This window comes from Microbispora sp. NPDC046933 (genome assembly GCF_040644635.1).
GTDB lineage: Bacteria > Actinomycetota > Actinomycetes > Streptosporangiales > Streptosporangiaceae > Microbispora.
Genome location: NZ_JBEYWW010000026.1, coordinates 57,672 through 115,342 on the forward strand (window position 1 = coordinate 57,672; position 57,671 = coordinate 115,342).

General features: G+C 72.2%; 46 protein-coding genes (2 of these 46 cut by a window edge). 29 read left to right on the forward strand and 17 right to left on the reverse strand.

All coding sequences use genetic code 11. The features are described from left to right. The 5 genes in view from ABZ857_RS30200 to ABZ857_RS30220 are tightly spaced (at most 8 nt apart) and all read left to right on the forward strand, a layout consistent with a single transcriptional unit that may run on beyond the window. On the forward strand, positions 1–1,661 hold the 3' portion of the coding sequence (locus ABZ857_RS30200; protein WP_357049341.1) for an SCO2524 family protein. Its footprint begins 175 nt before the window's first position; the window shows 1,661 of its 1,836 coding nt (coding positions 176–1,836); its start codon lies beyond the left edge, outside the window; its stop codon occupies positions 1,659–1,661. Continuing rightward, positions 1,662–2,576, forward strand: coding sequence for an SCO2523 family variant P-loop protein (locus ABZ857_RS30205; RefSeq protein WP_357049344.1), 915 nt, complete (start codon positions 1,662–1,664; stop codon positions 2,574–2,576). Then, positions 2,573–3,529 carry an SCO2522 family protein gene (locus ABZ857_RS30210; protein ID WP_357049347.1) on the forward strand — a complete coding sequence of 319 codons (957 nt, stop codon included), beginning with the start codon at positions 2,573–2,575 and terminating at the stop codon, positions 3,527–3,529. The genes ABZ857_RS30205 and ABZ857_RS30210 overlap by 4 nt, the downstream gene beginning before the upstream one ends. An 8-nt stretch (positions 3,530–3,537) precedes the next feature. Then, positions 3,538–4,464: an SCO2521 family protein gene (locus ABZ857_RS30215; protein WP_357049350.1), complete on the forward strand. Its 927-nt coding sequence runs from the start codon at positions 3,538–3,540 to the stop codon at positions 4,462–4,464. Between the two features lie 2 nt (positions 4,465–4,466). Beyond that, positions 4,467–5,447, forward strand: coding sequence for a hypothetical protein (locus ABZ857_RS30220; protein ID WP_357049352.1), 981 nt, complete (start codon positions 4,467–4,469; stop codon positions 5,445–5,447). On the opposite strand, the gene ABZ857_RS30225 is transcribed toward ABZ857_RS30220, so the two are convergent. Continuing rightward, positions 5,410–6,609: an FAD-dependent oxidoreductase gene (locus ABZ857_RS30225; RefSeq protein WP_357049355.1), complete on the reverse strand. Its 1,200-nt coding sequence runs from the start codon at positions 6,607–6,609 to the stop codon at positions 5,410–5,412. The genes ABZ857_RS30220 and ABZ857_RS30225 overlap by 38 nt on opposite strands. A gap of 199 nt (positions 6,610–6,808) precedes the next feature. Between ABZ857_RS30225 and ABZ857_RS30230 the strand changes: the two genes are divergently transcribed. Both ABZ857_RS30230 and ABZ857_RS30235 read left to right on the forward strand, forming a co-directional pair. After that, complete coding sequence (locus ABZ857_RS30230) at positions 6,809–7,807, forward strand: diiron oxygenase (RefSeq protein WP_357049358.1); 999 nt, start codon at positions 6,809–6,811, stop codon at positions 7,805–7,807. Further along, positions 7,804–8,598, forward strand: coding sequence for an SDR family oxidoreductase (locus ABZ857_RS30235; protein ID WP_357049361.1), 795 nt, complete (start codon positions 7,804–7,806; stop codon positions 8,596–8,598). Before ABZ857_RS30230 ends, ABZ857_RS30235 begins: the two co-directional genes overlap by 4 nt. An 11-nt stretch (positions 8,599–8,609) precedes the next feature. Here ABZ857_RS30235 and ABZ857_RS30240 read toward each other — a convergent pair whose 3' ends face one another. From ABZ857_RS30240 to ABZ857_RS30250, 3 genes are all read right to left on the reverse strand, one after another. Beyond that, complete coding sequence (locus ABZ857_RS30240; RefSeq protein WP_357049364.1) at positions 8,610–10,178, reverse strand: glycoside hydrolase family 43 protein; 1,569 nt, start codon at positions 10,176–10,178, stop codon at positions 8,610–8,612. Between the two features lie 175 nt (positions 10,179–10,353). Then, complete coding sequence (locus ABZ857_RS30245) at positions 10,354–13,347, reverse strand: endo-1,4-beta-xylanase (protein ID WP_357049367.1); 2,994 nt, start codon at positions 13,345–13,347, stop codon at positions 10,354–10,356. Between the two features lie 22 nt (positions 13,348–13,369). Further along, positions 13,370–14,746, reverse strand: a complete 1,377-nt coding sequence (locus tag ABZ857_RS30250) for a cellulase family glycosylhydrolase (protein WP_357049370.1) — start codon at positions 14,744–14,746, stop codon at positions 13,370–13,372. 289 nt (positions 14,747–15,035) lie between these two features. Here ABZ857_RS30250 and ABZ857_RS30255 point away from each other — a divergent pair, with 289 nt between their 5' ends. The 3 genes from ABZ857_RS30255 to ABZ857_RS30265 all read left to right on the forward strand — a co-directional run bounded on the left by ABZ857_RS30255 (position 15,036) and on the right by ABZ857_RS30265 (position 21,080). Then, positions 15,036–16,046 carry a LacI family DNA-binding transcriptional regulator gene (locus ABZ857_RS30255; RefSeq protein WP_079316791.1) on the forward strand — a complete coding sequence of 337 codons (1,011 nt, stop codon included), beginning with the start codon at positions 15,036–15,038 and terminating at the stop codon, positions 16,044–16,046. A 283-nt stretch (positions 16,047–16,329) separates the two neighbouring features. Beyond that, positions 16,330–18,306, forward strand: coding sequence for an alpha/beta fold hydrolase (locus tag ABZ857_RS30260; RefSeq protein WP_357049372.1), 1,977 nt, complete (start codon positions 16,330–16,332; stop codon positions 18,304–18,306). Positions 18,307–18,458: 152 nt separating this feature from the next. After that, positions 18,459–21,080, forward strand: a complete 2,622-nt coding sequence (locus ABZ857_RS30265) for a glycosyl hydrolase family 18 protein (RefSeq protein WP_357049375.1) — start codon at positions 18,459–18,461, stop codon at positions 21,078–21,080. 166 nt (positions 21,081–21,246) lie between these two features. On the opposite strand, the gene ABZ857_RS30270 is transcribed toward ABZ857_RS30265, so the two are convergent. Continuing rightward, the gene (locus tag ABZ857_RS30270) at positions 21,247–22,479 is read right to left on the reverse strand and encodes an MFS transporter (protein ID WP_357049378.1); all 1,233 of its coding nucleotides are present in this window, start codon (positions 22,477–22,479) and stop codon (positions 21,247–21,249) included. Positions 22,480–22,820: 341 nt separating this feature from the next. Here ABZ857_RS30270 and ABZ857_RS30275 point away from each other — a divergent pair, with 341 nt between their 5' ends. The 4 genes from ABZ857_RS30275 (at position 22,821) to ABZ857_RS30290 (ending at position 26,308) form a co-directional block, all read left to right on the forward strand. Then, the gene (locus tag ABZ857_RS30275; protein WP_357049381.1) at positions 22,821–23,690 is read left to right on the forward strand and encodes a copper resistance protein CopC; all 870 of its coding nucleotides are present in this window, start codon (positions 22,821–22,823) and stop codon (positions 23,688–23,690) included. Then, entirely contained in the window at positions 23,687–24,745 is a 1,059-nt protein-coding gene (locus tag ABZ857_RS30280; protein WP_357049384.1) for a CopD family protein, read from the forward strand. The genes ABZ857_RS30275 and ABZ857_RS30280 overlap by 4 nt, the downstream gene beginning before the upstream one ends. A gap of 362 nt (positions 24,746–25,107) precedes the next feature. Beyond that, the gene (locus ABZ857_RS30285; RefSeq protein ID WP_357049387.1) at positions 25,108–25,602 is read left to right on the forward strand and encodes a hypothetical protein; all 495 of its coding nucleotides are present in this window, start codon (positions 25,108–25,110) and stop codon (positions 25,600–25,602) included. Between the two features lie 205 nt (positions 25,603–25,807). After that, positions 25,808–26,308, forward strand: coding sequence for a hypothetical protein (locus ABZ857_RS30290; protein WP_357049391.1), 501 nt, complete (start codon positions 25,808–25,810; stop codon positions 26,306–26,308). A gap of 198 nt (positions 26,309–26,506) precedes the next feature. Here ABZ857_RS30290 and ABZ857_RS30295 read toward each other — a convergent pair whose 3' ends face one another. Beyond that, complete coding sequence (locus ABZ857_RS30295; protein ID WP_357049394.1) at positions 26,507–27,826, reverse strand: hypothetical protein; 1,320 nt, start codon at positions 27,824–27,826, stop codon at positions 26,507–26,509. A 163-nt stretch (positions 27,827–27,989) separates the two neighbouring features. On the opposite strand from ABZ857_RS30295, the gene ABZ857_RS30300 reads away from it, so the two are divergent. The 3 genes from ABZ857_RS30300 (at position 27,990) to ABZ857_RS30310 (ending at position 32,825) form a co-directional block, all read left to right on the forward strand. After that, positions 27,990–30,638, forward strand: coding sequence for a CocE/NonD family hydrolase (locus ABZ857_RS30300; RefSeq protein WP_357049397.1), 2,649 nt, complete (start codon positions 27,990–27,992; stop codon positions 30,636–30,638). Further along, positions 30,635–31,585, forward strand: coding sequence for an ABC transporter permease (locus ABZ857_RS30305; protein WP_357049400.1), 951 nt, complete (start codon positions 30,635–30,637; stop codon positions 31,583–31,585). The genes ABZ857_RS30300 and ABZ857_RS30305 overlap by 4 nt, the downstream gene beginning before the upstream one ends. A 418-nt stretch (positions 31,586–32,003) precedes the next feature. Continuing rightward, positions 32,004–32,825 carry a HAMP domain-containing sensor histidine kinase gene (locus ABZ857_RS30310; protein WP_357049403.1) on the forward strand — a complete coding sequence of 274 codons (822 nt, stop codon included), beginning with the start codon at positions 32,004–32,006 and terminating at the stop codon, positions 32,823–32,825. Positions 32,826–32,833: 8 nt separating this feature from the next. On the opposite strand, the gene ABZ857_RS30315 is transcribed toward ABZ857_RS30310, so the two are convergent. Continuing rightward, entirely contained in the window at positions 32,834–34,684 is a 1,851-nt protein-coding gene (locus tag ABZ857_RS30315; RefSeq protein ID WP_357049406.1) for a DUF4118 domain-containing protein, read from the reverse strand. A 115-nt stretch (positions 34,685–34,799) separates the two neighbouring features. Here ABZ857_RS30315 and ABZ857_RS30320 point away from each other — a divergent pair, with 115 nt between their 5' ends. Continuing rightward, positions 34,800–35,459 (forward strand): response regulator transcription factor, encoded by a 660-nt coding sequence (locus ABZ857_RS30320; protein ID WP_357049409.1) that lies wholly within the window; start codon positions 34,800–34,802, stop codon positions 35,457–35,459. Between the two features lie 42 nt (positions 35,460–35,501). Here ABZ857_RS30320 and ABZ857_RS30325 read toward each other — a convergent pair whose 3' ends face one another. After that, positions 35,502–35,873: a response regulator transcription factor gene (locus tag ABZ857_RS30325; protein ID WP_357049412.1), complete on the reverse strand. Its 372-nt coding sequence runs from the start codon at positions 35,871–35,873 to the stop codon at positions 35,502–35,504. A 185-nt stretch (positions 35,874–36,058) separates the two neighbouring features. Here ABZ857_RS30325 and ABZ857_RS30330 point away from each other — a divergent pair, with 185 nt between their 5' ends. The 3 genes from ABZ857_RS30330 (at position 36,059) to ABZ857_RS30340 (ending at position 36,890) form a co-directional block, all read left to right on the forward strand. Further along, complete coding sequence (locus ABZ857_RS30330) at positions 36,059–36,193, forward strand: hypothetical protein (protein WP_357049415.1); 135 nt, start codon at positions 36,059–36,061, stop codon at positions 36,191–36,193. Positions 36,194–36,198: 5 nt separating this feature from the next. Further along, entirely contained in the window at positions 36,199–36,393 is a 195-nt protein-coding gene (locus tag ABZ857_RS30335) for a DUF5999 family protein (RefSeq protein WP_079313607.1), read from the forward strand. A 188-nt stretch (positions 36,394–36,581) separates the two neighbouring features. Continuing rightward, complete coding sequence (locus ABZ857_RS30340) at positions 36,582–36,890, forward strand: ATP-binding protein (protein WP_357049418.1); 309 nt, start codon at positions 36,582–36,584, stop codon at positions 36,888–36,890. Between the two features lie 25 nt (positions 36,891–36,915). On the opposite strand, the gene ABZ857_RS30345 is transcribed toward ABZ857_RS30340, so the two are convergent. Then, positions 36,916–37,083: a hypothetical protein gene (locus ABZ857_RS30345; RefSeq protein ID WP_357049574.1), complete on the reverse strand. Its 168-nt coding sequence runs from the start codon at positions 37,081–37,083 to the stop codon at positions 36,916–36,918. 247 nt (positions 37,084–37,330) lie between these two features. Between ABZ857_RS30345 and ABZ857_RS30350 the strand changes: the two genes are divergently transcribed. Beyond that, positions 37,331–39,439, forward strand: a complete 2,109-nt coding sequence (locus ABZ857_RS30350) for an AAA family ATPase (protein ID WP_357049421.1) — start codon at positions 37,331–37,333, stop codon at positions 39,437–39,439. A gap of 84 nt (positions 39,440–39,523) precedes the next feature. Here the strand turns inward: ABZ857_RS30350 and ABZ857_RS30355 are convergent, their stop codons facing one another. After that, positions 39,524–40,495 (reverse strand): 4-epi-cubebol synthase, encoded by a 972-nt coding sequence (locus ABZ857_RS30355; protein ID WP_357049424.1) that lies wholly within the window; start codon positions 40,493–40,495, stop codon positions 39,524–39,526. 82 nt (positions 40,496–40,577) lie between these two features. Beyond that, complete coding sequence (locus ABZ857_RS30360) at positions 40,578–40,970, reverse strand: ankyrin repeat domain-containing protein (RefSeq protein ID WP_357049427.1); 393 nt, start codon at positions 40,968–40,970, stop codon at positions 40,578–40,580. A gap of 105 nt (positions 40,971–41,075) precedes the next feature. On the opposite strand from ABZ857_RS30360, the gene ABZ857_RS30365 reads away from it, so the two are divergent. Together ABZ857_RS30365 and ABZ857_RS30370 are read left to right on the forward strand one after the other, a co-directional pair. Next, on the forward strand, positions 41,076–41,981 hold the full coding sequence (locus tag ABZ857_RS30365; protein ID WP_357049430.1) for a PAC2 family protein: 906 nt from the start codon (positions 41,076–41,078) through the stop codon (positions 41,979–41,981). A 51-nt stretch (positions 41,982–42,032) separates the two neighbouring features. After that, a complete protein-coding gene (locus tag ABZ857_RS30370) occupies positions 42,033–43,133 on the forward strand; it encodes a Gfo/Idh/MocA family oxidoreductase (protein WP_357049433.1) in 1,101 nt (366 codons plus the stop codon). Between the two features lie 195 nt (positions 43,134–43,328). Here ABZ857_RS30370 and ABZ857_RS30375 read toward each other — a convergent pair whose 3' ends face one another. After that, complete coding sequence (locus ABZ857_RS30375; protein ID WP_357049436.1) at positions 43,329–44,126, reverse strand: tyrosine-protein phosphatase; 798 nt, start codon at positions 44,124–44,126, stop codon at positions 43,329–43,331. A 137-nt stretch (positions 44,127–44,263) separates the two neighbouring features. Continuing rightward, positions 44,264–46,813 carry a tetratricopeptide repeat protein gene (locus ABZ857_RS30380; protein ID WP_357049439.1) on the reverse strand — a complete coding sequence of 850 codons (2,550 nt, stop codon included), beginning with the start codon at positions 46,811–46,813 and terminating at the stop codon, positions 44,264–44,266. A gap of 247 nt (positions 46,814–47,060) precedes the next feature. Here ABZ857_RS30380 and ABZ857_RS30385 point away from each other — a divergent pair, with 247 nt between their 5' ends. The 4 genes from ABZ857_RS30385 (at position 47,061) to ABZ857_RS30400 (ending at position 50,377) form a co-directional block, all read left to right on the forward strand. Next, on the forward strand, positions 47,061–48,386 hold the full coding sequence (locus tag ABZ857_RS30385) for an SGNH/GDSL hydrolase family protein (protein WP_357049442.1): 1,326 nt from the start codon (positions 47,061–47,063) through the stop codon (positions 48,384–48,386). A gap of 186 nt (positions 48,387–48,572) precedes the next feature. Next, a complete protein-coding gene (locus tag ABZ857_RS30390; RefSeq protein ID WP_357049449.1) occupies positions 48,573–49,145 on the forward strand; it encodes a hemerythrin domain-containing protein in 573 nt (190 codons plus the stop codon). A 475-nt stretch (positions 49,146–49,620) separates the two neighbouring features. Continuing rightward, a complete protein-coding gene (locus tag ABZ857_RS30395) occupies positions 49,621–49,851 on the forward strand; it encodes a hypothetical protein (protein WP_357049452.1) in 231 nt (76 codons plus the stop codon). 160 nt (positions 49,852–50,011) lie between these two features. Then, entirely contained in the window at positions 50,012–50,377 is a 366-nt protein-coding gene (locus ABZ857_RS30400; RefSeq protein ID WP_357049455.1) for a hypothetical protein, read from the forward strand. A gap of 104 nt (positions 50,378–50,481) precedes the next feature. Here ABZ857_RS30400 and ABZ857_RS30405 read toward each other — a convergent pair whose 3' ends face one another. Further along, a complete protein-coding gene (locus ABZ857_RS30405; RefSeq protein WP_357049458.1) occupies positions 50,482–51,135 on the reverse strand; it encodes an HAD family hydrolase in 654 nt (217 codons plus the stop codon). 64 nt (positions 51,136–51,199) lie between these two features. Between ABZ857_RS30405 and ABZ857_RS30410 the strand changes: the two genes are divergently transcribed. Then, positions 51,200–52,729, forward strand: coding sequence for a gamma-glutamyltransferase (locus ABZ857_RS30410; RefSeq protein WP_357049461.1), 1,530 nt, complete (start codon positions 51,200–51,202; stop codon positions 52,727–52,729). A gap of 43 nt (positions 52,730–52,772) precedes the next feature. Here ABZ857_RS30410 and hrpA read toward each other — a convergent pair whose 3' ends face one another. The 3 genes from hrpA to ppgK all read right to left on the reverse strand — a co-directional run. Continuing rightward, a complete protein-coding gene (hrpA, locus tag ABZ857_RS30415) occupies positions 52,773–56,699 on the reverse strand; it encodes an ATP-dependent RNA helicase HrpA (protein WP_357049463.1) in 3,927 nt (1,308 codons plus the stop codon). 72 nt (positions 56,700–56,771) lie between these two features. Then, entirely contained in the window at positions 56,772–57,296 is a 525-nt protein-coding gene (locus ABZ857_RS30420; protein ID WP_357049466.1) for a winged helix-turn-helix domain-containing protein, read from the reverse strand. A gap of 179 nt (positions 57,297–57,475) precedes the next feature. Beyond that, on the reverse strand, positions 57,476–57,671 hold the final stretch of the coding sequence (ppgK, locus tag ABZ857_RS30425; RefSeq protein ID WP_357049469.1) for a polyphosphate--glucose phosphotransferase. It continues 542 nt past the right edge of the window; only the last 196 of its 738 coding nucleotides appear in the window; its start codon lies off the right edge, out of view — the gene reads right to left on this strand; it ends in the stop codon at positions 57,476–57,478.

A 57,671-nucleotide genomic window follows, 5' to 3' on the forward strand; every position in this document is an offset into this window, starting at 1 on the left:
ACACGCCGGACGAGACGGCCGACGACGTGCTGTCCGCGCTGTCCGTCCTCGGCGACTCGGTGGAGATCCCCAAGCTGCTGCTCAAGGTCATCGGGCAGTACCTGCGCACGTACACCGCCGACGACGGCCGCCCGCTGTTCTCCGGCGGCAGCTACTTCCGTTCGGTGGACGACGAGACGAAGGTCACCCCCGAGCAGCTCCAGCTCGACGTGGTCGACTCCTTCTCGATGTCGGTCACGCTCGCCCTCGGCACACTCGGCTTCCTGAAGGTCTTCCGCCAGAGCGTGCGGCGCGAGTCGATCCGCCGCGAGATCCGCGAGCTGGAAGACCTGGCCAGCAAACGGCTGTCGGCCGCGATGGCGGGCCTGCTGCGCAGCTTCACCGTCAACGCGTTCGACCCCGGCTCCACGGCGGGCCGCGCCCTGCTGCGCACCGTGAACCAGACCGGCGCGCCCACCCGCCGTGTGCTCGACGACCTGCGGCGCGAGCTGCGGCCGGTACGGGCCGGCCTGCGCGACCTGACGATCGGCTCGGGCAGCCAGGTGGACCTGGACAACGAGAACCTGCTGTTCGAGTGCGGCTGGACGTGGGGCATCGTGAAGGACGCCCCCGACATCGTCACGCCGCTCGACATCGGCCCCCAGCCCAAGGGCGTGGCCGCCGACACGCCGTTCCTGTACTTCACCGTCAACGCCCTCGTCGGCATCGCCGACCTGTTCTCCGCCCGCACCCGCGTCCTGAGCCTGCTCAACGACGACCAGATCACCCTCGCCCAGGCCATCCAGCGCCGCTGGGACCTCACCCAGTCCTACTGGCGCACCATCGCGACGTACGGCCGGGGCACCTGGCCGCTGGAGGACATCCCCTGGCGGACGGTCGACGAGAAGGAGTCGGACTACTACAGCCTCGGCGTCACCGCCATGGTGGTGCAGAGCCTGGTCAACAACCGGGCGGCCGACGTCGACCTCGGCCGGGTCGCCGCCGTGCTGGAGGAGCTGGCCATCCGCGCCAGGATCACCCGCAGGGCGGTGCCGGGCGACCCACCCGTGCTCATGCACTCCCCCGGCGTCCCGATCAACCTGCACGGCAGCGACGCGCTCGGCCCCCACCTGCTCTGGGTCGTCTCCGACTTCGCCATCACGCTGCTGAAACGGACCATCTGGGCCGCCTCCATCGCGCAGAACACGCGGATGCGCGAGCGGCTGCTCGCCCTCGCCGACCAGATCTGGCGGCACATCATGCTGCGCCGCCACGCGGACGGCCCGGCCGCCGGCCTGTGGGACCAGCCGGGCAACGTCTTCGCCGACGTCCAGGTGCACGAGGAGGAGCCGTCCTGGTACTTCAGCGAGCGGGTCATCGAGTTCCTCGTCTCCGCCGCGACGTCCAGCGGGGAGCCGCCGCTGCGCAGCCCCCAGCTCGTCGAGCTGGCCCTCCAGATGCTCGGAGAGGCCGAACACCTGCTGGACCAGGAGCTGGTCACCCGGCCCCTGGTGGGCGGGCAGACGGTGCAGCCCAAGCTGCGCTCGATCCAGGCGTCGCTGCAGCGGGCCCGGGCGATCGTCAGCGACCGGCCGGCCACCGCACAGGCGCTGATCAACGACGCCCTGCTCGGCCTCGAACGCCTCGCCGCCGCCCGCGACAGCGCGTCGGAGGCGATCTGAATGCTGGTCTTCGCGATCTCGGACAAGGGCGGGACCGGGCGCTCGGTCACCGGCACCAACATCGTGTACCGGCACGCCCTGCAGGGCAACAACGTCTGCTACCTGGACTTCGACTTCGGCTCGCCGACCGCCGGGGCCATCTTCAGCGTCAGCGCCGTGGCGCGCGGCACCCGCGAGAACGGCCTGCACGAATACCTGCGGGGCGAGTGCCCGCAGCCGCGGCGGGTGGACGTGTGGTCCGAGTCCGACCGCGAGGGACTGCGCACCCGCCCGCCCGGCGCGGGACGTCTCGTGCTGCTGCCGGGCAGCGAGGGCGGCGGCGAGCTGTCGGCCCTCACCGACGAGATCGTCGGCCGCTGCGTCCAGCTGTTCGGGCGGCTGGAGGAGGAGTTCGACCTGTGCATGGTCGACGTCAGCGCCGGCCGATCGTTCACCGCGGAGCTGGTCCTGGCGGCGACCGTGCGGATGCCCGCCATCCCGTTCCGCTGGCTGGTCTTCCACCGCTGGACGCGCCAGCACATCATCGCGGCCGACGGGCTCGTCACCGGCGCCGACGGGCTGCTCGACGTCGGCACCAGGTTCGGCCACGACCCGGAGGACCTGCGCGACCGCATCCGCTTCGTGCGCACGGCCGTGCTCGAACCGGACGCGGCGGAGCTGGTCGGGCTGCGCGACGAGCAGCGTGCCTGGCTGAGCGCGTGCGACAGCGAGCTGCGCGAGCTGGCCGGCCGCCACGGCGTCGGCCGTACGGCCATGCTCGGCAAGATCCCGCTGGACCCGGTCCTGCAGTGGCGCGAGCAGCTCATCACCGACGAGGACGTGCTCGCCAGCAAGATCGCCAACGCGGAGACCGCGGCCGCGTTCGACGAGCTCGCCAAGAAGATCGTCGACGACAGCGCGTGGGAGGGCCTGTGACGCCGGTGCACGCGACGTTCGGCGAGGTGGCGGCCGAGCGCAGGATCGCCTCCGTCCCCCTCTCCCATGTGTCCGTCGAGCTCGGGCACCTCTACATGGAGGACTTCGAGGCGGGCCCGGACCGGCTGCGCGAGCAGTTCCGCAGGGTCGCGCCGTGGCTCGCCACGGTCCGGTCCTTATGGCGGGAGCGGGTGCCCGGGGGCCGGGCCCGGGTGAGCACCTGCTTCCTCGTGGACGACTACTTCAGCCGCTTCAGCACCCCGGCCGAGCTGGTGCCGATGGTCCTGGAGGCGGCGGCCGAGCACGACCTGTCCATCGACTACCTGGCCCGCGAGTCGGCCTGCGCCCAATCGGGCGGCGTCGAGCTGGCCCGGCTGGTGGAGGACCGGCTCGTCGACGACCCGCCGCCGGAGACCGACGGGTCCCGCCCGCCGGTGAAGGAGACGGGCTGGCTGTGCAACGGCTCCCGCTCGCCCCGCACCGCGCCGCTGCAGGCGATGGGCAAGGCCCGGCCGTGGGAGCCGCCCGCGCAGAACGCCAAGCGCGGCCACTCGATCTTCGTGGACGTCGAGCTGTGGGACGAGAAGGGGCCGCGGCGCACCTGGTCGTGCCCCTTCCTCGCGGCCGTCTGGCAGCTCCTGCGGCTGGGGCTGCTGCGCAGCGACGGCCGGGTGCCGCTCCCGCCGGTGGACCTGGACGGCGGCTGGCCCCGCGACTGGGACGGGCTGCCCGCGGTCGTCCGGCTCAACCCCCAGGCCGCGCCGTTCAGCGCGTACACCACGCTGTCCGTCCTCTCCCCCCGGTTCCTGCCCGTCGAGCTGGCCGTACGGACGATCCTGAGCCAGGTCGCGGTGGACGACGAGGTCCTGCGGCAGGTCGCCACCCGGAGCGAGAGCGAGGGAGTCCGGCTCGAAGAAGAGCTCGTCGACCGCATCTCCTACGTCTTTGTCTGAGAGGCCCGATGCTGGTGATCGGGGAAGTCCACACCGGGCTGCTGCAGAACTCCGGGGAGATCTCCGAGTCGACGTGCCGTCAGGTGCTCGGGCTCATGGCCGGGGAGACCGTGCGCGTCTCCCGCCGTCCCATCGTCCACGCGCTGTCGCCCGAGCGGCTGACCGGGGTGGACTGCGCGCTGCCCGCCGCCTCCCGTTCCCGGATCAGGGGCGTCGGCACGGTCGTGTCCCGCTGCGCGGTGACCGGGGGCCGGGTGGCCCAGGGCTCGTCGTACGTCCGGGTGGTGCGCTCGGAGACCGACCGCAGACTGCCCTGGTCGCACTACCTGGCCCGGCCGGGGGTCGTGGAGGTCCTGGGGAAGGCGAAGGCGGCCGACCTGGCCGACGGGTTCACCGGCGATCCCGCGCCCGGCTGCCTCGATCTGGGTGCCGTCAGCGGGCGCTTCCTCGACCTCGTCCAGGCGTCCCCGGTGCTGGACCGGCGGGCCCCCTTCAAGATCCCGCGGACGAGCCTGCGGTGGGTGGCCGAGACCGGCGAGCCGTCGGTCCGGTTCACCCTGCACACCGAGCAGGAGCGGACGCTGCGCCTGACGCATCCCGGCCCGTTCACCCCCGCCGTGGTCGACCTGTGCGAGGACCTGGCGACGCACGACTGGCTGCTGACCTCGCTGCTGGTCATCGTCGAGCGGGCGCGGATCGGCGCGACGCCGGGAGCCCAGGCGGTGGCCCGCCTGGCACCCGCCATCGACCACCTCCTGCACCTGTGGATGCCCGCCGCCCGGGTCGAGGAGTGGCTGACGCCGTTCTGGGAGAGCCTGGAGCGGCGGCCGGGGTTCACCCGGCAGTGGCGTTCCCTGGTCGACCGGGTCCGCGACCAGGTCGCGATGAACACCCTGGCCCTGCTCAGCGCGACCGCCGAAGCCGGACGGAGGTGACCGTGACCGGAGCAGAACCCGAGCCCTCCCGGGCGCTCGTCCCGAGGATCGTGCGCAAGGTCCTCGTGACGATGCTCGTGGGCGGCGTGACCTACCTCGTGAGCAACGCCCTCATCCACGGTCGGAACGAGGACCCGTGGAGCCTGCTGCTCGCGACGTTCATCAGCGGCGTCGTCTTCGTCGTGCAGTTCCTCGTGGACGTGGACGACCAGCTCGAGACCGTGCTGCAGGAGCAGCGCAGGCAGCATACGAAGACCCACGACCTGGTGGCCGACAGCTTCTCGAGGATCAACGAGGCGAGCAAGCTGTTCGGCCTCATGGAGATGTCGGCGCTGCAGACCAGGGGCGTGGCCGAGCTGGTGCAGAACGCCGCCAAGATCCGCGACGACATGCCCGACCTCGTCAAGAGCCTGGTGCACCACGAGGTCACCCGGATGGCGAAGTTCCTCGGCGAGCTGGCCGACGGCAGGTACGCGCTGTACGAGGGCGAGGACCGCGACTGGCTGCTCGCGCTCGCGCGCAACACTCGGGTCAGCCTGGACGCGATCAGCCTGAGCAGCGTGGACGCCCGCGACACCGAGTTCGAGGGCGGCTTCTGGCACACCGACCTCGGGCAGCGCTACGTCAAGCTCCAGCGCGACCTCGTCCAGCGCGGGGTGCGGGTGCGCCGCGTGTTCGTGGTGGATCGGTCCGAGCGGCTCGACTCCGAGGCGTTCCGCCGGGTGTGGAAGTGGCAGACCACGGTCGGGATCGAGGTGCGCACGCTCCTCCTCGCCGACGCACCGCCCCTGCTGCGCGGCTCACTGTCCGACTTCATCCTGTTCGACGGGGTCGTCTACTACGAGTCCAACCCCGCCCCGCAGGTCGGCGACGGCATCGCCCCGGTGATCCACAGCACGATCCTCGTACAGGACCAGGAGAGGGTGCGGGAGCGGGCCGAGCGGTTCAGCGAGCTGTGGGGAGCGGCGACGCCGGCGGCGTAGCGGGAAATTCGCGGTCGGGCCGGCAGACGGCCAGCAGTTCCCTCTCCCGGGCGCCGGCGGTCCCGGCGACCAGGGCCGCCACCAGCTCCGCCGTGACGGGGGCGAGCGTGACGCCGAGGCCGCTGTGGCCGGTGGCCGCCACGACCCGGCCGTGGTCGTCCACGTGGCCGAGGATGGGCATGTGGTCGGCGCTGCCCGGCCGCAGCCCGGCCCAGCGCCGGCCGATGGGCCAGGTCGCGGCTTTGGGCATGAGAGCGGCGACGCCCCGCCGGATCTCCTCGATCGCCGCGGCGGTCACCGTCACGTCCCCCACGTTCTCCTCGTAGGTGACGCCGACGGCCACCCTGCCGTCGTGCCGGGGGACGAGATAGGGGAAGTACTCCCGGCCGTCCTGCCTGATCTCCGCGAAGATGTGGTGGCTCAGCGGGTAGGTGACGGCCCCGGGCGGACGGACGTCGAAGGCCACGCCCTTGATGGGGAACAGGTGGGCGCGGTGGCGCGGCAGGAAGACCCCGCTCAGGTGGCCGGCCGCGACGACGGCCTGCTCCGCGGACACCCGGCGGCCGTCGTGGAGGTCCACCTCGACGCCGCCGGGCCCGGTCCGCAGGTCGGTGGCGCGCACCGCGTTCAGCACCCGGATCGGCGTACGACCCGACAGCACCGCTCCCGCCAGGGCGGCCATGAGCACCCGCGGGTCGAGCGCGAGCTCCTGCGGCAGCAGGAACCCTCCGACGACGCGCTCGCTCAGCAGCGGCTCGAGCCTCCTGGCGTCGGTGGCCGTCAGCCGCTCGACGGCGAACGGCGAGTTCTTCCACTGCGGCAGCACCTTGGACTCCAGGCGCTCCATCTCGGTCTCGTCCAGCGCGACCTGGATGTCGCCGCCCTCCAGCACCGGGACCTCGACGCCGGAGGCGGCGCGGATCTCCTCCAGCCAGTCCGGGTAGATGTCGCGGCTGCGCTTGATGACGGTGCTGAGCGGGCCCAGGCAGGAGGGCTCCGTCTGGGTCAGGATGCCGCCCATCGCGCCGTCGGACGCGCCGAGCCCGAGACGTTGCCCGGCGTCCACGAGCACCACGCTCGTGCCCCCCGCGGCCAGCCGGTGCGCGATCGCGCAGCCGATCACGCCACCACCGATGATCACGACGTCGCAGGTCTCAGGCACGCGGGCTCCCAGTTCGCCGTCCCCTCGCTTCGACAGTAGGCGAGAGAGGGCCGTTCAAGAAGGCCACACACCGGTGACCTCGCCGAACTGTACCGCGCGGAAATCTTGCCGACCGGGAATTCCGCCGAGTCGCCTCGCGGCGCCCCTTCCCGAGCTATTGGATGGGCCGTACAATTGCGGCGCCGGAAGGGAGGGCCGCATGTCCGCCGCACCGAAGACCACCGCGACCAGGGAGAAGGACGAGCACGTCGCCGACCGGAGCGCGTACGAGGCCGTCATCGAGCGGCTGTCGAAGGCGTCGGTCGACAAGCACTGGGAGCCGTACGTCGACATCCCCTGGGACGACCCGGAGTTCCACGTGGACCAGGCCGACCCGCGGTGGGAGCTGCCGCCGGCCGACAGGCTGGGCGGCCATCCCTGGTACCGGAGCCGGCCGCCGGAGGTCAGGGCGCGCATCGGGCTCTGGCGGGTCGCGACCGCGATGAAGATCGGGCTGCAGTTCGAGAACCTGCTCAAGCGGGGGCTGCTCAACTACGCCTACCGGCTGCCGAACGGCTCCCCCGAGTTCCGGTACGTCTACCACGAGACGATCGAAGAGGGCCATCACGGGATGATGTTCCAGGAGTTCGTGAACCGCACGAAGCTCCCCATTCGCGGCATACCCGGGCCGCTCAGCCTGCTCGCCCAGGTGGTGCCGTGGATCCCGCTGATCTCCACCGAGCTGTTCTTCGTCTTCGTGCTGGGCGGCGAGGACCCGATCGACCACGTGCAGCGCACGACGCTCAAGAGCGGACGCATCCGGCATCCGCTCGAGGAGACCATCATGCGCATCCACGTGGCGGAGGAGGCGCGGCACATCTCCTTCGCCCGTCACTACCTGCGCCGGCGGGTGCCACGCATGCCGCGCCACCGCCGCTTCGCGCTGAGCGTGCTCACGCCGCTGGTCATCGGCCTGATGGCACGGATCATGCTGTCCCCGCCCGGTTCCATGATCAGGGCGTTCCGGATCCCGGACGACGTCGTGCGCGAGGTCTACCTCGACAACCCCGAGACGGCCGCGCAGACCCGCGACTCGGTGGCCAGGACGAGAGAGCTCTGCGCCGATCTGGGCATGATGAACCCGGTCAGCCGCCGTCTGTGGCGGGCGATGGGCATCTGGGACGAGCCGAAGGCTCAAGCGTCGAGGAGCAGCGCGTGAGGAAGACCGCCGTCGTCACGGGCGGGGCGTCCGGGATCGGGCGGGCCGTCGCCGCCGAGCTCGTGCGGCGCGGCGTCCACGTCACGATCGCCGACGTCCGGGGCGCCGACGACGCCGCCAAGGAACTCGGCTGCGCGGGCGTCGTGTGCGACGTCTCCGACGCGCAGGCCGTACGGGAACTGGTCACCGGGGTCGCCGGCGAGCACGGGCGGCTCGACTTCCTGTTCAACAACGCCGGCATCGCGGTGGGCGGCCGCGCCGAGGAGTTCACGCTCGACCACTGGAACCGGACGATCGACGTGAACCTGCGCGGGGTGGTCCACGGCGTGCACGCGGCCTATCCGCTCATGATCGAGCAGGGCTACGGGCACATCGTCAACACCGCGTCGCTGGCCGGGCTGACCCCCGCGCCCATGATGCTGCCGTACACCGCGACCAAGCACGCCGTCGTCGGGCTGTCGCTCGCGCTGCGGGCCGAGGCGGCGGCGCACGGTGTGAAGGTCAGCGTGGTCTGCCCCGGGTTCACCGACACCCCGCTGCTGGACAACGCCAACCCCGGGCTGCCGCAGACCGAGATCGGCCTGCGGGCGCGTACGACGGCCGTACGGGCCGCCCAGGGCCGCCTGTATCCCGTGGAGTCGCTCGCCCGCGACGTGTTGCGCGGCGTGGCCAGGAACCAGGCGCTCATCGTCGCGCCCGCGTCCGCCCGCGCCACCTGGCGGCTCGTACGGCTCTCGCCCGCCCTGGCGGTGCGGGCGGCCGGCTCCGCCCTCCGCCGCATCACGGGCTGAGCCACCCGGGGTCACGGGCTGAGCGGCAGGTATTCGAACCAGTCGAACGCGGCGACGTTGGAGCTCGGACGGCCGTTGGAGCTGGCGTACATGCCGATGTAGGCACCGGTGAAGCCGCCGGCCACGGCGCTGCTGAGGATCCTGCCGTCCACCGGGTCGCCGAGGTCGGTCCACTCCCCCGCCGCCACGGCGTACCTGGCCTGGTAGGCCTGCCCGCGCGCCTCCACGCCGAGGTAGAGCCGCCGCTGGCCGGGCACCCGTACGGAGGCGAGCAGGTCGTCGCCGCCCGCCTTCCTGCGGACGAGTTCGAGGCCGCGCGCGGTCCGCACGAGCAGCACGTGGTGGTCGTCGTTCTGCACCAGCGCGAGCCCGGCGCACTCCCCGGCCGCGGGCGTGAAGTCGAGCGCGGCGTGGACGGCGAAGTCCATGTGCTGCTGCCTGCGGGCGACCAGGCTCGGGTTGACCCGCTGGGCCAGCGTCTCCGGCCGCAGCCGCAGCCGCAGGCGGCTGTCGCCCAGGCTCCAGTAGGGCGTGCGCGGGGTGCGCAGGTGGTTCCATACGGGCGAGAGCCGGTCGGCGTCGAAGTGGTCGCAGGCGGGGACGGCGGGCCAGCGGTGCTCGGGCAGCGCGGGTCCCGCGGCCACGGGCGCGACCTGCGCGGCGACCGGCCAGCCGTCCTCCCAGGAGACCCGGGTGAGGAACGTCTCCCTGCCCAGGTTGTCGCCTCTCAGGTTGCCGGCGCCCAGGTCGCCGGGGGTGCCGTACGGGCGGGTGGCCAGCAGCACCGTCCACCACTCGCCGTCCTGGGTCTCCACCAGGTCGGCGTGGCCCGTGCAGGCGATGGGATGGCCGAGGCCGAGATGCCGGTGGGTGAGGATCGGGTTGCGCGGGTTCGGCTCGTACGGCCCGGTGACGTGGTCGGCCCTGGCGACCACGACCGCGTGGTCGTACGACGTGCCGCCCTCCGACGTCAGCAGGTAGTACCTGCCTCCGATCTTGTACAGATGCGGGCCCTCGGACCACACGGCGCCCCGCTGGGCGGCCTCCCAGACGACCCGCTCCTCGCCGCGCGGCTCCAGCGTGGCCGGGTCGAGCTCCACGAGGTAGATCTCGGTCTCGCCGGGGTAGCGGCCCGCGTCCTTCTCCCTGGTGCCGGTGAGCCAGACCCGGCCGTCGTCGTCGAACAGCAGCGAGGGGTCGATGCCGAGGGTTCCGGGCAGCCACCGGGGTTCGCTCCAGGGGCCCGCGGGGTCGGTGGCGGTGACGACGAAGTTGCCCCGACCGTCCACCAGGGTGGTGACGACGTAGAAGACGCCCTCGTGGTGGCGGATGGTGGCCGCGTAGACGCCGCCCGAGGGCCGCATGCCGTCCAGGTCGAGCTGGGACGGGCGGTCGAGCACGTGCCCGAGCTGCCGCCAGTTGACCAGGTCGCGGCTGTGGAAGATCGGCACGCCTGGGAACCACTCGAAGCTGGAGGTGACCAGGTAGTAGTCCTCGCCCACCCGGCACACCGATGGGTCGGGGTGGAACCCGGGGATGACGGGGTTCCGGTACTCCCACCCGTCGACGTCGTCGATCATTCGTCCCTTCCTCGAACGTGACGGGCCCGGTCCCCCATGCGGGGAACCGGGCCGTCCGGCACCGGCACGGTGCGCCAGAGCCTTTCAGCGCGGGGCCTCCCTGCGCCAGGCCCCGTCCGCCGGGCTCCGGTGTCCGATCCGATGCCGGAGCTCAGTGTGAACCCGATGTGCGACCTCAGTGCCGCAGTTGCAGCACGCCCCAGTGGCTCGTGTCCCGGTATCCCTGTCCGGTGGCGTCGTTCCAGGTCACCGCGCCGGTCCTGGCGGCGCCTGTGGCGTCGTTGACCTGGACGTCGAAGCCGAGCAGCGTGCCGTCCTCCAGCGTGACCGTGGGCAGCTTCACGGCGGCCTCGACCACGTAGCCGCCGGGGACGGCCTTGGCGGCGGCCGTCAGGTTGCCCGCGATGGCGGCGGGGTCGAGCGGACCTCCGACCGACGTCTTCCCGGAGAAGCTGATCCGATACTGGCCGTCGTCGTCGCCGTAGCCCTTGGTCTTGCCGTTGCCGGGGTCCACGAAGAACTCGACGGAGTCCTGCTCCCACGGGTTGGCCGACTGCTCGCTGAGCGTGGGGTCGGCGACCTGCGCCAGCAGGTACAGCGTGCCGCCGCTCCACAGGGCCCGGGCCCGCGCGGTCGCCCCCGACGTGCCCTGGATCCACGTGGCGGTGCGGATCTCCGGCGCCGCCGCCCAGACCCGGTCGACCGTGCCGTCGACCACGGGCTGACGGCGGGGCGCGGTGGTCAGCTTCACCGCGGGCGTGGCCGTGACTTTCCCGGTCCAGGAGGTCTGCGAGTCGCCGGAGACGTCCGTGACCGCCACGGTCACGTCGGTCCCGATCGGCAGCCGCGCCTCGACCCGGTATCCGCCTGCCGTCTTCTTCACGGCCGCGTCGACGCCGCGCGGGTGGCCGCCGTCGCGCCGGACGGCGTACGCCGTGCCGCCGACGGTGAACGTGACCCGGTCGTTCCGGTCGGCGCTCGGGTCGCGCACCTCGGCCAGGACGTACAGACACGTGGCCGACGAGCGGGCCTGGAACCCTGCCGACACGTCACCCACGCGGGCGATCGGGGCGTCGGGCAGCAGGTTCCATTCGAGGTCGCGCCCGCCGTCCACCTTCGGCGTCGCGGCGGGGGCCTCCAGCCTGCGCACCAGCGGCGGCAGCTTCACCGGGTCCACGATGCCCCAGTACGCCGGCTTGGCCTGGAGCTCGTCGTCGAAGAGCAGCGGGGCGTTCAGCCGGGTGATCGGGAAGGTCGACAGCCACGTGGCGTCGTCGGCCAGGCCCCATACGGTGACCGAGCTGAGCTGGGCCTTGTGCCTGCGGAAGACGTCGAACAGCTCCTTGTAGCGGTAGCCCTGCTCGGCGAGCACCTCGGCCGGCACCTCGTCGTACGTGGAGACGAAGTCGGGGTAGACGCTCACGTCCAGCTCGGTGATCTGCTGGTCCACCCCGAGCGTGGCGAACGTCGAGATCGTGTCCTCGACGTCCGAGGCCGGCGGCTGCTCGATGTTGAGGTGGAGCTGGTGACCGACGCCGTCGATGGGCACGCCCTCGGCCTTGAGCTTCTTCACCAGGCCGTACAGCGCCTGCCGCTTGCGGGGGAACTCGGTGTTGTAGTCGTTGATGAACAGCTTGGCGGCCGGGTCGGTCTCGCGCGCGACGCGGAAGGCCGTGCGGATGAAGTCCAGGCCGGTGATCTGGAACCACTTCGACCGGCGCAGGCCGTCGGGCTGGTTCTCGTCCACGACCTCGTTGACCACGTCCCAGACGGCGATCTTGCCCTTGTAACGGCCGACCAGCGTCTTCACGTGGTTCTCCAGCCGCTTCAGCAGCAGCGCCTTGTCCTCCGGCGAGGAGGTGAGGTCGCGGTCGCCGTCCTTGAACACCCAGTCGGGCGTCTGGCTGTGCCAGGCGAGCGTGTGCCCGCGGAACGTCAACCCGTGCTGGACGGCGTAGTTCACCAGGTAGTCGCCCTCGGCGAAGGAGAACTCGCCCTCGCGCGGCTCGGTCGCGTCCCACTTCAGGTCGTTGCCGGGGGTGACCCCGCCGAAGTGCTTGAGCAGCAGGTCGCCGTGCTCGCCGAGCGTCTGCGCGCGGGCGACGGCCGCCCCCAGCGTGAACGGCACCTCGTCCTTGAGCGAGGGGATGCCGGTCTGGATCGGCTTGGGCTCGACGTACGTGAGCGTGAAGTCGTCCAGGTGGAAGGGGAACGTGCCGGTGTCGGACTCCACGTAGACGCTGAGGAAGTCCACGTCGTAGGCGAGCGTGTAGGTGCCGGTGAGCTCCACCCACTGCCCCGCCGGTATCGCCTTCGGCGCGGCGACCCGCTCGTAGCTGGGTGTGCCGTTCGTGCGGCGCTCGATCGACAGGCCGAGGTTGCCCGAGGTCGTGTCCGGGCCGAGGCGCACCCAGGCCGACAGGGTGTATTTCGACCCCTTGGCCATCTTGCCGAGCACGCTGATCGCCGGGCCGTCCCAGGAGGCCGACCGGTTCGTCACCGCGAGGCCGCGGGAGCCTCCGTGCGCGGCGTCGGTCGTGGCCGCCAGGGACGCCGAGGCGCGCGGCGACCAGCCCTGGGCCGTGCCGGTCTCGAAGTCGGTGCTCAGGCCCGAGCGCGCGGGGTCGGTGTCGGAGGTGATGACGATGTCGTCGATGTAGTAGCCGGCGGTGGCCTCGGAGCTCTCGGCGTAGAGCTGCAGGCCGGTGGAGTCGGCGCCGAAGGAGTAGGTGCCCGACAGCTCGGCCCAGCCGCCGTCGGTCACCGTGGCGGCGGCGACCCGTTCGTAGGTGGTGTCGCCGCCGTCGGGCGTACGCTGCACGGTCAGCGCGATCGTGCTCGACGGCTCCCCGCTCACCATCCGGGCGTACGCCGTGACCTGGTACGTGACGCCCTTCTGGAAGGGCGGGCTGATGGACGCCCCGTGCCAGGTGGCGGTGCGGCCGGAGGTGAGCAGGGAGCGCGACCCCGAGTGCGCGGCGTCGGAGGTCGCGCCGACCTCGACCCCGCCGCCTCTGGGCCCCCATCCCTGGGTGGTGCCGTCTTCGAAGTCGTACTTCGCGACCTGCACGGCCGCGGCGTCGGCGGGTGTCGCACTCGCCGCGACCACCGGCAGTCCCGTGAACAGGCACAGGATCGCCGCGGCCGCCAGGGAACGGAGGCTGCGCATCGGGGGGTCTCCTCGTGCCGCGCTAGCGCGCGGCCAGGTTGTCGGTCAGCAGGCGGATCAACGGCTCGCGCCGCGTGCAGCGGGACAGGGCGAAGGAGTCGGCGAGCTCGATCAGCTCGTCGTCGTCCAGCCCGCGGAACAGCTCGGCGTACTCGGGCAGCAACGCCTGGGCGATCAGGATGTGCCGGATGAGGTCGTCGGTCTGGTAGCGGGCGCCCCACGGGTAAGGGTCCCAGGAGGGGAACTCGGTGTCGATCAGTCGGTGCAGCGGCGCGAGCTCGCTCGCCGTCTCCTCCATCGTCGAGCCCCACCGGTCGGCGCCGAGCCGCTTCTTCTTCGCCATGAACGGCCCGAACCGCTCCATGTACGGCTCGCCCGCGCAGACCAGGCCCTGCAGGCCGACGTCCTTGTACGTCCAGATGGACCAGCCGGCCTCGTACGCGTCGAAGATCTCCAGCTGGTCGCGCAGGATCTGGTAGCGCTGCTCGTCCACGGAGGGGTCGCCGGTGTAGACGGGCCCGAACTCGCCGACCCAGATCGGCGTGCCGGTCTCCCGCTGGAAGGCGGTGCGGCGGGCGAAGGTGTCCTCCAGCTCGTCGCGGTCGCACCACTCGCCCCGCGTGAAGCCCGGGTAGGGGCCGCCGTGGGCGAACCCGGCCAGCGCGTAGTCGTGGCAGACGAACACCGTGTTCTCGTAGACCTCCCGGAAGATCGAGAAGTCGGTGGCGTAGGTGTTGCCGTCGAGGAAGAGCACGTGCCCCGGGTCGACCGCGCGCAGCGACTTCACCAGCCGGTCGTAGAAGGGGCCGACCACCTGTCCGGTGGGGTCGCCCGGCTCGTTGATCGGGTTGTAGCCCGCGACCCACGGGTTGTCCTTGTAGTGGTCCGCGAGGGCCTCCCACAGGTTGACCACGCGGTCCTGGAAGTGCCGGTGCTGCCACAGGAACGCGACGTGGGTGGGATTGTCGCTGTGCCAGTGCTGGTGCTGGCCGCCGGGCAGGGCGTGCAGGTCGATGACGCTGTAGACGCCGCGCTCCCCCAGCATGTCGACGACCCGGTCGAGATGGCGGAAGCCGCGCTCGATGATCTCCATCGGCCGGTCGTCCGCCTCGAAGTGGTGGTAGTTCACCGGGATCCGTACGCAGTTGACGCCCATGTCCCGCAGGAGGTCGGCGTCGGCCTCGGTGAAGAAGGAGGTCAGGAAGCGGTCGAAGAACAGCTCGTAGCGTTCCTCGCCGAGCACCTCCCGCACCGCCGCGCGCATCGAGGACTCGTTGGCCGGGTATCCGGTGATGAAGTTCTCCATGTTGAGCCAGCCGCCCAGGCCGACCCCCCGCAGCCTGACCGGGTCGCCCGTCTCGTCCACCAGCCGGGATCCGGACACGCGCAGCAGCGTCATCGATTCTCCTCACTTCTCGAACCCGGCGACTCCACGAAACCAGGCGACTCCACGAAACCAGGCGAATCCACGAAACAAGGCGGCGTGGCGGGAGGGCGACGACCCCCGCCTCCTCCTCCGTCGACCGCTTCTGAAAGTTTCGGCTAGTATCCGAATGTTTCGTGGTCCGGAGAATAAGTAAAGCTGAGGTTAAGCGTCAAGGGCGCTCGGGGCTTGATCAGGACGGTCTGGCGTCTCATCAGGGGGAACCGGTTCAGGTATCCCGAAACTTTCGGCTACGATCTGCTTCATGCCAGTGAAGAGGCGGGTGACCATCGCCCAGATAGCGGAGGAGGCCGGAGTCTCCGTTCCGACCGTGTCCAAGGTGATCAACGGCCGTCCCGAGGTGGCGCCGGAGACCCGTCAGCGGGTGGAGCGCCTCCTGCAGAAGCACGGGTACCAGCGCAGGACGGGTCAGGGCGACGGCCCGGTCGGTTTACTGGACCTGGTGTTCGCCGAAATCGAGAGTCCGTGGGCCATGGAGTTGGTGCGGGGGGCCGAGCAGGCGGCGCACGAGGCCGCCGCGAGCGTGGTGATCTCCGTGCTGCACACCCACGCCGGCCCCGGCCGTGACTGGCTCGAGCGCATCGCGGCGCGGCGCACGGACGGTGTGATCATCGTCAGCTCCCGGCTCTCGGTGCGGCAGCAGGGCCAGCTCAGCGCCCGCTCGATCCCGTTCGTCGTCGTCGACCCCGAGGGTGAGCCGCCGCCCGGCGTGGCGTCGGTCGGCGCGACCAACTGGCACGGCGGCCTCGCGGCCACGCGCCACCTCCTCGACCTCGGCCACACCCGGATCGGCATGATCGGCGGTCCGCCGGACATGCTGTGCAGCCGGGCCAGGATCGACGGCTACCGCGCCGCGCTGGAGACCGCCGGGGTGTCCATCGACCCGGAGCTCATCCGGTACGGCGACTTCCTGGTCAACTCGGGCCACGACGCCGGTCACGCGCTGCTCTCGCTGGACAACCCTCCGACCGCCATCTTCGCCGGCAGCGACATGCAGGCGTTCGGCGTGTTCGAGGCGGCCCGGCAACGGGGCCTGCGGGTGCCCGAGGACCTCAGCGTGGTCGGCTTCGACGACCTGCCGCTGTCCCGGTCCGCGTGGCCGCCGCTGACCACCGTGCGCCAGCCCCTGGAGGAGATGGCCGCGCTGGCCGCGCGCATGGTGCTGGCCATGGGCCGGGGCGAGAACACGGAGGCCCGCCGCGTCGAGCTGTCCACCGACCTGGTGGTCCGGGAGAGCACCGCACGGCCCCGGTGAAACCGGGAGCCATCCCATGATCGTCCAAAATGGGAGCGCTTGGACGAATGGGGGCGGGATGACCGACGAACACGCTAAGGTTTCTGCGGATATCGCCGGGTTCGCGGGACGGGGCTGACGGTTGCGGAGTTCGCGTGGAGCGGCCGTCACGGCATTCGCCGCGGCGCTCATGCTTCTGGGAGGTTCCGGGTCGGCGGCCCTCGCGGCGCCGGTCCGTGACGGGGCCGGGACGGTGCGGGCCGGGACAGCGTGGCCCGGGACGGTGCGGGGCACGGAGCACGCGGTGACCGGCCCGGCGCCGGCGGTTCACCGCAAGCGGGCGGCGGAAGGGTCGGTCGAGGAGCACCCCTGCCCCGTCGCCGTGCCGTCCGGCACGACCTGCGGCTACCTCCTCGCCCCCGAGCGGCGTGACGTCCCCAACAGCAGGACCATCAAGGTCGGCTACGCGGTGCACCGCGCGCCCGCGCAGGCAGGCGGGCAGGCCTCCGACCCGGTCGTCTACATGAGCGGCGGGCCGGGATCGGGCTCGCTCCAGCTCACCGGGTTCCTCAGCCAGATGTTCCCCGGCCGCGACGTGGTCGTCCTCGAACAGCGCGGCGGGCGCTACTCCGAGCCCAGGCTGAGCTGCCCCGAGATCGTCCGCGGGGTCGTGGACACCCTGCGCACGCCCGGGTCCGCGACGGCCGAGACCGCCCCCCTCGCCCGGCAGGCGCTGGCCTGCCAGTCGCGCCTGGAGCGCGAGGGCGTCGACCTGCGCGGCTACCGGACCGCCGAGATCGCGGCCGACGTCGTGGACCTGCGGGCCGCGCTGGGCTACCCGCGGTGGTACCTGTTCGGCGTCAGCTACTCCACCCGCCCGATGCTGCTGGCGGCGGCGCGCGACCCGCAGGGCACCCGGGGGGTCGTGCTGGACTCCCTGCTTCCCGCGGGCTCCCGCTGGTACGACGAGTCGTCCGCCGCGCTCTCCGCGACGATGACCAAGCTGGGGGTCGCCGCCCGGTTCGACGCCATGGTGAAGGCGCTCAACGCCCACCCCGCGGCGTACGACACCCGGGACCCGCTCACCCGCAAGCGGCTGACGGTGCGGCTCAACGGGGACGACGTGGCGACGATCCTCGGCGAGGCGCTGCACGAGACCGATGTGATCCCGATCGTGCCCGCCCTCGTGGACGGGCTGGCCTCCGGGCGCGCCGAACTGCTGCAACCCCTGGTCGACGCGGCCGGCGACGGGCTGACCTCGCACGAGTGGGGCCTGTACTACGCCGTCCAGTGCCAGGACGAGGTGCCGCACAACTCCTTCCCCGACTCGCGGGGCCCCCGGCTGTTCACCGGAGTCGTCGACGCGGCGGTCTGCGACGCCTGGGGTCTGCCGGCCGCGCGGGCCGAGGCCGACCTCCTGGCCCCGCACGCGTCAGTCACCCCCGCGTCGTCGGAGGGCACCCCAGGCACGGAGGACACGACAGGCGGGGACGGCACGACCCGCGCGGAAGGCACGACAGGCGCGGAAGGCGCGGAGGACTCGCGCGGCGCCGCAGGCGCGGAGGGCTCTGGGGGCACCCCAGGCGCGGAAGGCGCGGACGGCTCGGGCGGCGCCGCAGGCGCGGACGGCGGGGCCTCGCCGGAGGGGGCGACGCCGATCCTGGTCCTGGGCGGCCAGTACGACCCCACCACCCCGCCGGAGGCCGCGCGTCAGGCGGTGTCGGCCGTGCCGGGCGCGCGGTTCGCGGAGTTCGCCGGGGTCGGGCACGCCGTGTTCCTGGCGAGCGGCTGCGGCCGGCAGATGATCGCCGCGTTCCTCGACGACCCGGCCGCGACGGCCCGCGCCTGCGACCCCGGCGCCGCGCCGTACCCGGTCGTGCGTCCGGGCGACCTGCTCCTCACGTCGTCGGTCTACCGGCTGTCCCGGTCGCCGATCCCGCTGGCGGTCCCCGCGGCCTTCCTGCTCGTGTCGGCCGTCCAGCTCCTCGTGGGGCTGGTCTCCCTGCTGCGCAGGCGCGGCGGCGGGCTGAGCGCGCTCGCGGGTCTGGCGGGCGTCGTGCTGTGCGGGCTGTCGGCGCTCAGCCTGTCGGCGATCCAGGACGGGACCACGCTGGCGATCGGGGTGCCGCACGCCCTGGCCTGGTATGGCCTGCTGGCCCTCGTCTCCACCGGGCTGTCGATCGTCGAGGCGTTCCGGCTCAACGCCGCCGCCGCCCGGATCGTCCCAGCTCTGACCGGCCTCGCGTTCCTCGCCTGGCTGTACGGCTGGCTGCTGGCCTGATCAAGCCCGCCTTAAGGGCTCATTAAAAGGAAAGTTTCTTAATAGAGAGCATTGACGCGGCTGCTCGGCGCGGCTTACGTTCCGATCAACCCCTGGGGGGCGGGGTGTGGAGGATCGGCACTTCGCCTGTCGGAGGTGTGGCTGTGCGCCTGTTGAGATCATCGTTAGCGCGGACCGCTTCGGCGGTCTGCACCGCGTTCGCCGCCGGAGCCGTGGCACTGGCCGCGACCGGCGGCACCGCCGGAGCCGCGGCCGGCGACGAGGCGTGCCGGCCCGACGGGCTCTACCGGACACCCGGGGTGGACGTCCCCTACTGCCTGGCCTACGACTCGGAAGGCCGGGAGAAGATGGGCGCGGACCACCCCCGCCGCATCATCGGCTACTTCACCGGCTGGCGCGACGGCTCCAACGGCCAGACCCGCTATCTGGTCAAGGACATCCCGTGGGGCAAGGTCACCCACATCAACTACGCGTTCGCCCACGTGGGGCCGGACAACAAGATCTCCGTCGGGTCGGACACCGCGAAGAACCCCGCCATCGGCATGACCTGGCCCGGCGTGGCCGGCGCCGAGATGGACCCGGCGTACTCCTTCAAGGGCCACTTCAATCTGCTGGGCAAGTTCAAGAAGCAGTTTCCGGACACCAGGACCCTGATCAGCGTGGGCGGCTGGGCCGAGACCGGCGGCTACTTCGACGACAACGGCAAGCGGCAGGCGAGCGGCGGCTTCTACACGATGACGTCGACCCAGGCCGGCATCGACACCTTCGCGGACTCCGTCGTGTCGTTCCTGCGCACCTACGGCTTCAGCGGCGTGGACATCGACTACGAGTACGCCACGTCCAACAAGGACGCGGGCAACCCGCTCGACTGGCCGATCGCCAACTCCAGGCGCGCGACGCTGATGAAGGGCTACGTCGCGCTGATGAAGACCCTGCGGGAGAAGCTGGACCGCGCCTCGGCCGCCGACGGGAAGTACTACATGCTGACCGCCGCCGCGCCCGCGTCCGGCTGGCTGCTGCGCGGCATGGAGACCTACCAGGTCACGCAGTATCTCGACTACGTCAACATCATGTCGTACGACCTGCACGGCGCGTGGAACAAGTACGTCGGGCCGAACGCCTCCTTGTTCGACGACGGCAAGGACGGCGAGCTGGCCGCCGCCGGGGTCTACGGCGCCGGGCAGTACGGCGGCATCGGCTACCTCAACACCGACTGGGCCTACCACTACTTCCGCGGTGCCATGCAACCGGGCCGGATCAACATCGGCCTGCCGTACTACACCCGCGGGTTCAAGAACGTGCAGGGCGGGACCAACGGGCTGTGGGGCACGGCTCCGGCCACCACCTGCCCGGCCGGCTCCGGCCTCACGAGCTGCGGCGACGGCGCGGTCGGCATCGACAACCTGTGGCACGACCTCGACGACAACGGCAAGGAGTCGCCGGCGGGCTCCAACCCGATGTGGCACGCCAAGAACCTGGAGAAGGGCATCCTCGGCGACTACCTCGCCTCCTACGGCGTCACGGACACGTCGCTGACCGGCACGTACGCCCGCTCCTACGACTCGACGCTGACCGCCCCCTGGCTGTGGAACTCCACGAAGAAGGTGTTCCTGTCCACCGAGGACGACCAGTCGGTGGCGGCCAAGGCCGACTACGTGGTGTCCAGGGGCCTCGGCGGCACGATGATCTGGGAGCTGGCCGGCGACTACGGCTGGAACTCCGCCAAGGGCCAGTACGAGCCCGGCACCACGCTGACCACGCTGATGTACGACAAGTTCAAGGCCGCCGGGCCGTACGGGAACGTACGGGCCACCACCCCGATCCCGGCGCAGAAGCTGGACGTCTCGGTGGAGTTCCGCGACTTCGCCCTGGGCGACAACAACTACCCGATCAACCCGAAGATCCACATCACCAACAACTCGGGCGTGACGCTGCCGGGCGGGACGGAGTTCCAGTTCGACTACGCGAGCTCGGCTCCGGGCAACGCGGCCGACCAGTCGGGCTTCGGCTCCACGGTCATCCGCAGGGACCACACCGCGTCCAACAACATCGGCGGCCTGAAGGGCGACTACAACAGGGTGTCGCTGAAGCTGCCGAGCTGGCAGGCCCTCGCGCCGGGCGCCTCGGTGGACGTGGCCTTCGTCTACTACCTGCCCACCTCGACCCCCTCCAACTGGACGGTCTCCTTCGGCGGCGCGACGTACGGGATCACGCAGGACCTCGCCAGGGGCGGCGTGACGGCCTCTCCCTCCGCTTCCCCGTCCGGCTCCCCGTCGGCCTCTCCCAGCACCTCGCCGTCGGCCGGCACGTGCACCGCCCCCGCGTGGTCGTCCACGACCGTCTACACGGGCGGCAACCTCGTCTCGTACGCCGGTCACACCTGGAAGGCGCAGTGGTGGACCCAGGGCGAGACGCCCGGCAACGCCCAGGTGTGGCTGGACCAGGGGCCCTGCGCGTCCGCCTCACCGTCCGCCTCACCGTCCGCCTCACCGTCGGCCTCGCCGTCCGCGTCCCCCAGCGCTTCCCCCAGCAGGTCTCCCAGCCCGTCCCCCAGCCCGTCGCCCAGCGCCTCGCCGTCCGCGTCGCCTTCGGCCTCACCGTCGGTTTCGCCGTCGGCGAGCCCCGGCGGCTACCCCGCCTGGGCGGCCGGCACGGCGTACGCGGCCGGTGACCGGGTGACCTACGGCGGCGCGGCCTACCAGTGCCGGCAGCCGCACACCGCCCTGGCCGGCTGGGAGCCGCCGAACGTCCCCGCCCTCTGGACCAAGCTCTGACCCACGACCGTGCCCGCACGTCCCGCGGCGACCCGCCCGGACGTACGGCATAGCCTCCGGGCCGCGCCGGACCGGTGACACCGGTACGGCCCGGAGCCGGCGCCCGGCGGTCTCAGCCGATCACGAGTCGAGAGACCGCCGGGCGTCGCGCCGTCCGGGGACCTTCTCATCCGCCGGCGGCGAGGCCCCGGGCGCGGCGGGCGGCGTTCCTGGTCACCAGCAGCATCCCGCCGACCGAGGCCAGCATCCCGGCGGCGATGACCGGCACGAGGGCCCCGAACCCGGAGGCCCCGGCGACGAGACCGAACAGCGGGGGGCCGATGAACGCGCCCAGACTGCCCGTCTGGGCCACCATTCCGGTGCCCACGTCGGCGTGGTCGAGGCGCTCGAGCACGAGGGGAAGGGCGGCGAAGACGAAGGCGCCCAGCAGCCCGTTCTCCAGGGAGACGATCCCCGCGCCGGACGCCGCGGCGGCCAGCGGAGCGCCGGCGCCGTAGACGAGCCAGGCGGCCGGCACGACCAGCAGCCCGGACACGGCGAGCACGGCGAGCGGCACGCCCCGCCGGAGCAGAACGCCCACGGACAGCCCGCCGAGGACGCCGACGAACGAGATCGCCGAGGTCAGGGCCCCTGCGGCGCCGGCGGAGCTTCCATGCTCGTCGATCAGGAGCGTGGGCAGCAGCACGACCACCGGCATCGTCACCAGCACCATCAGGCAGAAGGACACGGTGAGCAGCGCGGGCCACGCCAGCGCCCGCGCGCCGGGCACGGGCCCGGCGGCCGTGCCGGAGGCGGACGTCCGCGGCAGCCGCACCCGGACGGCCACCGCCATCAGCAGCGTCAGCCCCGCGATCAGCAGCACCCAGCCGCGCCAGCCGAGGCTCTCGCCGGCGGCGCCGCCCACGAGGGTGCTCACGCCGATGCCCACCGGGACGAACGTCGCCCAGATGGACAGGGCGACGCCCCGGTCCCGTTCCTCGGCGAGATGGAGGACCAGCGCCGGGCAGGCGATGGTGACCACGAGGTAGCCGGCGCCTTCGGCGACGCGGGCGGCCAGCAACCAGGCGAAGCTCTCCGCGGCCGCGCTCAGCGCGCTCGCCGTCACCATGAGCGCCAGGGCGGCGATCAGCGACCTGCCCGCGCCGAACCGGCGGACCAGATATCCGGCGGGCAGCCCGGCGACGGCGCCCACCCCGACCACCGCCGAGATCGCCCAGCCGAGTTGCGACAGCGACAGCCCGAGCTCGTCGGCCATCGACGGCCCGACCGCGGAGAACTTGCCGTAGCTCATCGCCGCCACGACGCCCGCGACGTAGATGACGACGATCGTCAGCCACGGCGAGCGCCGCACCGGCGCCTCACTCCGCTCGGATCCGCCCACGGTCGGCTGAGGTGTCATCGGTTCTCCTTCGCCAGTCGAGGGACGCACGGTTCCGAACGCCGGATTCGGCCTATCGTCCACTCAACCAGGAGAATGCGTACACCGCCCGGCAGATCACCGGAACCGGTCACCACGGCACGGTCCGCAGCCGCCGTGGGTTCGCCGGCGGGCGTGCGGAGACCACGATCAGTGGGACCATGGCTGGGTCTGCGCCCGGCGAAAGGAAGGCAAGGCAGGTGGACCAGGTCGCCCGGATGTGCAACGACGCCCCACCCACGCGCGGCGGTCGGCGAACGGCCGGACGGACCGCCCCGCCCCCGGCGGCCGCGCGCACCGTCCCGCCACGTAACCGTCTGCGGGTGCTCGCCGTGCCGCTGCTGGCCCTGCTCTCGGTGATCCTGGTCGCGACGCCCGCGCGGGCCCACGACGTGCTCGTCGCCAGCGACCCCAAGGACGGCGCGGTCCTCGACGCCATGCCCGCCTCCGTGACGCTCACCTTCGACCAGGCCGTACGCCGCGACTTCGCGCGGATCGCCGTTACCGGACCGGACGGCGCCCACTACGAGCAGGGCGAGATCACGGTGGACGGCAGGAACGTCTCCATCGGCGTACGGGCCGGCACCCCCGGGGGGGCGTACGCGATCGGCTACCGCATCGTGTCCAACGACGGCCACCCGGTCACCGGCGCCGTGAAGTTCAGCGTGACCGGCGCGGGCGCGGCCCCCGGGACGGTCACCGTGCCGGCCACCACCCCCGCGCCCGGCACGGGGACGGCGACGGAGACGGGGACGACCGGCACGGCGAACTCCGGCACGGGGACGACCGGTCAGGGCGGCGGAGGCTGGGTATGGGGGCTGCTGGCCGTCACCGCCGCCCTGCTGGCGCTGTGCACCCGCGTGCTCGTACGGCACGACCGGCGCCTGCGCGACGGGACGATCCCGGCTCCCCCGGCGGCGGGGACGCCGCAGGCGGCCTCTCCGGCCGGCGCGGAGGCATCAGCCACCCCGGCCTCAGGCAGCCCAGCGTCAGGCACACCGGCGTCAGGCGCACAGGCGTCAGGCGCACAGGCGTCGGGCACACCGGCGTCGGGCACACCGGCGTCGGGCACTTCGGCAGCAGGGGTGGCGGCGGCGGATTCCGGCGCTGAAGGCCCGGACACCGGACGCTCCACCGCCACCGGACGCTCCACCGCCGCCGGGAGCTCTCCGGCCCCGGGCGGCGCCGCATGACCACGATCTCGGAACCGACGTCGGAACCGCGCGTCTCGACGGGCCGGTCCGGCCCCGGCGCCGAGCACGCCCGCGCCCGGGTCCCGGCGGCGGGGCTGGCCGCCGGCGCCGTGCTCGCGGTCGTGATCGCGACCTGGCTCACGCTGCCCGGAAGGGTGCCTGGGCTGCCCATGCCGGGCACGATCGTGGAGTACGGACTGCCGGTCGTCCGGCTCGTGCTCGACCTGGCCGCCACCGCGACCATCGGTCTCAGCCTGCTGCCCAAGCTTCTCGGCTTCGACGACCCGGACCGGACCGAGCCGGTCGCCGCCAGGGCCCGGCACTGGGCCGTGCTGTTCTCGCTGATCTGGTGCGCGGCGGCGCTGGTGTCGGCCGTCCTCAGCGCCGCCGAGGTCACCCCGGGCGCGTTTCCCGACGTGGCGGCGTACGTCGACGGCATCGGCGCGGGGCAGGGCATGGTCGTGAGCGCGTCGTGCGCCCTGGCCAGCGCCGCCGTGGGGATGCTCGCGGTGCGGTTCGGCGAGAAGGTCCCGGCCGAGCTGCGGGTGCTCGTCGCCGGGTTCGGGCTGCTTCCGCTCCCCGTCACCGGGCACGCCTCGAACTGGTACTGGCACGACCTCAGCATGGTCTCGATGGAGCTGCACGTCATCGGCGCCTGCGCCTGGGTGGGCGGCCTGGTCGCGCTCGCCGTGCTGCTGCCGCGCCATCGCGACCTGCTCGCCCGCACGCTGCCCCGGTTCTCCCGGCTGGCGACGTACGCGCTGATCGTCGTGGGGCTGTCCGGGCTCTTCAACGGCCTGGTGGAGCTTCTGCTCACGCCCGTCGAGAGCTTCCCCGCATCGCTGGTCACGACGGGGTACGGCCGGCTCGTGGTCGCCAAGGCGGTGTTCACCGGAGTGATCGCGCTGCTGGGAGGCAACATCCGCTGGCGGCTGCTGCCGGCGGTCACGCGCCAGGCCCCGACCGCGTTCGCCGCCTGGGCGGCCTTGGAGCTCACCGTGATGGGCCTCGCGTACGGCGTCGCTGTCGCGCTGACCAAGACCCCGGTCGCCTGACCCACGGCACGGCCTCCGGACCGGCAAGGCGGCGGCCCGGTGCCGGGACACCGCACGACCTGCTCACGAGATCGCGTAGGAGGGCCGAGCCCGGCGGGGAGCGGCCCTCCGGACAACGCGGCACGCGCTGTGACCACAGCGAGAACCACGGGTACTTCGAATCCGGTTCCGTCGGATAGGAGAAATCCACAGGGTCCCGCTGGGACGGCTCCCGACAGGCGGAGGCACAGGAGCCGAGCGCGCTGTTTCACCCCACTATGTCGCACCTGTCAATCCGGGTAGAGCCGACGGCGAACCGATATTGACGCTCCGTCACTTTTCAAATACGTTCCGTGACGACGGCTCTACAGAAAGGATTCGCAGTGCGAGTCTCCCCTGCCCTCGCGATCTCCGTAGCAGTCCTCACGGCCTGCGCCGCGTCCGCACCCGGAACCTCCGCAGGCGCCGCCACGTCCGGATCCCCGTACGGCGCCGAATCCGCCGGCGCCAGGGCGGCGATGGCCGCGGTCACCGACATCAGAGAAGTGGTGAATCAACTACCGGAGGAGGTGTGGCTCTCCAAGGGAGAGGACCAGAGCGTCATCTGGGTGGAACCCAGCAGTCGCGCAACCGACTCCATGTGGATTCCCTGGGTCGGCAACGAGGGCGAGATGGGCAAGAGCATCGCCGTTCACCGGCACTATCGCGTCCTCTACTGGATCTTCCAGGACTACTGGAGCACCACCAACCAGGTGAGATACAGCACGACCAACAGCTACCGGACCAGCGCCCCCGTCCCCGGCAACAGCACCGGCGGCGGCAGGAAGCGCCTCAGCATCCGCAGCGACGGCACGCCCTTCATGGAGAACGCGAGCTGAGACGGTCGACCGGCCTGACAACGTGTGCGCCCACGGGCCGGGAACGAGCGCCTCCCACCCCAGTGCCCGATCCGTCCTGGCGGCGACAGCCGCAATCGCCAGGATCGCGCCGCCCTCCCCCGTTGAACGACCGGAAACATACCGGTCGTCGTCCCAGGCATTCACGTGAACAGCATCCCCAGACTCCCACTCAGGAGACATCTGAATGACGCGGCACTTCCTCGCCATCTGCGCCACGGCCCTCGTCGCCGGCGCAGCGCTCACCATCGCCCCGCCGGCCGGGACGGCGACCGGATCCGCACACCGCACCGAACTCGCCGGCACATCGCGGGAAGCCAGGGCGGCGGTCACCGACATCAGGGAAATCGTGAACACCCTGGCGGTACAGGTTCAGGTCTACAACGCGGAGAACGGGAACCGGGTCACGCTCCAACCCAAGGGCAGTTGGATCGGCTCCATGTGGGTTCCCTGGGCCGGCAACGACAGCGAGGTGCAGAACAAGAGCATTCGCATCTTCTACACCGACAACGCCGACCGGTTGTTCTACCTCTTCCAGGACTACTGGGCCCCGAACGATCAGGTCAGATTTTTCTGGTCGCCCAAGTACTACGAGCACGCCCCCAGAGTCGAAGGCGCCGGCACCGGCGGCGGCAGGAAACGCCTCATCATCTATCCGAGCAATTTCGCCATGGAAAACGTCGGTTAGGCGTTTATTCGCCACCCGTTGCTCCGCCCGGGAGCCGGGGCCGTTGGCGTGGTGCCACGTGCGTAACGCGCCGTTCCGCCGCGATCAGGCACGCCCACCGTTCCTTCGCGTCGAGCGGCAGGCCACGGAGCGGCGTCGTCGAGACCGCTGTTCCCACCTCACCTGCCCGGCCGGCCGGGCAGGTGAGGTGCCGGCCGGTCAGGCCGTGGGCTCGGACACGGCGGCGGGCGCGGGCGTCTCCTCGGACGCCGCCTTGGGCATCGTCTCGGACGCCGCCTTGGGCGCTACCTCGGACGCCGCCTCGGGCACGGCATCGAGCGACGGGCCGGGCTCGGCCGCGATCTCCCTTTCCCCGGCCGGAGCCTCCCGGCCGATCCTGTCCTCCGCGGCGGCGGCCGTCAGGCCACGGCGGCCGGTGAACCACTCCACCGCGTACCACACGACGGCCAGCGCGGCGAGCGCCACCGGCCACGCCTCCGGCGCGTACGGCGGGGCTTCGAGCACGCGGTCCTGCGCGAGCAGCCCTCCGTACACGCCGGCGGTGGCGAGCACCGCGCCGACGAGCGGCCGCAGGTGCCTGACCGGCACCAGGAAGGCCAGGTCGACGCCGAGCCCGGCGAGCAGGAAGAAGAACGGGACGGTCGACGGCGGGAATCCGCCGCCGACGAGCAGCGGCCAGATCAGGCACCGGTAGGCCACGTAGGCCCCGGCGATCGCGGTGGCGGTGAAGCGGCGGCCGACCATGACGCGGGCGAGGACCAGGACCCCGACACCCGCCACCCCCGCGTACACCGCGTAGACGACGTCGGGGATCGGCAGCGAGAACTTGAGCACCATGGCGCGGTCCACGGCCCGCCCCATCTGGTTGGCCGCGAATTCGAGCAGCGTCGGCTCGGCGTAGGGCTGCCCCCGGTCCCAGGAGGCCAGCTCCAGCACGCCGTACTCCTGCTGCAGCTCGGGGAAGTGCACGTTCTCCAGCAAGAACGCGAACAGGCCGCCCAGCACGAGCGCCCGCCGGCGGCGGGTGATCTCGGCGTACCGGCCCGAGCCGAGATACCAGCCGCGGATCACTCCGGCGATCATCAGCGCGGTGCCGATGTACAGCAGCGCGTGGGAGGGACTCCAGGCGGTGATGTCGAGCCCGTTGACCCGGTGGTTGATCAGGTCGAGCGGGATCGCGATGAGGAAGACGCCGGTGCCCCCCACGATCAGGCGGGACGACGTGCGGTCCACCCCATAACCGGTGTACCAGTGCACGATCGTCAGCGCCACGGCGATCACCGTGCCGACCGTGTTGAGCAGGTGCGGCGGGGCCAGGTCGTCGCGCAGCCATTTGAAGTGCCACGACACGTCCCAGCTCGACCCGAGCACCTTCAGGACGAACGCCGCGAGCCAGCCCAGGTAGAGCACCCGGAAGAGGTCCTGCGGCGTCTGCCTGCCCGCCTCCCCCCGCGTCCAGTACGGAAGAGCCCACTCGATCGCGCGAGCGGGGATCTGCTTGAGCGGCGTTCCATTCACGCGCGAAATGATGCCGTCCCCCATGGTGGGGCGCAATCAGGGTTTACCCCGATGCATCATCACGATTCGTACGTGCGATCGGGTGTGCCCCGTCGGAGCGCGGTTATCCACAGGCGCGGCGGCTCCTCAGCGGTCTCTCAGCGGAGACAAGTAGCATCGCGACATGACGTTTCCGGGTGGGCGGCGTGCCCTCGCGATCATGGTCACGCTGGTCATCCTGATGGCCGGAGGCGTGACATGGGCCCTGTGGCCCTCCGACCCTGTGGTGAAGGGGCGCGACCTGGTCATTCCCGTGGTGGACGGACCGGCGGACGACCAGCGCGTCGATCTCGACGCCACCTTCTATCCCCCGGCCTCCGGCGGCAAAGCTCCGGCCGTGCTGCTCGCCCACGGCTTCGGCGGCAGCAAGGAGAGCATGCGCGAGCAGGCCGGACGGCTCGCGGGGCAGGGCTACGCGGTGCTGACCTGGTCGGCCCGCGGGTTCGGCCGTTCGACCGGGGAGATCGCACTCAACTCCCCGGACTACGAGGTCAAGGACGTGCGGGGGCTGATCGACTGGCTGGCCGGACGGCCCGAAGTGCGTCTCGACGCCCCGGGCGATCCGCGCGTCGGGATCGCCGGCGGCTCGTACGGCGGGGCGATCGCGCTGATGGCCGCGGCCTACGACAGCCGGATCGACGCGATCGTCCCCCAGATCACCTGGTACGACCTGGCCGACGCGCTGTTCCCCGACGCCTCGGGCAAGGGCCCGATCAACGGCGTCTTCAAGAAGATGTGGGCCGGCATCTTCTTCAGCTCCGCCGCCGACCGGCTGGCCCCGGACGGCGGCCTCGGCGCGGGCGGTCTGGCCGGCCTCACCGGCGCGGCCGCGGGCTCCGGCGGGACGAACTCCCCGGCGCGCGGGACCTCTCAGGCGCCCGGGACCTCTCAGGCGCGGACGCCCGGGACCGAGCGGGTCCAATGCGGGCGATTCCTGCCGCAGATCTGCGAGATGTACCAGGAGGTGGCCGAGACCGGCCGCGCCACTGAGGAGGCGGTCGATCTCCTGCGGCGGTCGAGCCCGGTCTCGGTGCCTGGCCGGATCAAGGTGCCGACGCTGCTGATCCAGGGCCAGCGCGACTCGCTGTTCCCGCTCTCGCACGCCGACGCCAACGCCCGCGCCATCGCCGCCACGGGCGCCCCGGTCGAGGTCGTCTGGTTCAACGGCGGCCACGACGGCGGCGACGGCGAGACGGACTGGCTGTCCGACCGCACGACCGGCTGGTTCGACCGCTATCTCAAGGGCGCCGGCTCCTCCGCAGCCGACGGCGACTCGGCCGCGTTCACCGTGACCAGGGACGGCGGCCGGGACCCGGGCACGCGCCGTCCCGTGCTCCTGCACGCGACCGCGGACCGCTACCCGGGCCTGCCGGGCGGGGAGCGGACCACCGTCGCCCTCCAGGGCCCTCAGCAGCCGGTCGCCAACCCGGCGGGCGGGTCTCCGTCGTCGATCTCGGCCGTCCCCGGCCTCGGCGGGCTGCTCGGCGGAAACGGCGGCGGGGCGTCCATCGCGCTGGACATGCCCGGCCAGGCGGCCGCCTTCGAGTCCGCCCCGCTGGCCAGGCCCGCACAGGTCACCGGCAGCCCCACCGTCAGGATCCGGGTGTACGGCACGGGCGAGGCCACGCTGTTCGCCAAGCTCTACGACGTCTCCGGAGGGTCGCTTCCGGTGCTCCCGTCGAGCCTGGTCTCGCCGCTGCGGGTCACCGCGAGCGAGGCGGGCACGCCGGTCACGGTGACGCTTCCGGCCATCGACAGGCGCTTCGACGCCGGGCACAGGATGCGGGTGGTCGTGTCGACCACCGACCTGGGCTACGCGACGCCCGCCGCCCCCGCCGTCTATCGGGTCGCGCTGGACTCCCCCACGCTGGAACTGCCCGGGGACGCGGCGCTGCGGACGCCCGCCACGGGCCCGGCGTGGTGGACGTGGGCCATGCCGCTCGCCGCGATCGCGGTCGCGGCCGCGCTCCTGCTGACCGGCAGGCCCAGGCGCCGCGGCCACGCCGGCGACGACCCGGCGGTGGACGCCGAGTCGGCCGAGGTGCCTCTGGTGATCAGCGGGCTGGGCAAGCGCTACCGCAACGGCGAGAAGGCGGTCGACGGCCTGTCGTTCCGGGTCGAGAAGGGCCAGGTGCTCGGCCTGCTCGGGCCGAACGGCGCGGGCAAGACCACCACGATGCGCATGCTGATGGGGCTCATCCACCCCGACGAGGGCGAGATCCGGATCTTCGGCACCCGCGTGCGGCCGGGGGCCCCGGTGCTGTCGCGGCTGGGGTCGTTCGTCGAGGGGCCCGGATTCCTGCCGCACCTGTCCGGGCGGGCCAACCTGGAGCTGTACTGGCAGGCCACGGGACGACCGCCGCAGGACGCCCACATGGAGGAGGCGCTGGAGATCGCCGGGCTCGGCGCGGCCCTGGACCGCGCGGTGCGCACCTACTCGCAGGGCATGCGCCAGCGACTGGCCATCGCGCAGGCCATGCTCGGCCTCCCCGACCTGCTCGTACTGGACGAACCGACCAACGGCCTCGACCCGCCGCAGATCGCCGAGATGCGCCGGGTGCTCAAGGCGTACGCCGAGCGGGGGCGCACCGTCATCGTCTCCAGCCACCTGCTCGCCGAGGTCGAGCAGACCTGCACCCACGTGGTCGTGATGCACCGCGGGCGGCTGGTGTCGGCCGGGCCGGTCGGCGACCTGCTCGGCACGGCCACCGCCAACGGCTCCGGCCCCCGCCTGGAGGACGTGTTCCTCGACCTGATCGGAGAGCGCCGATGAGCCCGGCGAAGCGACCGGCACCGGACCTGACCGGACAAGTCCCCGACGGCGGGCGGCCCGCTCCGGTCGCCCAGGACGGACCGGATACCCGCGGGGGCGACGCGAGGGGCCAGGCGCCCGGCTACGCTCCGGGACGCACGCTGCCGCTGCGGGTGGAGTTCGTGCGGCAGTTGCGGCGGCGCCGGACCATGGCGATGTTCGGCGTGCTGCTCGCCCTGCCGTGGGTGCTCGTGGTGGCGTTCCAGTTCGGACCGGCCGGGCGGGGCCAGGGCAGCCTGCGGCTGTCCGACCTCGCCACGGCGGGCGGGCTCAACTTCGCGGCGTTCGCGCTGTCGGTGTCGGCCAACTTCCTGCTGGTCGTCGCCGTGGCGCTGTTCTGCGGCGACACCGTGGCGAGCGAGGCGAGCTGGTCGTCGCTGCGCTACCTGCTGGCGGCGCCGGTTCCCCGCGACCGGCTGTTGCGCCAGAAGCTGGTGGTGGCGCTGGCGTACTCGGCCGCCGCGGTGACCGTGCTCCCGCTGATGGCCCTGCTCGCCGGCACGCTGGCCTTCGGGTGGAACGACATCACCGTGCCGGGAACCGGCGAGGTGATCCCCGCCGCCGACGTGCTGCCCAAGTTCGCCGTGGTCATCGGATACGCCCTGGTCAGCCAGCTGGTGGTCGCCTCGGTCGCCTTCCTGCTGTCGGTCGGCACCGACTCCCCGCTCGGCGCGGTCGGCGGCGCGGTCGGCCTGGTGATCGTCAGCAGCATCCTGCAGGCGGTCGAGGCGCTGGGTTCGCTCCGCGAGTTCCTGCCCACGTTCTGGAACGCCGCGTGGCTGGACGCGCTCGCGCCGGAGCCCGACTACAGCGGCATGGTGAAGGGCGTGGCGGTCTCCGTGACCTACTCGGTGGTCCTCGTCGCCCTGGCCTTCCGCCGCTTCCGGCGCCGGGACGTCGTCTCCTGACGGGACCCGGGCCGTCACCGGGCATTCCAGCTAGCCGGAATGCCGGGTGACGGCTGGCGGTGGGACCGGAATGGAGGCTGCCACCGCAGACGGGCCTGCGCAGGTAGAGACATGGTGGTATTTGGAACCGATCAGGACATCCGGGTCGGCGCCCCTCACGCGCGGCTGAGCGATCTCTGATCGGTCACGGCCGTCCGGCCCGCCGGACGGTGCGAGAACCGCTGCCACAGCACGCGACCGTAGCCGGAGGTGACGGGGTGTCGATGACCTACCTGAAACCAGTGGCGCCCGGACCGTGCCGCGCGCCCTCGCCACCAGGGGCGCTCGCGCCGGCCGCCCGGCGCCGCCGTACGCCGCCTCCCGGTCCAGCCGGGCCGGTGGGGGCCGCGACACCGACGGCAGCGTTGCGATGACTGTCATGTGTCACGACGATCCCGCCCCTACCGGCGATCCAGACACCGGCGTCCCCGTCCCTCCTGGCGAGGCCGAGGCCGCCCTGCCGGTGCACGCCCCGGAGAAAGTACTGAAGCGGCTCGCGGACGCCGGAAGGCGCCTGGACCGGAAGGCCGAGCGGCAGCGCCGGTTCCTGTCCGGCGCCTCCCACGAGTTGCTCACCCCGCTCACCGGGCTGCGGGCGCAGCTGGAAGAGGCCCGGCTGCACCCTTCCGAGACGGACCTCGCCGAGCTCGTCGACTGCTCGCTGAGAGACGTGGACCGTCTGCAGGCGATCGTCTCCGACCTGCTGCTGCTCCTGAAGGCGGGGACGAAGCCTCCCCAGGGGAGAAGGGCGGCCGACCTGGCGGACCTGGTGCGGACGGAGGTCTCCAGCCGGGCACACCGGTCGCCGGTGCTGCTCCGGCTGATCCCCGGCGTGGCGGTCCACGCCGTCGAGCACGAAATCCACCGTCTGCTGGGCAACCTCCTGGACAACGCGCAGCGGCACGCCAGGAGCAGGGTGCTGGTGGAGGTGCGCCAGGAGGGCGCCCACGCGGAGCTCGCCGTCTCCGACGACGGAGGCGGCATCGCCGAAGCCGACCGGGAGAGGGTGTTCGAGCCGTTCACCCGGTTGGAGGAGTCCCGCAGCCGCGGCCGGGGCGGCTCGGGCCTGGGCCTCGCCATCGCGCGGGAGATCGTGCGGGCGCACGGCGGGACCATCGGCGTGGAGGAGTCGGCGGAGGGCGGCGCCCGCTTCGTCGTCCGCCTGCCGCTCGCCGATCCTCCGCCCGGCCGGGGGGCGTGACCGCTCCGTCAGCCGTTGCCGACCGGGATGGCCGCCGTCAGCGTGGTGCCCCGGCCGGCCGGGCTGGTGACCTCGATCGTGCCGCCCAGCGCCTGGACGCGGTCGATGAGGCCGATGAGCCCCGAGCCCCTCGCCGGATCCGCGCCTCCCACCCCGTCGTCGTGGATCGCGACTCTCGCCGCGTCGCCCGCCGCGTCGACCTTGACGCGCACCGTGGAGGCCTGTGCGTGCTTGGCCACGTTCGTCAGCGACTCGGAGACGAGGTAGTAGACCGCCACCTCGACCCGCTCCGGCAGGCGCCCGTCGACCCGTACGTCCAGCTCGACGGGGACGGCCGAACGGCGCGCGAGCATCTTCAGGGCCGGCCCGAGCCCGCCCTTGGAAAGAATCGCCGGGTGGATGCCGCGCGACAGCTCGCGCAGGTCCTCCAGCACCAGTGTCAGGCCATCGGCCGTGTGGGACAGCTGTTCCTTGAGCTTCGGCAGCTCGGCCGGCACGGCGGCCTCCGCCATGCGCAACTGCAGCCCCAGGGAGACGAGGCGCTGCTGGGCCCCGTCGTGCAGGTCGCGTTCGATCCGGTGCCGGGTCTCGTCCGAGGCGGCGACCACGCGGGCGCGCGAGGCGGCGAGCTCGTCGCGGGCCTGGGCGTTGGAGATCGCGGTGGCGACGAGTTCGGTGAAGTCCCGCATGCGCTCCTCGACCCCTTCCGGCTGCGGCTCCCGGGCGCGGAAGAAGGCGATCATCACGCCCCACAGGCGCGCCTCGACGACGATGGGGCTGGCGACCGCGGAGGTGATCTCCTTGTCCTTGGCCCACCCGTCCAGTTCCGCGGCCGCCCCCTCCTCCACCGTCATCCTGCCGGGCTGTCCCGTGCGCAGGACGAGGGCGGACAGACCGGTGTCCCTGAGGGGCCGGCGCGAGCCCACCGGCGGCGGGGAGCCGCGGTCCGACGCACTCCACGAACTCACCAGGACGACCGTCCGGTCGGGCTCGTACCGTTCGACCGCCGTGTGGTCCGCGTTCACGATCAGACCCATCTCACGGGCGACCGCGCCGAGGATCTGGGTCGGAGAGACTCCGCGCGCGACCAATGTGGCGACCCGTCGCAGGGCGGCCTGCTCCTCCGCGATCCTGCCGAGCTCGTCCCGGCTCGCCGCCAGGGCGTTCCCGATGGCCTCGCGGTCGCGTGCCGCCACCAGCACCGTCTCCAGCGAGGGCACCACGCGCTCCCGCAGGCGGCGCATCATGGCCGCGGGCAGGTCCGCGGGCACGACGAGCGTGCCGATCCGGGCGCCGTCGTCGGTCAGCGGCAGCGCGGTGTGACGCGGGTCGTCGCCGACCGGCCCGAGCTCGATGGCCAGGATCGGCAGGCCGAGCCCCTGCGCCAGGCGCCGGGCCACGACCGGCAGCGCCGCGCGCAGATGCTCGGCGCGCAGGAGGAGACGGGCCGTCTTGGCGTCGAGATCGGCTTCGCGCCGGCGTTCCTCGGCCTCGACGACCAGAGACCGCATCAGCGCGGCGGCGGCGCTCACCAGCACGCCGACGAGCAGGAAGACCAGCAGCGGCACCCAGGTCCAGCTGCTGAAGATGGTGACCTGGCGGATGGGCGGGACCTGGAAGAAGTCGTAGACCACGGCGCTGGCCAGGGCGGTGAGCAGGCCGAGCCACATGCCCCAGAGGTACGCGACCACGAGAACGCCGAGCAGGTAAACTACGTCCAGGGCATTGCTGGGCGCCACCTGCGCCAGCCCAAGGGCCATGAACGTCTCGGCTGCCACGCATACGGCGCCCGTCAGGATGCCCCACAGGAGGGGCGGGCGGCTCGCGCGTAGCAGCAACGACAGCAACCGCGCGCGCACAAGGCCACACTACTCTCACGACGCGGAGAGAGATACGGCCGAATGCCCAGGTCAACGCCGTCGCCCGCCCGGCCTGAGCGACGCGCGTGATCGCACGCGAGAAGGCGGCAGAGCGGTGGACGAGACCCCGACCCGAGTGGTGCTGGCGGACGACGACGTCCTGTTGCGCGAGGGGCTGGCCAGTCTGCTGGAGCGATCCGGGTTCGAGGTCGTCGGCCAGGCGGGGAACGCGGCCGAACTACTCGCCCTCGTGCGGGAACGTCGCCCGGACCTCGCCATCGTCGACATCCGGATGCCTCCGGGGCACGCGACCGAGGGCGTAGAGGCGGCCAAGGTCATCCGCGCGGAGTTCCCCCAGGTGGGGATCTTGCTGCTGTCCGCGCACGTCGAGGTCGACCAGGCCATGGAGTTGCTCGCCGCCGGTCACCGGGTCGGCTACCTGCTCAAGAGCCGGGTGACCGCGGTGTCCGACTTCGTCGAGACGCTCCAGCGCATCGTCCACGGCGGCTCGGTCGTCGACCCCAGCCTCGTGGCCGAGCTGGTCAACGCCCGCCGCAGGCATGATCCGCTGGAGGATCTCACCCAGCGCGAGCGCGAGGTGCTGTCCCTCATGGCGGAGGGCCGCTCGAACGCGGGAATCGCGCACAAACTGTGGATCACCGAGGGCACGGTCGAAAAACACGTGCGCAGCATCATGTCGAGGCTGCGGCTGCCGGAGACGGAAGACGACCACCGCCGCGTGCTCGCGGTGCTCGCGTTCCTCGACGCCCGCTGACGCCGGCCCGGCCCGGCCTGCCCGGCCGATTCACCGGCCGGTTTAGGCGTCCGCCCCCCGCAGGATCTCGTCGATGGCCCTGCCCGACAGGCGTGGCTTGGAAAGGAAGGCGAGGGCCGGGCTGGTCGCGATCATCTCGGCGAAGTCCTGCTCGTCGTACGTCGAGATCAGGATGATCCGCGGCGGACGGTCCCCCGCCTCCTCGTAGAGCCGCAGGACCAGGTCGAAGCCGTTCTCCTCGCCCAGATCGATGTCGACCAGCACGAGATCCGGCCGTCGCTCCCGGAAGCACCGGAGCGCCTCGGCCGTGCTGGACACCGCGCCCACGACGGCGATGCCGTCCGTCTCCAGCAACAGACGGGCGGCCTGCCTGAAGTGATCGCTGTCATCGACGATGAGACACCTGAGGGGCACATCTCAAGAGTGGCATCGGAGCGCTTCCGCGTCATTGCAGCTAGCCACCATCTCGGAGTGCCGCGGGCACATCCCTGAGATGGGGGGTGCCCGCGCAGACGCGGGGCCTCCCGAAGGCCATCGTAGAAGTGTGCGCGGGAGAGCGCGCAGCGGGCGCATCGTCCGGGACCCGGAAGGAGGCGGCGATGCTGACCGACCGCCACGATGGGTGGACCGGCGAGATCACCGGCCGGGGGCTCGGCCGCGCCTGCTGCGCCTGGTCGCCCGGCCGCGCCCGGCTCTTCGTGAACTGTCCGCCGTCTGCTGAAGGATCGAGGTGAGACGTATGTGCCCGCACACCCCGCCGTGTCCGCCCGCGTACGCGCCCGATCACGACGCCGCCCGTCTCGTGGCCTTCCATCCCGAGCAGGGGTGGGGGCTGCTCTGCAACGGTGTCGTGGTGTTCGAGGACACCGGCGAGCTGCTGCCCGACGGCCGGAGTCTTCTCCCACACCGGGCCTGCTATGCACAGGCCGCGTGAGTCCGCGGGCACGGCCACGCTGATCCCCCTGACCCGGCGGCCGCGCGACGCCTTCCCGTGGGAGCGGCTCCCGGCCGTGGACGACGCGGCGGACGACGGCATGCCGGACGTGCGCCGGTCCTCCTGGACCCTCCCCGCCGACGCGTCCTCCACGAGCCGGGCGCGCCGGCTCGTCCGTGCCGCGCTGCGTGACTGGGCGGACAGCGCGAACGGCGAGGTGCCCGAGGTGGCCGGTACTACTCGTCAGCGAGCTGGTCGCCAACGTCCTGCGGCACGGGCGGGGGGAACCGGTCCTCACGCTCCTGCTGCGGGACGGCGTCCTGCGATGCGAGGTCGAGGACGAGGCCCGCGTTCCGGTACGGGGCCGCGGCAGGTCACGGGACGACGAGGAAGGCGGCCGGGGCCTGTTCATCGTCGAGTGCCTGTCCCGCTCCTGGGGAGTACGCCCGACGAGCAGGGGGAAGGCCGTCTGGTTCGAGCTGGCCGTGCGGCCCTAGTGGCCCCACTTCCAGTCCCAGTCTTCTAGTCCCAGTGAGGCGGGCGTTCCTCCAGGAGGCGGGAGACGTCGGAGTCGGAGCGCCACTCGCCCCACCCGAGGTCGGTGTCGTCGCTCGTCTGGTCAGGCAGCACCGGCAGCCCCTCGTCGAAGAGGTCCACCGGACGCATGTCATCCGGATGCTGCACACTCACGCGGCCAATGTTACTGGAATCGTCCGCGGTGCTCCGGCCTTCGGCCCAGGGTGAAGCGGACGTGGAGCCGTGCGCCCCCGGAAGCCTGGACGACGGCCGGGCGGCGCTGGGACTCCTTCCCTTGAGGGGAGATCACCCCACCGCACCGCGGGGCAAACGTCACGCCTGTACCACCGGACAGCCAACCACACGCAAAGGTACGATGCGGGAGCAGGGAGCACGCCGGACGAACCCCCCGTGAGGCGGCATGGCAACGCCAGCAGGATGGCGGCAAGAGGGCAACCTGCCCGTGGAGCTGACCAGCTTCGTCGGGCGGACGCGATTGCTCGCGTCGCTGAGACAGAGGCTGCAGGATTACCGGCTGATCACCGTGACGGGCATTGGCGGGGTCGGCAAGTCGCGCACCGCGCTGCGTCTCGCGCATCAGGTGCGGCGGCAGTTCAGGGACGGCGTCTGGTACGTGGACCTGGCCCGGCTGCAGGACCCCGCGATGGTCTACCACACGATCACGGCCGCCCTCGGCATCGCCGACCAGTCGCCGCGCGAGGGGTCGGACACCCTCGCCGAATGGCTGGCCGACCGGGAGCTCCTGCTCATCCTGGACACCTGCGAGCACCTGGTCGACGCGTGCGCCCAGCTCACGCAGGAACTGCTCAACACGGCGCCGCACCTGCGCATCCTCGCGACCAGCCGGCGGTCGCTGAACGCGCCGGGCGAGTACACCGCCGCCGTGCCGCCGCTGTCGGTGCCCGGCGACCACCCCTCGGAGAACCCGTTCACCAACGAGGCCGTCGAGCTGTTCGGCGCGCGGGCCTCCTCCGTCGTGCCCGACTTCGTGGTGGACGAGGACAACATCGCCGCCGTCGCCGAGCTGTGCCGCCGCCTCGACGGGATCCCGCTGGCCATCGAACTGGCCGCCGTACGCCTGCGCACGCTGTCGGTCGAGCAGATCCTCGCGCTGCTCGCCGACCGGTTCAGCCTGCTCGCCGGAGCCAGCCGTACGGCGCTGCCGCGGCACCAGACGCTGCGCGCGGCGATCGGATGGAGCCACGAGCTGTGCGAACCGGCCGAGCGGCTGCTGTGGGCGCGGCTGTCGGTGTTCGCCGGCGACTTCGAGCTGGACGCGGCCCGGCACGTGTGCGCCGGCGACGCCCTGCCCTCCGACCGCATCCTCGACGTGATCGGCGACCTGGTCGACAAGTCCATCCTGCTGAGCTTCCCCACCCCGGCCGGCCAGCGGTACCGGCTGATCGACACGCTGCGGCAGTACGGCGGCGAGTGGCTGGACAAGCTCGGCGAGACCCAGGACCTGCGCCGCCGCCACCGCGACTACTACCTCCAGCTCGCCGAGCGCAGCGAGCACTCGTGGTCGGGCCCGCGCCAGGTCCACTGGTACACGCGGATGCGCCAGGAGCACGACAACATCCGCGTCGCGCTCGACTACTGCCTGTCGACCCCGGGCGAGGAGCGCGTCGGCCTGGAGCTGCTGTCGGCCCTGTGGTTCCTGTGGGTCGCCTGCGGCTTCGCCCGTGAGGGCGTGATCTACCTGGAGCGGGCGCTCAAGGCCAGCCCCCTGCCCAGCAAGGAACGCTGCAAGGCCCTGTGGGTGCTTGCCTACATCCGCAGCGCCCAGGGCGACATGGCGGGCGCGCTCGCCGCGGCCGAGCAGTGCAGCACCGACGCGGTCCGCGTGGGCGACTCGGGCGCCGTGCTGCTCGCGACGAAGATGCAGGGCACCGCGGCGATGCTGCAGGGCGACGCGAAGAAGGCCACCGCGCTGCTCGGCGTCGCGATCGAGTTCCACCGCGGCGGCCGGGAGCTGAACCCGGGCCTGCTGCCGGCGATCGTCGAGCTGTCCATGGTCCTGCTCGCGCAGAGCGAGTTCGAGGAGGCGGAGACGCTGCTGGTCGACTGCCTGCAGGTCTGCCAGGAGCGCGGCGAGCTGTGGCTGCGCTCCTACGCCTGGTACGCCTCCTCCCTCGTCCACCGGGCGACCGGCAGGCGCGACGAGGCATTGGTGGCGTGCAAGGAGGCGCTGCGCATCAAGCGGCACTTCCACGACGTGCTCGGAATCGTCCTGTGCGTGGACAACCTCGCGACGCTGAACCTCGAGGCCGGCGAGCCGGAACGGACGGCGACCCTCCTCGGGGCGGCCCAGGCCAACTGGCGGACCTTCGGGCTGCCCCAGTTCGGGTCGCCGTTCTTCACGACAGAGCACGAGCAGTGCGTCAAGGAGTGCAAGAAGCTGATCGGCGACGCCGCCTACGACGAGGCGTACGCCGCCGGGGCCCGGTTCAGCCTGGGCGACCTCGTCGAGTACGCGCTGGACGACCTCGACGACTTCCACCTGGACTGACCCGGTTCACGCCTGGACCGAACGGGTTCAGCCTGGACTGACCCGGTTCAAACCTGGATTGACCGGGCCGCCGACCGCCGGTGATCACTGCCAGGCGCCGACGTACCGGGAGCTGGTCAGCGAGTAGTCCACGCTGCCGCTGATCCAGTACTGCAGGCCCTTCACGTACGCGTCGACGGCGGGCGAGCCGAGCGCCTCGGTGGCCGGGGTGAGCGCGGCCATCGCGGCCACCGCCTCGTCGCGCATCGCGCCGATCCGGTCCATCGCCTCCTGGACCGTGCAGCCGGTGTGCCCGACCAGCACGCTGACGAGGTTGTTGCGGATGTTCGCCTCACCCCGCTCCTTGGCGTACGAGATGAGGTCGTTGTCCCAGACGACCACGTCGTTGGCGTGCTCGGTCATCTCGTGCACCACCGGGTGGCGCCACTCGTCCATGGTGAGGCTGACCTCCGCGGCCACGTCGATCAGCGCGAAGACGGTGAGCATCGCGCCGGTCCTGCGGCGCATGAAGATGTAGTCGTCGATCGTGGGGACGACGTCGTCCTCCCGGTTGGCGGCCTCCCAGACCTGGGCGAACAGGTAGTCCTTGGTCATCGCGCGCCACCGGTCGAGCTGGTCGGCGGTGCCGTGCGCCCTGATCCGGGTCTTGACGTCGAGGAGCGCGCGGGCGAAGACGTTCTCGACCGGTTCGTCCCCCTCGTTGTCATCGACCACGCTGTAGAGCTGGGGCAGTGCCCGGGCGATCTCGGCCGCCCGCCGGTCCGACTCGCAGTAGGCGTCGTCGAACGCGAACAGCCACACGCACCAGTCCGTGACGAGCTGGCACAGCTCCCGGGAGGCGTACGGGTAGGTCCGGGCGCCGAGCCATCCGTAGCGAGCGAGCCGGAAACGCTCGAACTGGTCGTCGTCGGCGATCATGCCGGAGGCGGCCAGCCAGGCCAGCGTGTCCCGGTTCACCTCTTCGACGTACGGGTTCACCGCACTCGGGAAGGGGCAGGTGAGCGAGGGAAGGCGGAGGGGGCGCCCGCTGAGGGAATCCGCTTTCGCAGTAGCCATCCGACAAGCATGGGCCTACCAGAACATCAGCGCCACCCTCACCATAATTACGGACACAGCGGTCAATCAGATCTCAGCCGGTTCACCCTTCGAGCAGTGTGACGATCTCGGCGTCTCCGAACATGCGGGCGGTGTCGACGGCCGACGGCGTCCCGGCGTAGCGATCGGCTCCCAGCTCCAGCAACGCCCGCACGACCTCGGGCTCCTTCTTGAACACCGCGCCCGCGAGCGGGGTCTGCCCGCGGTCGTTGGCCAGATCCGGGTCCGCGCCCCGCTCGCCCAGGGCGCGCACCGTGGCGGCGTGCCCGTGGTAGGCCGCCAGCATGAGCAGCGTGTCGCCCTTCTGGTTGCGCAGGTTCACGGGCACACCCGCGTCGACGTACGCGCACAGCGCCTCGGTCCGCCCCGACCTCGCGAGGTCGAAGAGCCTGGTGGCGAACTCCTCCAGCTCAGGGTCCGGCTCCGTGTTCCCCATAGTCCAACGGTAAGGTCGCCGCGACCGCCCCGGAATCGAGCACGGAATCGACCGGGGGTCCCGTAGGTTCAGTAGGTAAAGACTTCGTGAGAAAGGCTGGGACACGTGTCCGACCCCACGGATCTCTATCGGCTCGACGGGGACCTGCCCGAGCTGACCGATCCGGTGCTGCTCTACCACTTCGAGGGGTTCGTCGACGCCGGCGCCGCCGGACGGCTGGCCCTGGGGCACCTCCTCGCCGAACTGGAGCACCAGGTCATCGCGACCTTCGACGTGGACCGGCTGCTCGACTACCGGTCCCGCCGCCCGGCGATGACCTTCGACGCCGATCACTGGAGCGACTACGACACCCCCGAGCTGGCCGTCTACCTGACCAAGGACGTCACCGGCACGCCGTTCCTCATCATGAGCGGCCCGGAGCCCGACCGGGAGTGGGAGCTGTTCACCGAGGCCGTCGGCATGCTGGTGACCCGGCTCAACATCGGCAGGCTGGTGACCGTCCACGGCATCCCGATGGGCGTGCCGCACACCCGGCCGCTCGGCATGACGGCCCACGCGACGCGCCCCGACCTCGTCCAGGGGCAGACCAGCCCCTTCGGCAAGGTCCGCGTGCCGGGGAGCCTCGCCGCGCACATCGAGTTCCGGCTCGGGGCGAAGGGCCATGACGCGCTCGGCTACGCGATCCACGTGCCCCACTACCTCGCCCAGGCCGAATACCCGCAGGCCGCGGTGACGGCGCTGGAGGCCGTCACCCGGAGCACCGGGCTGGTGTTCCCCATGGACACCCTCAGGGACGCGGCCGACAAGACCAACGCCGAGATCGAGGAGCAGATCGCGGCGTCCGAGGAGCTGGCCGGCGCGATCCGCGGCCTGGAGCAGCAGTACGACGCGTTCCAGTCGGGCGCCGAACGGGAGAGCCTGCTGGCCGAGGAGGCGCAGATGCCCACGGGTGACGAGCTCGCCGCCCAGTTCGAGGCGTTCCTCGCCGAACGGGACGACCGCGACACCTGAGCGCCGTGGAACCGCCGCGCCCCGACCCGATCAAAGGATGCCCCGCCCCTCATGCCGCCCTCGAATCTCCCCGGAATCCGCGTCGGATTGGCCGGTTTCGGTCCGGCCGGATCCTTCTTCCACGCGCCGCTGATCGCCGCCACGCCGGGACTGCGCCTCGCCGCCGTCGTCACGCGCGACCCCGCCAGGGCCGAGCGCGTCCGCGCCGGCTACCCCGGCGCGGACGTCGTCCCCGCCGCCGACGACCTGTGGGACCGCTGCGATCTCGTGGTGATCGCGACGCCCAACCGCACCCACGTGCCCCTGGCGACCGAGGCGATCAAGGCCGGGCTTCCCGTGGTCGTCGACAAGCCGCTGGCCGGCGCCGCCGCGGAGGCCCGCGACCTCGTACGGCTCGCGCGCGACCGCGGGCTGATGCTGACGGTCTTCCAGAACAGGCGCTGGGACGGCGACTTCCTCACGCTGCGCCGGCTGCTGCCGGAGCTGGGCGAGGTCCACCGGTTCGAGTCGCGGTTCGAGCGGTGGCGGCCGGCGCCCAAGGGCGGCTGGCGCGAGTCCGGCGGCCCGGAGGAGATCGGCGGCACCCTCTACGACCTCGGCAGCCACCTGGTGGACCAGGCCCTGCGGTTGTTCGGCCCGGTCTCCCACGTGTACGCGGAGACCGACGTCAGGCGGGCCGGGGTGCGCAACGACGACGACGCGTTCGTCGCGCTGACCCACCGGAGCGGGACCCGCTCGCACCTGTGGATGAGCGCCGTGGCCGCGAACCTCGGCCCGCGGTTCCGGGTGCTCGGCTCCCGCGCGTCGTACGTCAAGTGGGGGCTGGATCCGCAGGAGGAGCGTCTGCGCGCGGGCGAGCGCCCGGACGCCGCCGACTTCGGCCCGGGCAGGAGCCCCGGCGAGGGGCCCGGCTGGGGTGCCGAGCCCTCCGAGCGCTGGGGCACGCTCGGGGTCGAGGGCGACGCCCGCCCGGTCCCCACCGAGCCCGGGGCATACCAGCGGTTCTACGAGGGCGTTGTGGCCTGCCTGCGGGACGGCGCCCCGCCCCCGGTCGAGCCGGACGGCGCCGCCGAGACCATCGCGGTCCTTGAGGCCGCCGTCCTCTCCGCCGCCCGCGGCCAGGTGGTGACCCTCCCCGAGCGGGAGGAGTAGGCACCGGGCACCGGAGGCCGGGCGTCCCCGCCGCGACGCCGGAGGCGTCCGGGGCGGCGAGCCCGCGGGGCGGCTTCGGTCACTGTCCCCCGGCGGCGGGCGGGCGGACGCCGGCCCGCCGCCGGTCGGGTCGCAACCACCGGGAGGCGCTCGTCGGCGTCAGTCGCGGAGTCGGCGTCAGTCGCGGAGTCGACGTCAGTCGCGGAGTCGGCCGTGCAGGGCCTCGGTGTCGGCGTCGGTCCAGCCGTGGGCGTGCAGCCAGCCGAGGGGGCCGCCGAACCGGTCGTCCAGCGTCGACAGGAACTGGTCCATGTACTCGGGCCGCGGCAGGTGGCTGTCGGCCGGCTTCGAGTCGAGATCCGCGCGGTAGGTGTGGCTGGCGCGCAGCCGCGCCAGGATCCCCTCCAGCCGCTCCCCCGTCGCGACGTAGTCGGCGATGATCGCCTCCCGGGTGGCGCCCGCGACGGCCAGCGCCAGGGCGCAGACGACTCCGGTGCGGTCCTTGCCGGCCGCGCAGTGGACCACGGCCATGCCGTCGTCGCGGGAGAGCACCCGCAGGGCGGCCACCACCGAGTCGGGCCGGTCGCGCAGGTAGCCGTAGTAGTAGCCGGTCACGCGGAGTTCGGCCAGGTCCTCCTCGTCCCGCTCGTCCTGCCACGGCAGGGCCCTGTCGTCGATGGTGTCGGCCTCGACGTCGGTGAGGCGCCCGCCTTCCGCGAACAGGCTGTGGTGGTGGATGGCGACCTCCGGCAGGAGGGTCAGCGGGCCGGGCCCCTCCAGGCGCACCTCGGTCTCCGACCGCAGGTCGACCACGTGCCGCAGCTTGAGGTCGCCCACGAGCAGCGCCGTGTCACCCTCGGTGAGGCCCTGCAGGTTGTCGGCCCGCAGGATCCGGCCCGGCACCGTGGTCCCGCCGTCGGCGGTGGGGAGACCGCCGAGGTCCCGTACGTTCGCCGCGCCTTCCAGAACGATCCAACGCTCGTATGCATTCATCATGCCGAGCCTATCCGTCCCTCTATGACGGAAGAATGAGTACAGAGTGAAGTTCTGCACCCGCTGTCGCATCAATCCCGCTACATGCCTCAAGGTCCCTTCCGTGGCGCGAGTCGCGTGATATCGCGTCGTCCGCGTCAGGACCGGGTGACACGGTCCAGCAGGGCCTGCGCCCGCGAGACACCGGCCTCGTTGCCGAGGCTGCGGTAGATCTCCAGGGCCTCGGCGACGGGCTCGTGCGCCTCGTCCCTGCGGCCCGCCTCCAGCAGCACCTCGCCGAGTGTGCGCAGACCGCGGGCCTGCCACCAGCGGTCGCCCAGCTCCGCGAACTCCCGTACGGCCTCGCGCAGCGCGGCGACCGCCTCGTCCGCGCGCCCCAGCCTGGCCAGCGCCGCGCCCTCCGAGGACCGGGTCCTGGCCACCCCCCAGGAGTCCCCCAGCTTCTCGAGCGTCTCCTTCGCCAGGCGCACCCCGGCGTACTCGCGCAGGCCGTTGTGCGGATCGCCGATCTCGCCGGCGGCGCGCAGGCAGCGGGCCTCCTCCCACTCCTCCCCGCGCTCGTGGAACGCCCGGATGGCGAAGCGGAGGGCGTTGCCCGCCAGGACGAACCTGCGCTCGGCCGCCGAGGCGTCCCCGTCCCCGAGCAGCTCGCGCGCCTCGGCGGCCAGCACCTCCCCGAGCACCCGCTGCGTCTGGGCCTCCGAATAGCGGTTGCCCCCGCTCTCGAAGACCGCGAGAGAGTCCTCCAGGAGCCGCCTCGCCTCGGCGAGCCTGCCCTGGGCCAGGCGCAGCTCCGCCAGGTTGCGCTGGGTGCGCGCCTGCCACCAGCGGTCGTCCTCGGCCCTGAACGCGGTGATCGCGCCGGTGAGGTAGCCCTGCCCGCGGTCGAGGTTGCCCTCGCCGAACAGCGTCATCCCGACCGTCCGCATGGCCCGCGCCGCCCACCACGACTCCCCCAGGCCGGTGAAGAGCTCCAGCGCCCGCTCCGCGTCCGCCCTCGCCGCGGCGGATCGTCCGCTGCCGCCCACGACCGCCGCCCGTTCCATCAGCGCGATCCCCACCGCTCTGGGGTCGCCGGTGCGCTCGGCGGCCTCGCAGACGAGGTCGGCGACCTCCCGCCAGTCGGACCAGTACGCGCGCAGCGAGTGGCACAGCGAGCAGAAGGCGCGCCCGGTCGCCCAGGCGAGGTCCCACAGCTCCTGCGACCTGGCCATGTGGACGGCGGAGAGCAGGGCGACCCGCTCGGCGGTGAACCAGGCGGCCGAGGAGATCTCGCCACTCTCGCCGTTCTCACCGCCGCCGGAGCGTACGCCGCGCCGCCGCCAGTCCTGCGGCCAGCGCTCGGTGGCGGCGCTCTCGGCCCGGCGGCGGTAGCCGTACAGGACCCGCTCGATGGCGGCGCGGCGGCGCTCCTCGGGCTCCTCCCGTACGGCGACCTCGCGGGCGAACAGCCGGACCAGGTCGTGCAGGCGGTAGCGCATCCGCCCGGTGGCGTCGCGGCCGGAGGACTCGGCGAGCTGCGCGTCCACCAGCGCCTCCAGCTGGTCGGCGCCGTCGAGCTCCGACGCGCTCAGCAGGTCGCCCGCCACCCACGCCTGCACGTCGGGCGCGGGCAGCAGGCCGAGCAGGCGCAGCAACCGGCGCTGGATGCCGGTGCAGTCGTCGTAGCTGAGCTGCAGCGAGGCCCGCACGCTGCGGTCGATCTGCGTGCCGACCTCCAGCTGGCCGAGCCTGCGCCGCTCGTCGGCGAGCCGGTCGGCCAGTTCCCGCAGGGACCACCGATCCCTGGTCGCCAGGCGTCCGCCGCAGATGCTGATGGCGAGCGGCAGCCGATCGCACAGCCGTACGATCGCGAGGGCGGAGTCGAGATCGGCGGCGACGCGCTCGTCTCCGGCGAGCCGGGCGAGCAGTTCGACCCCCTGCGCCTCGGTGAAGACGGCGAGCTGCCGGTCGTAGCGGTTGCGCAGGAACAGCGGCTGCCGGGAGGTGACGATCACGGCGCAGCCCGGCTCCGGCGGGACCAGGACCCTGACCTGCTCACCGCTCTGCGCGTTGTCGAGGAATATCAGGACGCGCAGGTCCTTGGTCCACGTCCACCAGAGCTTCTGCAGCTCGGCGAGGCCACCGGGGTCGGTGGTCAGCCGGACCCCGAGGGCCCGCAGGAACGCGGCGAGCACCTCCTCCGGCCGCACCGCGCCGTCCGCGCCCCGCAGATCGAAGTAGAGCTGGCCGTCGGGGAACTCGCCGATGACCTCGTGGGCGAACCGCGTGGCCAGCGCCGACTTGCCGACGCCGGCCCGCCCGTAGAGCGACACGACCAGCGGGGCGTCCCGATCCCGCACGGCGAACTGCTCGTGCAGCTCCGCGAGCACCTCCCGCCGGCCGGTGAAGTGCGCGATGACCGGCGGCAGCTCGGCGGGCGGCGGCGTCCCTCTCGCCGTCCGCGGGCCGGACACCGCCGACTGGGGCGCGAGCGTGGCCCAGGTCAGGGCGCCGACGAGCGCCGCCGCCACCACGGTGATCGCCACGCGGGCGGGCATCGGCAGGGTCCAGATGTCGAGGGACGTGCCGAGCGCGCTCGCCACGGCCGCCGCCACGCCCGCAAGGGCGGGCGCGGCCAGCGAACCACGCCGGCGAGCGGGCGGCCGGCCGCCCGGGACGTCGTCGTCACGCGTGGACGGGAGCATCCGTCAGGTCCTCCAAGACGTGCGGTCGACGTCGGACGGCTCGGAGAAGGGTCAAGGCTACAGTCGGGATTCAACCAGAATGAGATCGACTATTACGCGTGACGGTCAAGTTCTCACCCAGTGTTCGGCAAACAGCCGTAATGTATGGCGACGCGGGCGCTTGTCGATCAACGATCTCGGCGAAGCGATCGGAAGCGCCGCCGCCACCGACCCGCACCAGGCAGCCACACCCAGATGGAGGACCCGGATGGCACGGCCGGCTCACCGGTTGACCATGGCCGCTCTCGCCCTCGCCGCCGGCGGCGCGACCGCCGCGCTGCCCACGGCGCCGGTCCACGCGGAGTCCCTCACGGCCGCGAGCACCGCGACCGTCCGGCTGCACCCCACGTCCTCCGCCACCCAGAGCCCCGCGGCCGCCTCGGCGGGGCAGCGCACGGCCGCGCCGAAGCCCGGCGGCGAGGCGCCCGTACGGCGGCGTCTGGTCGGCTCGTGGACCACCTCGACCGACCGGGTCACGGCGGCCCTCGGCGGGCAGACCGTGCGGATGGTCGTGCGCGCCAGCATCGGCGGCACCGGCACGCGCCTGCGCCTGTCCAACGTCTTCGGAGAGGCGCCGGTGACGTTCGAGAACGTGCACGTGGGCGTCCAGGCCTACGGCGCCGAGATCCTCGCGGGCACCAACCGGCCGGTGACCTTCGGCGCGCGCACCTCGGTGCGGGTGCCGCCGGGCCAGGCCGTCTGGAGCGACCCGATCCCGGGCCGGATCGCCGGCGGCTCCGCCCTGGTCGTCAGCCTCCACCTGCCCGGCACGGTCAGGGGCGTGACCGGGCACGAACGCGCCTACACCACCACGTACCTGTCGGACCCGGGGGACCACGCGGCGGAGGAGAACGGCGAAGGCTTCACCTACACCAGCACGCAGTGGTACTTCCTCGACCGCGTCGCGGTCGAGGCGGGCGCGGCCACGATCGGCTCCGTGGTCGCGTTCGGCGACTCGATCACGGACGGCGCGGGCCAGGCCGTCGACGCCAACCGCCGCTGGACCGACTACCTGCGGCAGCGGCTGGCCCACGAGTCGCCGTCGCGGCGGATGGGGGTGCTCAACGCCGGCATCGCCGGGAACCGGCTGCTGAACCCCAACGTCGGCCCGAGCGGCCTCAGCCGGTTCTACCGCGACGCGCTGTCCCAGCCGGGCGTGCGCACGGTGGTGGTCTACGAGGGGATCAACGACATCTCCCGGGGCGCGTACACCTCGATCAAGCCGATCGTGTACGGGTACAAGCGGCTGATCCGCGAGGCGCACGCCCGCAAGGTCAAGGTGCTGGGCGCCACGCTCACCCCGTTCTACGGTTTCGGCACCTGGACGCCGGAGCGCGAGGAGATCAGGCAGCGGCTCAACGAGTGGATCCGCACGAGCAAGGCGTTCGACGGCGTCCTCGACTTCGACCGGGCCGTACGCGATCCCGAGTTCCCCGAGCAGCTGGCCGTCGCGTACGACTCCGGCGATCACCTGCACCTGAGCGACGCCGGGCGGCGGGCGCTCGCCTACGCGGTGAACCCGCGCCTGCTCTGACCCCGGATCGGCAGCCGGGTCGCTACGTGGTGACCACGGTCGCCCCCCTTGAGCCGGACGACCCGCGTCATCAGCGGAACCGCGACCCGCACCAGCCGGCACGGAGAGAGCTCGGCACGGGCCGGGACTGGTGTGAGCCGGGTGGCTCCGGGTAGTGCGAGCGCGTCCACGCACAGGAGGAGACCCATGGCAACCGACGTCATCAGCCTGATCAAGGAAGATCACCGCGACGTGGAGTCGCTGTTCGAGCGGCTCCGGAAGATGCCGGAGAACCGCCCGGCCCTGCTCGCGGAGCTGGCGGCGAAGTTCATCGCCCACAGCGAGGGCGAGGAGGACGAGGTCTATCCCGTGCTCGCCAAGCGGCAGCCCGAGGAGAAGGAGGAGGTCCACCACGGCGCGGAGGAGCACCACGAGGCCGAGGAGATGATCTCCCGGCTCCTGGAGACCGCCCCGGAGAGCCCCGAGTTCGACACGCTGCTGCACGAGCTGATCGACGCGGTGACGCACCACGTCGAGGAGGAGGAGAACGACATCCTCCCGGTCCTGGAGAAGGCCGTCCCCTTCGAGGAGCGGGTGCAGCTCGGCAAGGCCTTCAGCAAGCGGAAGGCCGAGGTGCTGGCCGCTCCGATCAAGCCACGCTCGCGGACGAAGGACGAGCTGTTGCACCAGGCCAGGCAACTGGGCGTCGAGGGCGCGTCGGGCATGAGCAAGGACGAGCTCGTCGCCGCCGTCCGGCGGAAGAAGCAGGAACAGAGCTGAGCGCCCCCACGTCGCGGCGCCGTCCGTCCCCCGGCGGACCGTCACAGGCACGCGTACGGCGCCGCGACCATGGGCTTCCACCTCGGGTTCGGGCCGGCCGCGCTGACGACGAGGCGGCTCGGAGTGTAGGCGAGGGCTACGCCCGCATCGGGGTCGGCGGAAGGCGAGCGCCCCGCCCGAGCCACTGTGCCCGAAGGCCCACGGGTTCGGCGCGTACGGCCGGATCTCTCAGGGGAGCATGTAGCCGAGCGCGAACCTGGTCCGCGCCAGCAGGACCTCGTCGCGCCCCTCGCTCCGGGCCGCGACGGCCCGGCCGAGCACGTCCGGCCCCTCAAGGTCCCGGCACCCCGGCGCAAGATCTCACAAGCACGTCGCAAGCCACTGCGGACAGGATCACCAGCGGGCGTCAGGACGCCCGTGGATCCGACGAAAGAAGCAGGACGCAGTTGTCCTTGCTCAAGGAGGGGATGGGCGCATGGACGGCAGAGCGAAACGCGGTGCGTGGCTGACGGCGGGGGTGGTGGCCGGGTTGCTGGTCGGTAGCGGAGGGCTCGCGGTGGCGACCGCGGCATCGGAGAGCGGGGAGATCGTCGCCTGTGCCGGCGAGGACAGTGTCCTGCGCCTGCCCAAGAGCGCTTCCCCGTCGAACGCCCCGGCCGTCAACCTGCCCCGGCAGCACGCCGTCCTCGTCTGCCACGTGTGCTGATGGGGAGCAGACCCTGTCCTGGAACGCCGTCGGGCCGCAGGGACCGGCAGGACCCGCGGGACCGGCGGGACCGCCTGGTCCGGGAGCCGGTGAGACCTACCAGGCCATCGGCAAGGCAGGCCTCCGCCACACGATCCAGGAGCCGGCCACGCCGGAGACGGTGGCATTGATCAAGGAGGTGCCCGCAGGCTCCTACGTCCTTCATGTAGACCTGCAGATCAAGCAGCAAACTCAAGGAGAAGATCCATTCGCGTTCGACGCGGAGTGCGGCGTCGAGACCTCCGCGGGGAAGGTCACGCCTTGGAATCGGGTCGCGGTGGGCGAAGGACAGGAGGGAGCCATGGCCTACACCAGGACCGTCGTCCTCGACACCCCTGGTCCGCTCTCCTTGAAGTGCTTCGCGCAGGGGAGGAGCTCCGATGCCGCCGGCAAACACGTAACCTTCTACCACCAGTCCCTGACGGCGACGCGGGTCGGCAAGCTCACTGTTTATCCCTGGCCTACCGGGTGGCCTCAGGCTCAGTGAGGCGATAGGCCTCGCCGTACTGCCGTGCGGTGACCGCGACGCCATTGCCTTTCGGCCGGGGGAGGTGCCGGCCCAGCTGGGCGGCGAGCACGCCGCCGGGCAGGTCAGCCGAGGGCGGGGGCCAGGTGGACGAGGTCGGTGATGGTGTCGACGACCAGGTCGGCGTGGGCGGCGTCCGGGCGCTCGGAGTGCAGGTAGCCCCAGGGCCCCCGGCGCAGCAGGGCGGTCCGCATCCCGGCGCGCGCGGCGGGCAGGACGTCGTTGTCGAGGCGGTCGCCGACGTAGAGGATCTGCCCGGGCTCATGGCCGCACACGGCCGCGACCTTGGCGAAGAAGGCCGGGTCGGGCTTCTCCACCCCCCATCCGGCCGAGGTGTGGATCCCGTCGACCGGCAGGTCCATCGCGACCAGCGCGTCGTACGCCTGGGGCGGCTGGTTTCCCGCGACGACCAGGTCGTAACCGGCCTCTCGCAGGGCCGCGAAGGCGGGCCGCACGTCCGGGTAGAGGTCGTCGGCGTCGAAGTTCTCGCGCAGCCCGTCCGGGTCCTCGCGCCGCCACGCCTCCATCTCGGCGTCGAGGTCGATGCCCGGCCTGAGCAGCTCGAACGCCTCCCGGTGGCTCCGGTCGAGCGCGGCCATGCCGCCGAGCACACCCATGAAGGTCAGGCGCGGCACGCCCAGCCGGTCGGCCCACCGGGACCAGATCCGGGTCTCGTCGATGAGCGTCTCCCCCACGTCGAACACGAGCGCCCGGACCATGACCGCCTCTCCTTTTCATCCTGTTACGGCAGCCACTCTATGGTGTGCCGTACCATCGCCGAACATGAGCGAGACTCGGCATGCCCTGAACGGTATGGTGTGCACCGTCGACCATCTGGCCTCGGCGGCGGGCGTCGCCATGCTCGACAGGGGCGGCAACGCGGTGGACGCGGCCATCGCCGCCAACGCCGTGCTGGCGGTCACCGCCCCGCACATGTGCGGTCTCGGCGGCGACCTGTTCGCCCTCGTCCATGACGGAACCGTGGCCGCGCTGAACGCCTCGGGGCGGGCGGGATCGGGCGCCGATCCCGAGCGACTGCGGGCGGAGGGCCTCGACCGGATGCCCCACCTGTACGACATCCGCTCCGTCCCGGTGCCCGGCTGCGCGGACGGGTGGCTGGCGCTGCACGAGCGGTACGCCCGCCTGCCGCTCGCCGACCTGCTGGCCCCCGCGATCCGCCTCGCGGCCGAGGGTTTCCCCGCCTCGCCGCTGCTGGCCCCCGGCGGAGGGTTCATCGGCTCGCTGCCCGGAGCCGGGGACTTCGCTGCCGCCCGCCGCGCCGGGGACGTGATCCGCAGGCCCGGCGTCGCCAGGGCCCTCACCGCGCTCGGCGAGGGCGGCCGGGCGGCGTTCTACCAGGGCGAGTTCGGCAAGGGGCTGCTGGAGCTGGGCGGCGGCGAATACACCGAGGAGGACCTGGCCCGGCCGAACGCCGACTGGGTGGAGCCGCTGAGCGTCGAGGTGTTCGGGCACCGGGTGTGGACCGTCCCGCCGAACTCCCAGGGCTACCTGCTCCTGCTGGCACTGGAGATCCTCGCCGAGCTGGACCCGCCCGCCGACCCGGCCGACCCGCGCTGGGCCCACCTGCTGGTGGAGTCGGCAAGGGCGGCCGGGCACGACCGGCTCGACGTCCTCCACGAGGCCGCCGTCGCGCCGCTCGGCACGGCCGCCGCCCGCCGCGCGCTGGTCGACCCCGAGCGGCGCTCCCCCGTGCCCGACGCCCCCGCCGGGCCGGGCGACACGACCTACCTGTGCGTCGTCGACGGGGACGGCATGGGCGTCTCGCTCATCCAGTCGAACGCGTCGGGCTTCGGCAGCCTGCTCTTCGAGCCCAGCACCGGGATCAACCTGCACAACCGCGGCATCGGCTTCTCGCTCACGCCCGGCCATCCCGCGGAGTACGGCCCGGGCCGCCGTCCGCCCCACACGCTGTGCCCGGCGCTGGTCACCCGGCCGGACGGGACGCTGCGCACGGTCCTCGGCACGATGGGCGGCGACGCGCAGCCGCAGATCCTGCTGCAGCTGGTCACCCGCCTGCTCGCGCACGGCCAGACGCCCGGCGAGGCGATCGGCGCGCCGCGCTGGGCGCTCGGCAGCGGCACCGGCTTCGACACCTGGCGGTCCGCCCCCGTGGTCGAGGTGGAGGAGGGCGCGCCGTGGGCGGACGGCCTGCGCGAGCGCGGGCACACCACCGAAACGGTGGAGTGGGGCTCCAACTTCGGCCACGCCCACCTGATCGACCTGCTCCCGTCGGGCGTGCTCGCCGGGGCGGCCGACCCCCGCGCGCTGATCGGCGCCGCGCTCGGCCGCTGAGCTGGGCCTCTGACGACCCTGCCGCCGAAGGCCCTGCCGCCGGCTACGACGTCCGGGCCGCCTCCTCGACCTGCTGCATGGCCTTGCGGATGCGCTTCTCCGAGACCGGGGTGGGGGTGCCGAGCTGCTGGGCGAAGAAGCTCACCCGCAGCTCCTCGATCATCCACCGGATGTCCCGTACGGCCCTGCCGTCCCGCTCGGCCGGCTTCAGCCGGTCGAGCAGGTCGCGGTACTCGTCCTCGACGTCGTGCACGCGGTGCATCCACTCGCGGTCGCGGCGGGGGTCGTCGGGGAGCTTGTCGAGCCGGCGCTCGACCGCCCGCAGGTAGCGGTGCACGTCCGGCAGCCGGTCGTAGCCCGTCTCGGTGACGAAGCCGTCGTGCACCAGCCCGTCGAGCTGGTCGGCGATGTCGGCCCTGAGATCGGCCACCCCGCCGCCCAGCGCGGCGAGCCGGTTCTGCGCGGCGTGCCAGGCCGCCAGGACGCGCTCCACCCGCGAGACGACCTCCTCGGTCGTCTCGAACAGCGAGGCGCGCACGTGGTCGCGCAGCCGCTCGAACCCGGCCTCGTCCCAGGCGGGCCCGCCCGCCTGCGCCATCAGCGTGTCGGCGGCGCACGCCGTGCAGTCGTCGAACAGGGCGGCTGCCCCGCCGTGCGGGCTGCGGCTGAGGGCGAGCTTCTGCGCGGTGGTCAGGGTCCGCAGGATGGCCTTGGCCGGGTTGACGACGTTGAGCAGCAGCAGCCTCCTGGTGCCCGCCCACATGGCCCTGTCCCGCTCGCGCTCGGTCTCGAACATCCGGACCGCGACGCTCGTGCCCTCGTCCACCAGGGCCGGGTAGGCCCGCAGCCTGCCCTGCTCGAACACCTTCGGCAGCGTGCCGATCGTCCACGCGTGCAGGCCGTCGCGTTCGAGGTCGTCGGCGGCCTTCGACAGCGTGGCGCGCAGCTTCGGCGCGAGCCGCCGCTTGAGCGCCTCCAGGTCCTTGTCCTCGTCCACCGTGCGCTTGCGGTCGTCGATCACCCGGTAGGTGATCCGCAGGTGCGCGGGGAGCTGGTCGAGGGCCCACGCGTCGCGCGGCACCTCCACCCCGGTCAGCGCCCGCAGCTCGCGCTCCAGCGCTTCCAGGAGCGGCTCGCCCCCGGGCCGTACGCGTTCCAGGACGGCCTTGGCGTAGTTGGGGGCGGGCACGAAGTTGCGGCGCAGGTTCTTCGGCAGCGACCGGATGAGCGCGGTGACGAGATCCTCACGCAGGCCGGGGATCTGCCAGTCGAAGCCGGTCGGGTCGACCTGGTTGAGCACGGCCAGCGGGATGTGGACGGTCACGCCGTCCGCCTCGCCCGTCTCCACCGCGCCGGGCTCGAAGCGGTAGGTCAGCCGCATCCGCTGGCCGTTCTGCCGCCAGGCGTCCGGGTAGTCCCTGGCGCTGACCCCGGCGCTGTCGTTGACCAGCATCTCCGGCGAGAACGTCAGCAGGTCGGGCGTCTCGTGCGACGCCTTCTTCCACCAGCTGTCGAAGTGCCTGCCCGAGACCACGTCGGCCGGGATCCGCTGGTCGTAGAAGTCGAACAGCGTCTCGTCGTCCACGAGGATGTCGCGGCGGCGGGCCTTCTCCTCCAGCCGCTCGACCTCCTCGAGCAGCTTGCGGTTCTCGTGGAAGAACTTGTGGTGGGTGCGCCAGTCGCCGTCGACCAGCGCGTGCCGGATGAACAGCTCCCGGCTCAGCTCAGGGTCGATGCGGCCGTAGTTGACCTTCCGCTCGGTCACGATCGGCACGCCGTACAGCGTGACCTTCTCCAGCGCGACGACGGCGGCCTGGTCCTTCTCCCAGTGCGGCTCGCTGTAGGTGCGTTTCACCAGGTGCTGCGCGAGGGGCTCGATCCAGCCGGGCTCGATCTTGGCGTTGACCCGGGCCCACAGCCGGGAGGTCTCCACCAGCTCGGCCGACATCACCCACTGCGGCTGCGCCTTGGCCAGGGCCGAGCCGGGGAAGATCGCGAAGCGGGCGTTGCGGGCGCCGATGTACTCCGTGATCGGCCTGCGGCCCTCCTGCCTGCGCTTCTCGACGACGTCCTTGACCCCGATGTGCGACAGCAGACCGGCCAGCAGCGACTGGTGGATCCGCTGGGGGTCGGCGGGCACGCTGTTGGGCACGATGTTCAGCGTCCTGGCCACCTGGCGGAGCTGGCTGTCGATGTCCTGCCACTCGCGCACGCGCAGGTAGTTGAGATACTCCGCCTTGCACAGCCGCCGGAACGCGCTCGACGACAGCTCCTTCTGCCTGTCCCGGAGGTGGTTCCAGAGGTTGAGGTAGGTCTGGAAGTCCGATTCCTTGTCGGCGAAGCGGCGGTGCTTCTCGTCGGCCGCCTGCTGCTTGTCGGCCGGCCGCTCGCGCGGGTCCTGGATGGACAGCGCGGCCGCGATGATCATCACCTCGCGGGCGCAGCCGTTCTTGTCGGCCTCCAGCACCATCCGGGCGAGGCGGGGGTCGACCGGGAGCTGGGCCAGCTTGCGCCCGAGCGGCGTGAGCTGCGTGCCCTTCCCGGCCTCCCGGCCCGCGCCCTTGTCCGCGAGGGCCCCGAGCTCCAGCAGCAGGTTGACGCCATCCCTGACCTGGCGGCTGTCCGGCGGCTCCACGAACGGGAACGCCGCGATGTCCCCCAGGCCCAGCGAGGTCATCTGCAGGATGACGCTCGCCAGGTTCGTACGGAGGATCTCCGGGTCGGTGAACTCCGGCCGGGAGAGGAAGTCCTCCTCCGAGTAGAGCCGGATGCACACGCCGTCCGACGTACGGCCGCAGCGGCCCTTGCGCTGGTTGGCCGACGCCTGGGAGATCGGCTCGATCGGCAGCCGCTGGACCTTCAGCCGGTGGCTGTAGCGGGAGATGCGCGCCGTGCCCGGATCGACCACGTACTTGATGCCGGGAACGGTCAGCGAGGTCTCGGCGACGTTGGTGGCCAGCACGATCCGCCGGCCCCGGTGCGGCTGGAAGACCCGGTGCTGCTCGGCGGCCGACAGCCGCGCGTACAGCGGGAGGACCTCCTCGGGGCGGCCCTTGAGCGCGTCGGCGGTGTCGCGGATCTCCCGCTCGCCGCTGAGGAAGACCAGGATGTCGCCCGGCCCCTCGGCGCACAGCTCGTCCACGGCGTCGACGATGGCCTGGGTCTGGTCGTCGTCCTCGTCGACCGGGCGGTAGCGCACCTCCACGGGATAGGTGCGCCCGGACACCTCGATCACGGGCGCCGGCTCCCCGCCCGGGGCGGCGAAGTGCCGGGCGAACCGCTCGGGGTCGATGGTCGCGGAGGTGATGACCACCTTGAGGTCGGGCCGTTTGGGGAGGAGCTGCTTGAGATAGCCGAGGATGAAGTCGATGTTGAGGCTGCGCTCGTGCGCCTCGTCGATGATCAGCGTGTCGTACTGCAGCAGGAGCGGGTCGGTCTGCATCTCGGCGAGCAGGATGCCGTCGGTCATCAGCTTGACCAGCGTCCCGTCGCTGGAGTGGTCGGTGAAGCGGACCTTGTAGCCGACCGCCTCTCCCAGCTCGATCGACAACTCCTCGGCGATGCGCTCGGCGACCGTGCGGGCCGCGATGCGGCGCGGCTGGGTGTGGCCGATGACCCCGTGGACCCCGCGGCCGAGCTCCAGGCAGATCTTGGGGATCTGGGTGGTCTTCCCCGAGCCGGTCTCGCCGGCCACGATGACGACCTGGTGGTCCCTGATGGCCTCCAGGAGGTCGTCCTTGTGCCGGCTGACCGGCAGCTCGGGAGGGTAGCTGAGGGCGGGGAGGGCCGCGCGGCGCGCGGCCACGCGGCGTTCCGCGGCCTCCACGTCCCCCGCGATCTCCTGGACGACGGACTGGCGGGCGGCGCGGTCGCGGACCCGGCGCATGCCGTCGAGACGGCGGCGCAGCCTGCGCTGGTCGCGCAGCATCAGGTCGGGGAGGCGGGCCTGGAGATCGGCGAGCGTGTTCATTCCATGCTCAAGGATAGGCAACACCCCCCGCCGATCTGCCAGCCGTTTTCCGGCGGCCCCGCCGGGGCGGTGTCAGAGGCGGCGCGGCGGCTGGTACTTGTACCCCACGTTGCGGACGGTCACGATCCGGCCGGCGTGCCTGCCCAGCTTGCGGCGTAGCCGCAGGACGTGCACGTCGACCGTGCGGCCGCCCTCGTCGTCGTACCGGTCCCAGACGGCCGCCATGAGCTGGCGGCGGTTGTAGACGCGGCCGGGGGCCGAGCTGAGGTAGTCGAGCAGCTCGAACTCCCGGAAGGTCAGCTCGATCTCCTCGCCGCCGGCCCGGGCCACCCGTGCGGCCCGGTCCAGGACCAGGTCCTCCTCCTCGCCGTGGGCGGCCCGCCGCGCCGGGACCGCGGCCGTACGCTCCCGCGCGACCGGCGTCTCCGGCGCGTCCGCGGCCGACCCGGCGGGCACCAGGTAGCCCACGATCATCAGCACGGCGCCGGTCTCCGGCACCGGCAGCACGCCGAGCACGGACCCCTGCCCGAGCTCGGGGGGCTCATGGCCCTGCTCGCGCCTGCGCTCCACAAAGTCGATCACGTTCTGGTGGGACATGCCCTCTCCTTGCCTCGTGGCGTACCGGACGGTGGTGACCGCGGTCGTCAACAGGCGGCGGCGCAGACGCGCAGCAGGTCGATGTGCCGGCGCTGGGTCAACCTCCCCGAGGAACTCATGGGATCATCATGACAGCGATATTACCCGCTGTCCAGGTAGGAATAAGGGAGATATAACGCTCAGGGGATGTGCGCGGCCTCCGCGGCGGCCATCGCCGCGCCGATGATCCCGGCCTCGTTGCGCAGCACGGCGGGCACCACCGGGGTGTCCCCGAGGTCGACGTAGGGCAGGAACCTGTCGGCCTTCTTGCTCACGCCCCCGCCGACGACGATCAGGGTGGGCGACAGCAGGTCGCGCATGTGCCTGAGGTACTCC

Coding starts and splice junctions, on each gene's coding strand:
- ABZ857_RS30205 (WP_357049344.1), top strand. CDS start 1,662: ATGCTGGTCTTCGCGATCTCGGACAAGGGCGGGACCGGGCGCTCGGTC.
- ABZ857_RS30215 (WP_357049350.1), top strand. CDS start 3,538: ATGCTGGTGATCGGGGAAGTCCACACCGGGCTGCTGCAGAACTCCGGG.
- ABZ857_RS30230 (WP_357049358.1), top strand. CDS start 6,809: ATGTCCGCCGCACCGAAGACCACCGCGACCAGGGAGAAGGACGAGCAC.
- ABZ857_RS30240 (WP_357049364.1), bottom strand. CDS start 10,178: ATGATCGACGACGTCGACGGGTGGGAGTACCGGAACCCCGTCATCCCC.
- ABZ857_RS30245 (WP_357049367.1), bottom strand. CDS start 13,347: ATGCGCAGCCTCCGTTCCCTGGCGGCCGCGGCGATCCTGTGCCTGTTC.
- ABZ857_RS30250 (WP_357049370.1), bottom strand. CDS start 14,746: ATGACGCTGCTGCGCGTGTCCGGATCCCGGCTGGTGGACGAGACGGGC.
- ABZ857_RS30255 (WP_079316791.1), top strand. CDS start 15,036: ATGCCAGTGAAGAGGCGGGTGACCATCGCCCAGATAGCGGAGGAGGCC.
- ABZ857_RS30270 (WP_357049378.1), bottom strand. CDS start 22,479: ATGACACCTCAGCCGACCGTGGGCGGATCCGAGCGGAGTGAGGCGCCG.
- ABZ857_RS30280 (WP_357049384.1), top strand. CDS start 23,687: ATGACCACGATCTCGGAACCGACGTCGGAACCGCGCGTCTCGACGGGC.
- ABZ857_RS30290 (WP_357049391.1), top strand. CDS start 25,808: ATGACGCGGCACTTCCTCGCCATCTGCGCCACGGCCCTCGTCGCCGGC.
- ABZ857_RS30300 (WP_357049397.1), top strand. CDS start 27,990: ATGACGTTTCCGGGTGGGCGGCGTGCCCTCGCGATCATGGTCACGCTG.
- ABZ857_RS30305 (WP_357049400.1), top strand. CDS start 30,635: ATGAGCCCGGCGAAGCGACCGGCACCGGACCTGACCGGACAAGTCCCC.
- ABZ857_RS30310 (WP_357049403.1), top strand. CDS start 32,004: ATGTGTCACGACGATCCCGCCCCTACCGGCGATCCAGACACCGGCGTC.
- ABZ857_RS30330 (WP_357049415.1), top strand. CDS start 36,059: ATGCTGACCGACCGCCACGATGGGTGGACCGGCGAGATCACCGGCCGG.
- ABZ857_RS30335 (WP_079313607.1), top strand. CDS start 36,199: ATGTGCCCGCACACCCCGCCGTGTCCGCCCGCGTACGCGCCCGATCAC.
- ABZ857_RS30350 (WP_357049421.1), top strand. CDS start 37,331: ATGGCAACGCCAGCAGGATGGCGGCAAGAGGGCAACCTGCCCGTGGAG.
- ABZ857_RS30355 (WP_357049424.1), bottom strand. CDS start 40,495: ATGGCTACTGCGAAAGCGGATTCCCTCAGCGGGCGCCCCCTCCGCCTT.
- ABZ857_RS30360 (WP_357049427.1), bottom strand. CDS start 40,970: ATGGGGAACACGGAGCCGGACCCTGAGCTGGAGGAGTTCGCCACCAGG.
- ABZ857_RS30370 (WP_357049433.1), top strand. CDS start 42,033: ATGCCGCCCTCGAATCTCCCCGGAATCCGCGTCGGATTGGCCGGTTTC.
- ABZ857_RS30375 (WP_357049436.1), bottom strand. CDS start 44,126: ATGAATGCATACGAGCGTTGGATCGTTCTGGAAGGCGCGGCGAACGTA.
- ABZ857_RS30380 (WP_357049439.1), bottom strand. CDS start 46,813: ATGCTCCCGTCCACGCGTGACGACGACGTCCCGGGCGGCCGGCCGCCC.
- ABZ857_RS30385 (WP_357049442.1), top strand. CDS start 47,061: ATGGCACGGCCGGCTCACCGGTTGACCATGGCCGCTCTCGCCCTCGCC.
- ABZ857_RS30390 (WP_357049449.1), top strand. CDS start 48,573: ATGGCAACCGACGTCATCAGCCTGATCAAGGAAGATCACCGCGACGTG.
- ABZ857_RS30395 (WP_357049452.1), top strand. CDS start 49,621: ATGGACGGCAGAGCGAAACGCGGTGCGTGGCTGACGGCGGGGGTGGTG.
- ABZ857_RS30405 (WP_357049458.1), bottom strand. CDS start 51,135: ATGGTCCGGGCGCTCGTGTTCGACGTGGGGGAGACGCTCATCGACGAG.
- ABZ857_RS30410 (WP_357049461.1), top strand. CDS start 51,200: ATGAGCGAGACTCGGCATGCCCTGAACGGTATGGTGTGCACCGTCGAC.
- hrpA (WP_357049463.1), bottom strand. CDS start 56,699: ATGAACACGCTCGCCGATCTCCAGGCCCGCCTCCCCGACCTGATGCTG.
- ABZ857_RS30420 (WP_357049466.1), bottom strand. CDS start 57,296: ATGTCCCACCAGAACGTGATCGACTTTGTGGAGCGCAGGCGCGAGCAG.